The sequence below is a fragment of the Nonomuraea sp. NPDC005650 genome (genome assembly GCF_040605375.1).
Classification (GTDB): domain Bacteria; phylum Actinomycetota; class Actinomycetes; order Streptosporangiales; family Streptosporangiaceae; genus Nonomuraea.
On record NZ_JBEXCR010000009.1, the window covers coordinates 282,257 to 339,927 of the forward strand.

The window sequence follows — 57,671 nt, forward strand, 5'->3', positions numbered from 1 at the left end:
AGATCGTCTACCGGGGCGAGCCCGAGAGCCTGGAGTTCGTCGTGTACTGGCTGCGCGAGGGCCGCGTGATCGCCGGCATGAACGTCAACGTCTGGGACGTCGTGGACGAGATCCAGGAGCTCATCAGGTCACGCGTCATTGTTGACCAAAAGGAGCTATCGACGGGGTGACGGCGACCACGCCGTCGTTGGTGCGCCTCGGCTTCGGGCCCTGGGTCTTGCCGGCCTGCGGGATCTTCTTCGACCCGCACTGGACGGCGCAGGCCGGCGTCTCTCCCAGCTTGCCGCGCAGCGCCAGCGTCTTCTCCCTGGGCGAGTACGTGCGGTTGCCCGTCTGCCAGGCGTCGAGGTAGTCCCACGGCTCGACCATGCCCCTGCGTACCCACCAGAAGGCCGGGCCCGTCTTCCACGAGATCGCGAAGTAGAGGTTGGCCCCGGTGTCGCGGGCGTTGCCCGTCCGGCCCACCCGCCCGAGCAACTGGCCCGCCTTGACCCGGGCGCCCGGCTTGACGCCGTCGGCGATCGTGTCGAGGTGGCCGCCGAGGTAGCGCACGCCGTCGTCGCCGATGATCGTGACGAACCTGCCCTCGCGGGCGGCGCCCGCGTCGGTGGCCGGGCTCCACTTGTTCTGGATGTTCACCTCGTCCACGACGCCGTCGATCGGGGCCACGAACGCGCACCCCTGCTGCGCCCAGATCGTCGTCTTGGGCAGCACGAGGAGCTGGCGCTGGTAGGTCGTCTTGCAGCCCTTGACCGGGAAGGTGTACTCGTACTTCGACAGCTTCGGCGGCGGCACCTTCACCGGGTCGTCGCCCTTGGGCGGCTGCTCGGCCGCCTGGTGCTCGGCCTCCGGCTCCGCCGATTCGCCGGGCGGCGCGGCGGCCGGGGGGCTCGTGGCCGGCGGGGCGGACGGCGACGTCGCGTTGACCCCCGCCAGGCCGGTGGCCTGGGAGCAGGCGCCGGTCAGCAGCAGGGCGGCCGTGACGGCCACCCATCGTCCGAGATGCCCCGATCGCATGATCTCCACCCGTGTCACCGTTTCCACCGACAACCTTTACCTTTGTAGCCGACCGGGAGCTCCCACAGAGCCAGTTTCCCCCTTTAGCAACCGACAGGTAATGCCCGCCTATCCCGTACCGCACCCGGAAGGGGCGGAACCGTCGGTGGGGCGGAATAGACTCACCGGCGTGGCTGGCCGGATCCGTGATGTCGACATCGCGCTCGTACGCGAGCGTTCACCCATCGCCGACGTGATCGGCGAGCACATCCAGTTGCGCAACGCCGGGGGCGGCAACCTCAAGGGCCTGTGCCCCTTCCACGACGAGAAGAGCCCGTCGTTCAACGTCACCCCCGAGCGCGGGATGTACTTCTGCTTCGGCTGCTCCGAGGGCGGCGACGTGATCACGTTCGTCGAGAAGATCGAGCATCTGTCGTTCGGCGAGGCGGTCGAGCGGCTGGCGCAGCGGGCCGGGATCCAGCTCCAGTACGAGCAGGGCGGCTACGTCCCCCGGCGCGACCACGGCGAGCGGGCCCGGCTGATCGAGGCGCACAAGGCGGCGGCGGAGTTCTACGCGGAGAAGCTGTTCGCGCCCGACGCGGCGCCCGGGCGGCGGTTCCTGTCGGAGCGGGGCTTCGAGCGGGCCGACGCCGAGCTGTTCGGGGTGGGCTACGCGCCGGCCGAATGGGAGGCGCTGACGCGGCATCTGCTGGGGCGCGGATTCACCACCGAGGAGCTCGTCAAGGGCGGGCTGGCCAAGGAGGGGCGGCGGGGGCCCATCGACCGCTTCAGGGGGCGGCTGATCTGGCCTATCAGGGACGCCACGGGCGATGTGATCGGATTCGGGGCGCGGAAGTTGCTCGATTCCGACGATGGTCCGAAATATCTGAATACGCCTGACTCGCCGCTTTACAAGAAGAGCCAGGTGCTTTATGGGATTGATCTCGCCAAACGGGAGATCTCCAAGCGTTCCCAGGCCGTGATCGTCGAAGGCTATACCGACGTGATGGCCTGCCACCTGGCCGGAGTGCCGACGGCGGTGGCCACGTGCGGCACGTCGTTCGGCGAGGAGCACATCAAGATCCTGCGCAGGTTCCTGCTCGACCAGGCCGAGTTCCGGGGCGAGGTGATCTTCACCTTCGACGGCGACGCGGCCGGGCAGAAGGCGGCGCTGCGGGCGTTCGCCGACGAGCAGAAGTTCGTGACCCAGACCTACGTCGCGGTGCAGCCCGACGGGCTCGACCCGTGCGACCTGCGGGTCAAGCAGGGCGACGCGGCCGTGCGCGACCTCATCGCGAGCCGCGAGCCGCTCTTCCAGTTCGCGATCAGGAGCACGATCTCCCGCTACGACCTGCGCAGCAACGAAGGCAAGATCGCCGCCCTGGACGCCGCCGCGCCGATCGTGGCCGGGATCAAGGACGTCGGGCTGCGCAAGCGGTACGCCATCGACCTCGACCGGTGGCTGGGGTTCATGGACGAGCGGTTCGTGATGCAGCGGATCGCCGAGGTGGGCGGGGCGCAGCAGGGCCGCCCGCGACGCGCGCCCCAGACGGCGCCCGTCGACCCGGGCGTGCGGGTGGAGGGGGAGCTGCTCAAACTCGCCGTGCAGCGCCCCGCGCTGCTCGGGCCCCGCTTCGACGCGCTCGACCCGCAGGCCTTCACGGCTCCCGACCACGTGACCCTGCACAAGGTCATCGCCGCCGCGGGCGGCGTGGCCGCGGGCGCCTTCGGCGGGCGCGAGTGGGTCGACCGGCTGCTGGAGCACGCGCACGAGGACGGGGCGCGGGCCCTGGTGACCCGCTTCGCGGTGGAGGCCATCCAGGCGGACGCCCACGCCGAGGAACGCTACGCCGGCGCCATGCTGGCGGCCATCGAGGCCATCGCCGTCGACCGGGCGATCGCGCAGGCGAAGTCGCGGATGCAGCGGCTCAATCCGGTGGAGGAGCAGCAGGAGTACAACAAGCTGTTCGGGGAGCTGGTGGCCCTGGAACAACAACGCCGCGTCCTCCGCGACCGCGCCGCCGGCAGCTGACCACCTCTCAGGCCGCCCACCGGCCACCGGCCACCCGAGGCTTGGCCACCTGGCACGGCCTCTCGACCACATCGGCCACCCGGGGCTTGGTCGGCCGCTGGGCCCCTTGGCCACCCGGGGTTTGGCCAGCAGGACAGCCTCTCGGCCGCCCGGAGTCTGGCCGGCCCGCACGGCCCCTTGGCCGCCCAACCGCATCGTCCCCCGGGGCTCGGCCGACCGCTCGGCCTCCTGGCCATCCGGGGGCCCGACTGGGCGTCGTCCACTCGGATGACGCCCAGCCGGCTGGCCACGCCACCCGCCCTGCGCCTGCGGTGGGCTCGACCGGTGGAGGAGCGGCCGGTCGTCCAATCGGGTGATGCCCAGCCACCCGCCACCCGCTGCCCGTGGACCGACGCCGCAGCCCACCCGGCCCCGTGCCGACGATGTCACCCACCCTGCGCTGCCAGCGTTGGGCTGGCCGGTGGCGTCGCGCGTGTGACGGCGCTGAGCTCAGCGCCGCCTCCCGCCGTGAAGCGGGCGTATCGCGCGGGCGGTTGGTAACAGTTCGGCCGCGATGACAAGCGGGATACCAGAGCGGTTGACCGGGGAACCTGGCGCGGTCCAACGTGCGACAAAGTGGATGGACAACGACATCCAGGCAGCGAAAAAGTTGCGTCCGGCCGGGGGGTGTTGCCGGGCGCCGGGAATCCAGACGGCGTAATTGACTTTACTTTCCTGATCAAACTCCGGCTAAACCAAAAAACGATCTCAATTCGGTAAGCACGATCGTCTTACCTTCGGTGACAAAAATGGGTCTGCCATTTGATGGAACCAATACTGCAGACTGTCTCCCGTGGGTGCATCGGTGCTGCCAAGCGGACCGCCATCGGTAGATCAGGTGGCGGACCTCGTCGCGAAGGGAAGGGAGCGCGGAAGCGTAACCGTCGATGACGTCGCAGCCGCGCTTGACCGATCCGAGTTGCCGTCCGACGCGCTGGAACGCGTCGTGCGCATGCTCGCCGAGAACGGCGTGGAGGTCCTCGAGCCCCAGGGCGACGAGGAGCCCACCCGCGCCGATGAGGAAGACGTTGGCAAGCGGGCGCCGACCAGCGATCTGGTCCGTATTTACCTACGGGAGATCGGCCGAGTGCCTCTGCTGACGGCAGAGGAGGAGGTGGAGCTCGCAAAGTCGATCGAAGCCGGTCTGTTCGCCGAGGACAAGCTGGGCAGCGGGGTCTCGCGTCTGGCCTTCCCGGAGTTCAGGGAGCTCGTCTGGCAGGGCACCCGGGCCAAGCAGCGGCTCATCGAGGCCAACCTCAGGCTCGTGGTGTCGATCGCCAAGCGGTACGTGGGCCGCGGCATGTTGTTCCTGGACCTGATCCAGGAGGGCAACCTCGGGCTCATCCGGGCGGTCGAGAAGTTCGACTATACGAAGGGCTACAAGTTCTCCACCTACGCCACCTGGTGGATCAGGCAGGCGATCACCAGAGCCATCGCCGACCAGGCGCGGACGATCCGCATCCCCGTGCACATGGTGGAGACCATCAACAAGCTCGTGCGCGTGCAGCGCCAGCTCCACCAGGACCTCGGCCGCGAGCCGATTCCCGAGGAGATCGCCAAGGAGATGGACCTCCCTGTCGATCGCGTGGTGGAGATCCAGCGCATCGCCCAGGAGCCGGTGTCGCTGCAGTCGCCGATCGGCGAGGAGGACTCCGACCTCGGCGACTTCATCGAGGACGCCGACGCGGTCGTGCCCATGGAGGCCGCTGCCTTCATCATGCTGCAGGACCAGCTCGACGACATCCTGGCCACGCTGTCCGACCGCGAGCAGCGCATCATCCAGCTCCGCTTCGGCCTGGCCGACGGCCATCCGCGCACGCTGGAGGAGGTGGGCAGGGAGTTCGGGGTCACGCGGGAGCGCATCCGGCAGATCGAGTCGAAGACCCTGGCCAAGCTCCGCCACCCGACGCGGGCTCAGATGCTGAGGGACTATCTGGACTGATCCGGAGGGATCCCAAGGAAACGGGGCCCGGGCTCACCGCCCGGGCCCTCCCCATGTCCACAGAACAGAACGACCGCAGCCGTCAGGAGCAGCCCTCGAACTGCGGGACCGCGACCGTCGACAGGTCCAGCCCCGACTTGCCGAACCACCGCTGCAGCAGCCGCGCGGTCGTACCGTCCTGGTACATGTCGGTGATCGCCCGGTTGACCGCCTCGCACCCGGCCACGTCGCTCTTGCGCATGCCCACCCCGGTGCGCTGCTCGTTGAACTGCGCGTTGGCCAGCTTCAGCCCCGTCCCGTCCTGGTTGGCCAGCCCGGCCAGGATGACGTCGTTGGTGGTGACGGCGTCCACCTGGTTGCTCTTCAGCGCCGTCAGGCACCCCTTGTAGTCGTCGAACGGCACCAGCTTCGCCGGCACCTCGCGTTCCTCCACGACCCGCTCGGCCGCGTTCGAACCCTTGATCGCGCAGATCCGCCGGCCCTTGAGATCGCGCACGTTCTTGATCGTCTCGTCGGGCCGCTGCAGGATGTCCTGGTAGGAGATGTGGTACGGCCCCGCGAACAGCACGTCCTTCTTGCGCTCCTGGTCGATCGTGAACGTGGCCAGCACCAGGTCCGCCTTGCCGTTCGTCAGCACCTTCGCCCGGTCGGCGGCCAGCACGGGGATGTAGGAGGCCTGCTTGTGCAGCTTGCGCGCGATGTAGGCGGCCACGTCCACGTCGAAGCCCTCGAACCCGCCGTCCGGGCGGCGGAACCCGACCGACGGCAGGTCGGGCCGTACCGCGATGACGATCTGGTCCTTGTCGAGGACCGACTCCTGACCGTCCGTGGCACAGCCCGCGACGACCGTCGCGAACAGGGCCAGCGCCGCCGCCAACGCCCGCTTCACCGGTACTCCTTGAGTCGTGGCCACACCCCTGCGATCATCAGCAGGCCGATCGCGCCGATGGCGAACGGCAGCAGCCGCCACAGGTTGTCCAGCGAGCCCTCACCGGACTCGATCGACCGCTTGAACACCGCCTGGTGCCCGGCCGACAGCGACACCAGCGCGCGGTCGTAGGCGTCGTACGCCTGGGCCACCGGCCCGAGCCGCTCGGCGACCGCCTCGTTGGTCCTGCCGCCCGCCACCAGCGCGCGGAACTTCGCGTCGGCGGCCTGGAAGCTCCGGAACGCCGTCATCGCCTGGTCGCCCTGCGTGCCGACGAGCTCGGGCCCCAGCAGGCCGAGGACGTCGTCGGAGCCCTTGGCGACCTGGTCGTGGTAGGTGCGCAGGTTGCCCGCCTTGAGATAGACGACCGACATCGCCTTGTCCAGGAACGTGTGCTCGTAGGTGTCGGCCCACTCCTTGTCGAGCAGGTAGCGGCTCTGGTCGCCCTGCATGCTGTTGCTGATCGAGCGCGCCTTGGCCAGCGTCAGCACCGAGTCGAACCCGGCCGACTTCGCCGTGCGCAGCGCGTTCTCGTCCTGCGAGAGCACGTTCATCCCGGAGAGCAGCGCGACCACGGTCGTCAGGGTGGCGACCAGCAGCGCGGGGCCGAACACCCGGCGGAAGCGCTGCGCGAGGAAGACCTGCAGCCAGATCAGGCAGCCCAGCGCGAGCAGTCCGGCCAGCACCACGGCGGCCCGCAGGAGGGGCATCATGACGGCCTTCTCGTCGTACGTGGCGCGCACGATCGTGCCGCTCTCCAAGGTCAGGTTGTACGCCTGAGGGAGCAGCTGGACCCGCATCAGCTTGGTGGCCTCGCGGTAGGTGAGCACCACGTCCTGGGGCGGCGGCCCCGGCGCGTGCTTGGCCTGCTGGTCCTGCAGCAGCGCCTGGCCGGTCAGCCGCTCGTAGCGGCCCAGCCGGTCGAGCATCGAGTGGACAGTCTCCCGTTCGGCATCGGTGTCCGCCAGCGACAGAGCCTGCATCAGCGCCTCGTTGGCCCTCGACCGCGCCGCCTCGTAGCGGTCGAGCGCCTGCGCGCGCTGCGGGGCGTACTGGTCGCCCATCACCAGCACGTTGGCCACCTGCGCGTCCATGTCGCTCAGCGCCAGGTAGAGATCGGCGGTGGCGACCACCTGCGGTCCCGCGTCGCGCCCGATGACCTGCAGGCCGTCGCGGGCGGTCATGCTGCCGACCGCGAGCGCCGCGAAGAGCAGCGCCAGCGAGGCGACCGTGATGCCGGTGATGATCCGGATCCTGCCCGGCACGCTCCGGCGCGCCGGCGGCGGGACCGCGGGCGCCGGCGCCGCGGGGGCCTGGGGCGCCTGGGGCTGTGCCAGGGTCACGGCGTGCCCTCCCTGATGGTGATGACGGTCCACGCGCCCAGGTGGATCCTGTCGCCCGCGCCGACCCGGACCGGCACGTTGACCTTGAGGGGCTTGCCGTTCACCTGGGTGCCGTTGGCGGAGCCGGGGTCGACCACCATCCACGAGCCGTCCGGCTGCGCGAGCAGCACGGCGTGCAGGTGGGAGACGCCCGGGTCCTCGGGCGGCCCGGTCAGGTCGATCTCGGGGGCCAGGTTCCTGGCCCTGCTGCGCCGTCCGATGCGTACCTGCTCGCCCATCAGCGCGAACGAACGCTCCGGGCAGTACGGCGGGAACGCCATCGCGGCCGCGTCGGGCCCGCCCTCGGCGATGATCTTCTCGTAGTAGGTCCGGTCGGACGCCGTGACGGCCTCGAACCGGGCCCCGCTCACGGGGACGGAGACCGGCGCGCCGCCGCCGCTGTAGTCGTGGCCGCACACCTCGCAGAACTGCCCGGCACGCGGCGTCTGGCAGATCGGGCACGCCTCGGCCGACGAGGCCGACGAGGCAGGTGCCTGGGGCTGGGGCGCCGCCGCGGGCGCGCCCCCCATCTGGGCGCCGCAGACGTCACAGTAGTCGTCGTCGCCTGACGGGTGCCCCTGCGGACAGGTGGCCATCAGTTTCCTTCCTTGCGCAACCGGCTGGTACGGATGGAGCCCGTGTCGAGTTCGAGCTCGTCGGCCTTGTCCACGTTCCTGCGCAGCCTGGCCGTGCCGGTGGCCGGATCGACCTCGACCACCTTCTCCAGCAGCCTGGCCGTGTCCTCGCGGCCCGACTCGGTGGCCAGTTGCCGGGCCTTGGCCAGTTGGGCGGTCGCGGTGTCGACGTCGCCCATCGCCCGGGCGCTGAGGCCGCCCTGGATGAGCTCGTGCAGCTCGGCCTGGCCGGTGTAGTGGGCGACCTTCTTGTTGATCCGGGTCGACTGCGCCAGGTCGTCGGTCCACTGGGCGAGCACGTTCCCGCTGGCCAGGACCTCCTGGGTGTCGGGGCGTACGAGCTTGACCCAGCCCGCCCTGATCTCGTGCCCCATCTGCCCCGGCGGCACCTCCACGCAGATGTGGTATTCGCGCTCCTCCGTGCCCCAGGAACCGGTCGGATAGTCGCCGGTCAGCGGGTTCACGTCGGTGCGCTTGCCGGTCAGGTCGAGCAGCGTGGGGGAGACCTGCTTGACGAACTTCAGCGTCGCGGTCTGCGGCACCCACACCCGCAGCGACAGCTCGGCCACGGTCTTGCTCATCGACGTCTGCGTCAGCCTGCGGAAGTACTCCGACAGATCCCCTTGGTTCCGTACGAAGTCGAACGAGCCGAGCATGGCCTCCGCGACCTTCCGCAGCTCGGCGGGCACCCAGTCCTCGCCGATCCCCAGCGAGTCGCACACGAACTTGCCGCTCCAGCCCGCCAGCACGGAGGCGAACACCTCGGGCCGCTCGTTGTTCTGCCCGTCGGTCATCAGCAGCGCGTGCCGGATCGCCGACGGGTGCGCCGAGAGCAGATGGCCGGCCAGCTTCAGCCACTCGCCCATGGCGGTGCCGCCGTGCGCGGTCAACCGGCTGATCGCCCGCTCGGCCTCGGCCCTGGTGGCCGCGCTCGCCCTGACCAGGTTGGCGTTGCCGCCGGGGTAGACGACCTTGGCCCGCTCGGTGCCGGCGACCACCGCGAAGTGGACCCCGTCCCGCAGGGTGTGGACGGCGGTCGTGGCCGCCTGCCTGGCCTCGCGGATCTTGCTGCCGCTCATCGAGCCGGACGTGTCGATGATGATCACTTCGGCGGCTTCGGAGGTGACGGACTGCGTGGTGGTGACGCCGCCGGTGGAGCCGACCGTGAGGACGGCGTGCACCTCGCGACCGTCGGTCGGGAGGTACTTGTTCTGGTCGATGGTCAAGGTGAAAGCGGGCTGGTCACCCATGCGTCACTCCTAGGGGGATCAAGGCGATGGTCACGTTGTCCTGGCCGCCGGAGTCGAGCGCGTGGCGCAGCATCTCGCGGGCCATGTCGATGGGGGTCCCGGCGCGGGGGACGGCGTAGCCGTCCAGATAGCGCCACAGGCCGTCGCTGCAGACGAGCAGCAGGCCCGGCTCCTGCGGGATCAGGGTGCGTACGTGGAGCAGGACGTCGCCGGCGTCGGCGCCGAGCCAGCGGGTGATCTCGCCGGTCTCGACCGCGTCGTCCACGGTCAGCATCTCGCCGGGCCGGTCCGGCGCGCCCGGCAGCCAGTAGGCCCGGGTGTCGCCGGCCCAGCCGAGCGTGATCAGGCCCGGCTCGACCACGGCGGCGACGTACGTGCAGGCGGGCGCGTCGTCCATGGACGTGGCGAGCTTGTTCACCGCCCGCCCGGCCAGCTCGAACGCCTCCTCCTGCGGCAACCCTCTGGCCAGCGCGGCCGAGGCGGTCTCGACGGCCACCGCGGACGCCTCGTCGGCCCTGGGCGAGCTGCCCACGCCGTCGCAGACCACGGTCACGACCGCGTCGCCGGCGGCCAGCAGCGCCACCGCGTCCTCGTTGCGGCTGCGGCGCAGGCCCCTGTCGGTCACGGCCGCCGCGCCGCCGTCGAGCACGGTCTCCGCGTGGTCCCTGCCGGTGGGCTGGCGCAGGCCGCATCGCTCGCAGTAGCCCTCGGCGTCCACGGCCGCCGCGCCGCACGACGCGCAGGTCGGCGCGCCCAGGGCGTGCCCGCACGCCTCGCAGTACGTGTCACCCTCGAACACGGGCGCCTCACACACCGGACAACTCGTCGCGACATTGCCTACAGCGCCGTTACGCTGCGGATCCATCCCAGCGCTGTTTTGCCGAGCTGCGCTCGGGGTGTTGTGATGGATGTCCTCGCTCCGCTGCGGATCCATCACAACCACGTCCTCGGCCGCACCGCGTTCGCCTGGTCGATGAGGGCGTGGCGCTCCTGGCGGGACTCGGCCGCGACGGCCAGCTTGCGGAAGATCGACTCCAGCCGACGGCGCAGCCCCGGTTCGGTGAACGGCGCCTCGGCCAGCCGCGCGTCCTTCGGTGGCGAGCCGTTCTCGAGCCAGGTCAGCGCAGAGGTGAGCAGCTCGGCGGTGAGCAGGTCGCGGCGGCGCGGGTCGAGGTCGGCCTGTTTGGCCAGCCGGTCGGCCGAGCCCACCAGGTCGTCGGTGGTGAGCCGGCTCAGGTCGGCCCCGCGTACGACGGAGACGGCCAGCGCCACCTGCGCCCGGGTCCGGTAGACCGAGTGGGCGGGCACCTCGTCGAGCGTGCCCATCCTGCCCGACCTGGCCAGCCCGAACACCGCGCTCACGTACGAGTGGTCGGTCCGCCAGACGGCCTCGTACCAGCCGGCGGCCGGCTTGCCCGCGGACTCCAGCGCGAACGCCAGCGCCAGCTTCGGCGCCAGCTCGCCGGGGAGCGCCGACAGGCACGCGTCGAACATCGCGACGGCCTCCTCCGGCCGCCCCGTGGTCAGCGCCAGGACCCCGCGGTACCAGGTCACCCGCCAGTCGCGGGGCAGCTCGATGTCCAGCTCGTTCAGCGCGACGGGCGCCTCGGCCGCGGCCCCCTCGGCCAGCAGCCTGGCCCGCATCAGCTTCGTCTCGGGCGTCTTCGGCAGCGCGGCGAGCTGGTCGATCAGCTCCTTGCCGTCGCTGCCCAGCAGCCCGGCCAGCGCGCCCGCCGCCGCGTCGTTGGGGTCGACCAGCGGCACCGGCAGCGCCTGCGCGACCGCCACCGGGTCCAGCGACCCGAACACCACGTCGCCCTCCTCCGCCAGCGTCGTGCCCACGGCGGTCCGCTCGGGCCCGAACATCGGCGAGGGCGCCGGGTACGGGGTGTTGTCCTCGATGGCGCTGACCTCCCGCAGCACCCCGACGAGCTGCTCCTCCATCTCCTCCGCGCTCTGGAACCTGTCGGCGGGATTGACCGCGGTGGCCTTGCGCAGCCACCGGGTGAACGACGGGTGCCCGCAGTCCTCGGGCAGCGGCGTGGCCGCGCCGTTCGCGTACGGGGAGAAGCCCGGGATCGTCAGCACCGCCACCGTCCTGGCCACGGTGTAGAGGTCGGCGGTGACGGCGGCGGCGTGGCTCTCGACCTCGGGGGCGTGGTAGCCGGGCGTGGCCCAGCCGGAGCCCGCCGGCGCGCCGATGGGCAGCACCGCGCCCAGGTCGATGAGCTTGAGCCGCTTGCCGACCCTGATCACGTTGGCCGGCTTGAGGTCGCAGTAGACCATGCCGTGTTCGTGCAGGTAGGCGAACGCCTGAAGGATCTCCCGGCCGTACATCAGGGCCTCGCGCAGCGGCAGCGGGCCCTGGCGGCGCAGCTCGTGCAGGGACTGGCCGCCGACGTACTCCATGACGATGTAGCCGAAGCCGCCGGAGCGCTGGAAGTTGAGGATCTTGACGATGTTGGGGTGGTCGACCGTGGTGAGGAACTTCCGCTCGGCCTCCGCCGCCGCCAGGGCCTCGGCGTCGTTGGTGTTGAGCAGGCCCTTGAGCACCACCCACATGCCGTCGAGGTTCTCGTCGGAGGCCAGGTAGATCCAGCCCAGCCCGCCGTGCGCCAGGCAGCCCAGCACGCGGTACTGGTCGTTCACCAGGTCGTCCTTGCCCAGCTTGGGGGTGAACGAGAACTGCGTGCGGCAGCTCGGGCAGAACCCGTCCGTCAGCCCTGCCCGGCCCTCCCTGGAGCGCCCGACCTTCTGCCCGCACGCCGGGTTGGCGCAGTAGCGCTTGTCCTCGGGCACCGCGGGGTCGGCCATCACGGCCGTGGCCGGGTCGCGGTAGGGCACCGACGGCAGGTCGGCGATGGTCCGCAGCTCGCCGGGCCGCGACCTGCCGCTGCTCACCGGCGAGCTGAGGGATCTGCTCACCGGCTGGGTCCGCACGGAGACGGGCCCGGAAATGGGAGCGGACGCGGGCGCCGGCGTCGGCGTGCTCGCCGAGTGGCCGCACAGGTCGCAGTAGCCGTCCTCGATCGTGCCCGTGCAGCCCGGCTGCGCGCAGCGGGTCATGGCTTACCTCCGTGGATCGCGCGCTGGTACGTCTCGACGGCCGCCGCCGCCTTCGTCAGGTCGCAGGGCGCGGTCCACAGCAGCACGCGCGCCCGTTCGAACAGCTCGGAGGTCGCCGGGTCCTCCGCCAAACCCTTCCGCACCGCCATCACCTGGCAGGCGCCGAGCCGCCCGCGCAGCTCGTCACGCCTGCCGACCAGGCCGTAGAGCGCCTTGGCCGTGGTCTGCGACTGCTCGGCGGCCTTGCGGGCCTCCTCCTCCAGGGCGGCCAGCCGCTTGGCCCGCATTACCCAGGGGTCGGCCGAGGCGTCGAGCGCGTCCAGCTCCGCGGCCAGGGACTCGGCCCGGCCGCGCGGCTGGGCCTGGGGCGGCAGGGCGATCTTCACGACGACCGCGCCGTGGGCCAGCCTGGCCTCGCTCTCGGCCCCGCGTACCCGGTCGAGCGCGGCCACGAGGTCTTCCCGCCGCCTGCCGAACTCGTCCTTGACGGTGAGCGCCAGCTCCAGCTCCGCGCGGGAGCCGGCCAGCAGGCGGGTCAGCCGGTCGAGCTCCTGCTCGACGGACGGGCCCAGCGGGTCTTCGAGCACCGAGGCGCGCAGCCGCTTCAGTTCGGCCTCCTGCGCGGCCAGGTCGGCGCCCTCGCCCAGCCGCTGTTCGAGGTCGCGGATGTGGCGCAGGTCGCTGTCGGCGCCGTCGAGGCCGGGCAGCACGGCGTTCCACACCGCGTCGATGTCGTTGAGGGCGGCGGTGACCTCGCGGAACGCGGCGTCCATCCGCGTCAGGGTCTGGTCGAGGGTCAGCCGCTCGTCCTGCTGGGGGAGCAGCGAGCGCTGCTCGACCGGCTTGGCGCCGGTCCGCAGCACCACGGACGGGCCCACGAGCAGCTCCGTCAGCCGGCTCAGCTGCTCGGGGGTCGGTCTGGAGCGCGCGGCCCTGATCTGCTCGGCGTCACGCAGCACCGCCCGGTACGCGTCGTTGAGAGACCACAGCGTGGCCAGCGACTCCTGCGCCGTGGCCCACCTCCGCCGTGTCTCCCCGCGTAAGGAGGCCCCTTTGAGCACTTGATAGGTGGTGTGGGATTCGAGATCGAGCAGGTCGCCGGAGACACGGTCGCGTTCGTCGGCCCGAGCGCGCAGTGCGTGCTCGACGGCCTCCCTGCTCATAGGTGGTCCCAGGCTCATCACGCTCCCCGTGAAGCGGGCCGCCCCCGAACCCTTGCTCCTACCGGCTCAACGGGGGGATCGGCCGGTTGGTTCCAAGAGTAGGGGTGACCCCTGACTTGTCCCTGATTCAACCCTGCATCGCCTGCAATTCGCTTAAAGGATCTTTTACCGTTGCGGACATGGGACGAATTCTGCTGATCATCGCGGCCGTCGTGGCCGCACTCGTACTCCTCGGCCCCCTTGTGGGCTTCGCTCTCACGCTGCTCAAGTGGGGACTGATCATCGGCGCCGTGGCGTTCGGCGTCATGCTCCTGTCGAAGTGGGTCAAGAGGACATAGCGTCCAGAGGCTTCACCAGGCATAGTTGTGTGATGGAGGCGCGGCCCGCGGTCGACGATGCCGCGCTCGGGCGCGAGGCACTCGCCGTGCTCGAGGCGAACTGGACAGGCACTGGCACCGTGCCCGCGCCAGGTCTCTATCCGCACCAATGGAGCTGGGACTCCGCGTTCGTCGTCATCGGCCTGGCCAGGCATCGGCCGGACCGGGCCCGCGACGAGCTGCTCAGCCTGCTGCGGGGGCAGTGGGCGACCGGGATGGTGCCGCACATCGTCTTCCACACGCGCGAGGCGTACTTCCCGGGGCCGTCCGTGTGGCGCTCGCAGGAGCACGAGGCCGCGCCGCGCGTGCTCACCTCGGGGCTCACCTCGCCGCCGCTGCACGCGCTGGCGCTCTGGTGGCTCTACCGGCACACCGGCGACGTCGCGTTCGTCAGGAAGGCGTACCCGGCGCTGGTGGCCCAGCACGCCTACCTCTCCACGGCCCGCGATCTCGGCGGCGCGGGCCTGGCGGCGATCGTGCACCCCTGGGAGTCGGGCATGGACGACAGCCCGTCCTGGGACGAGGCGCTGAACGCGCTGCCCGCGATCAGGTACGGCTACCGCAACGTCGAGCTGGAGCAACGCCACCCCGACAGCGACCACGACCGCTACGTCTGGCTGGCCATGCGCTACCGGGACGCCGGATACCGGGCCGAATACCTGCGCGACGAACATCCGTTCGCGATCGAGGACCCGATGTTCAACGGGATCTGGCTGGCCTCCTGCCAGGCCCTGGCCGAGCTGGCGCCGCTGGTGGGCGCCGATCCCGCGCCCCACGCCGAGCAGGCCGACCGGATCAGGCAGGCCATGCTCGACCGCCTGTGGGACGGCTGCTTCTACGCCCGTGACCTGCGGACCGACCGGCTGATCCGGGTCTGCACGGTGGGCGGGTTCGGGCCGCTGCTGGATCCAGGGCTGCCCAGCGACCGCCTGCACGCGGCGGTGGAGGTGCTGGAGTCGGCCAGGTTCATGGGGGCCACCGGCTATCCGGTGCCCAGCTGCGAGATCCGGGCCTCCCAGTTCGACCGTACGCGCTACTGGCGCGGCCCCTCCTGGGTGAACACCAACTGGCTGCTGCGCAGGGCCGCGGCCGTGCACTCGCTGGACCACCTCGGCCAGCAGCTCGCCAACGGCACCCTGCGCCTGGTCCGGCAGGCCGGTTTCCGGGAGTGCTTCGACCCCTTCGACGGCAGCGGGCGCGGGTGCAGGGACTTCTCCTGGAGCGCGGCGCTCACCCTCGATCTGCTCGCCGATACCGTGGAGGAATGAGCATTTTCCGCCGCCTGCCCGCCGACGTGCGCAAGTCCCTGGCCACCGAGCCCGGGGAGCGGGTGCTGACGTTCGCCCCCGGCGCGGTCTCCGGCTACGTGGTGGCCACGGACCTCGCCCTGTACCTGACGGACGGGACGCGGGTGCCGTACGAGGAGGTCGACAAGGCCACGTGGGACGAGGACGGGGTGCGGGTCCTCACCATGGACGGCACGTGGCACGCCGAGGGCATCACCGAGCCGCGGATGCTGCCCGAGACCGTACGGGAGCGCGTCAACTCCACGATCGTGGTCAACAAGCACGTGAAGCTGCCGGGGAGGGGCGGCGTGCGGCTGGTGGCCAGGCGCCGGCCCGGCGGCGAGGTGCGCGGCTGGACCTTCGTCTTCGACGACGGCCTCGACCCCGAGGACCCGGGCCTGCGCGCGCAGGCCGAACAGGCCCTGGAGGGGCTGCGGCGGAGCATGGGCGTGTGATCCCGGCCCGCGGCGGAGCCTGGGCGGGTGAGCCCGGCCCGCGGCGGACGCCCGTACGGAGCCGCGTGGGCCGGGCTCACCCGCCCGTGCCTTCGCGGATCAGTACGGGAGGCCGCTCTCGCGGGCCTTCTTGTCCACGATGTCCTCCTCGGGCCAGCCCGTGCCCGTGTCGGGGTGGTGATCGTCGGCGCTGAGGAACGGGATGCGATGCTGCAGCGTCTCACCCACCCTCGACTTGGCCATCCCGGCCAGCCTCGACGCCTGCGCGCCCATCACCCCGGCGACCTCCTGCAGCCTGGGGTTGTCCGCGACACGCTGAGCCGTCCGCTTGATTTGCTCGTACCGCTCGCGCCCGGCCCGGCTCCCCAGTACGTAGCCGATCGCCAGCCCCACAGCGAATGTCACTCGATAACGCATTTTGCACCTCCGCTGTCTCCGGGCCTACCCCGCTTGCGATGCGACACGCACTCCAGGAGTGCGCTAATCTATTCCTGCGCACGACGAAGAGGGCCACCACCCCGGACGAGATGCGCAGACGCACGATCCCGCGTAGCTCAACGGCAGAGCAGCCGGCTGTTAACCGGCAGGTTATAGGTTCGAGTCCTATCGCGGGAGCTTCACTTCCACAGCTAGGCCCCCTTCCTGGATCAAGGACAGGGGGCCTGAGCCGTTTCCGGGGCCTGTCACAGGGTCACCCGTGCATCCCGAACCGTGAGTGAGGCGGGTCAGGAGGGGCGCTTGGCGACGATGCCGGACAGCGCCCAGCCGAGGGCGAGGACGAGACCGCCGACGATGGCGACGACGCCGATGCCGCCGGTCTGGAGCACCGCGAGCAGGGCGATCAGCATCCCGTAGATCACGGACAGGGCGAGCATCAGGCGGAGATACGTCTTCTGGTTCATACGCAAACGATTGCGCGGCGCGGGACAGCGGTATGTCCCCCGATCGGTGGACATGTCACCGGTAAAATGCCGATCATGGGCAGTCCCGTCGACGCGCGGGCGGAGAACGCCTGGTTGCGTTCCTATCCCTTCTGGGACGCGTACTTCGCGATCGTGCTGGTCGCGACCATCGTCACCATCGTGGTGGACGACGGGGCGCCGGTCGCCGTCATCCTGCTGCTCCTGATCACCGTCTCGTACGCGCTGTGGGGCCGCGTGGCCGTGCGGGCGCCGGTCGCGCCGACCAAGGAGGGCTGGTGGCATGCCGCCGCCATGTTCGTCCTGTTCACCGCGGCCGACCTGCTCGCCCCTCAGTCCGCCGTCGCGCTGTCGGCGCTGATCCCCATGACGTACATGGCGCTGCGGCGGGCGCGGGCCGTGGCCGTGACGGCGGCCCTGTTCACCGGGCCCGCGATCCAGGCCATGACGGAGAACGGCTCGCACCCGCCGATGATCGCGGTGGCGGTCGTCGTCGGGCTGTCGGCCAGCACGCTGCTGGGGGTGTTCATCGACCGGCTCGGGCGGCAGAACACCGAGCGGGCCCGGCTGATCGCGGAGCTCGACCGCACCCGGGAGGAACTGGCCGAGGTGAGCAAGGAGGCCGGGATGCTGGCCGAACGCGAGCGGCTGGCCGGCGACATCCACGACACGCTGGCCCAGGGGTTCGCGAGCATCGCGATGCTGCTGCAGTCCGCGGGGGACGGCGACGACCCGTACGTGCGGCGGGCCGCGCAGACGGCCAAGGACAACCTCTCCGAGACCCGCGCGCTCATCGCCGCCCTGGCGCCGCCCGCGCTGGAGGGCGCCTCGCTGGAGGAGGCGCTGGGGCGGCTGGCCAAGGGGTTCGAGCTGCCTGTGGAGGTGAGCGTGGCCGGGGCCGCCGACGTGCCCGCCCTCGTGGCGGAGACGCTGGTGCGGGCCGCCCAGGAAGGGCTGGCCAACGTGCGCAAGCACGCCCGCGCCCGGTCCGTACGGCTGGCGCTCGAGGACGTCCCGGGCCCGGCCGTACGGATGTCGATCGTCGACGACGGGTGCGGCTTCGCGCCCTCGCCCGGCGGCGACGGGTACGGCCTGCGCGCGATGCGCAACCGGGTGACCCGGCTCGGCGGGACCGTCCGGATCACCGGCTGTCCCGGCGAGGGGACCACGCTCGCGGTGGAGCTGCCGTGCTCAGGGTGATGATCGTCGACGACCACCCCGTCGTCCGCGAGGGGCTGCGCGGGATGTTGCAGGCCGAGCCGGACATTGAGGTCGTCGGCGAGGCCGGATCGGGGGACGAGGCCGTGGCCGTCGTGCCCCGGCTGCGGCCCGACGTGATCCTCATGGACCTGCGCATGCCGGGCGGCGACGGGGTCAGCGCCATCGAGCGGCTGGGGCCCGGCCACCGGGTCGTGGTGCTGACGACGTACGAGGACGAGGGGGAGATCCTGCGGGCCGTCTCCGCGGGCGCGGCCGGGTACCTGCTGAAGGACGTGTCGCGGGCCGATCTGGCGTCGGCGGTGCGGGCGGCGGCCCGCGGCCGGACCGTGCTCTCGCCGGCCGTGGCCACGCGGCTGGCCGGGCCGCGGCCCGCCGCGCCCGTGCTGTCGGAGCGGGAGCGGGAGGTCCTGGAACTGGTGGCCCAGGGGCTCACGAACGGGGAGATCGGCCGGCGGCTGTTCATCGGGGAGGCCACGGTCAAGACGTACCTGCTGCGGGTGTTCGGGAAGCTGGGCGTCTCCGACCGTACCTCGGCCGTCCTGTCCGCCCTGGACCTCGGCCTCGTCCACCGCCACCCCTGACCCCGCCCTGGACCCCGGCCTCGTCCACCGCCACCCCTGACCCGCCCCGGTCGGAGGACCGCGGCCACGGGCCGGCGCGGAGGCGTTCCTGAAGATGTCTTCGGCCGTCTTAAGCCCTCCTTCAGGTGCGCCGCGCCACCCTCGGGCTGTCTCATCGAATCGGGGAAGGGGATCCCAATGTTCAAGCGACGCGCCGCCGTCGTCATCACCGCCGCCGCGCTCGCCCTGGCGGGCCTGGCCGGGTCCGCGCTGGCGGACGACGGTCCGGTCGAGGTGCGTGACGACGCGCTGGTCAGGGTGTACGGCGAGCCGGACTTCCCGGCCGGCCCGCTGAAGTGCTGGCTGACCGACGGCAAGGTCGTCAAGTTCTCCAAGGCCAGGGTGGCCGAGCTGGTGGACGAGGAGTACGTCGAGCCCGCCCAGCCCGTGACCGTGGGCGGCGTGACGACCGTGCCCGCGGACCGGCTGTCGATCAGCGTCCCGGCCCGGGAGCTGCCGCGCACGGTCAAGGCCGGCAAGCGCTGGCACCGCAACCGCGTCATCCACCTCACGTGCGTGTGGAACGACTACGCGAGCCGCTAGCCGCTCACCGCGCCCCCGGGGCCTCCCGGGGGCGCGTTCATTTCATCGTTTGGCGCGACAAAGCAGAGGGCGGCAGGTAAGGATGGTTTACCGGTCCTCTGGGCCGGAGCCGCGGGCAGGTCCACGGAGGCGCGGAGAGGGCGCCGCCACCAGGACGTGTCGCCGACCCGGAATCGGCGGGGCGATCCGATGACGGAGAAGTGCTGATTGCCGCGTGCGTACCTGGATCACGAACCTGCGCCCCTTCGATGCCCTGACCGTGCCGCCGGTGGTCGAGCGAACCACCGACTTCCGCGAGGCGGAGCGTTTCATCAGGCTCTTCCACGCCGAGAACCCCCAGGCCGGCGGCCTGCACGCCCGGCTGCGCGACGTCTCCAGGGACGTGGCCCGCCACGGGACCTACACGCACACGTACGAGGAACTGGAGTTCGGCGCCCGGGTGGCCTGGCGCAACAGCAACCGGTGCATCGGGCGGCTCTACTGGCGCTCGCTGAAGGTACGCGACCGCAGGCAGGTGACCACGGCCGAGGGGGTCGCCCTGGAGTGCGTCGCCCACCTGCGCGAGGCCACCGGGAACGGCAAGATCAGGCCCACCGTCACCGTCCTGCCGCCCGACACCCCGGCGCTGCGCGGGCCCCGGATCCTGAACGACCAGCTCATCCGGTACGCGGGCCACCGCACGGGCGGCGGCCGCATCGTGGGCGATCCGCACAACGCGGAGCTCACCGACCTGGCCAAGGCGCTGGGCTGGCAGGGCAGGTGCACCCGGTTCGACGTGCTGCCGGTGATCATCCAGCCAAGCCTGGGCGAGCCGCTCCTGTGCAACCTGCCGGGGGACGCCGTGCTGGAGGTGCCGCTGGTGCATCCCGAGTACCTGTGGTTCGAGGAGCTGGCCCTGCGCTGGCACGCCGTACCGGCTATTTCGGACATGTGCCTGGAGATCGGCGGCATCTGCTACCCGTGCGCGCCCTTCAACGGCTGGTACATGGGCACCGAGATCGGCGCCCGCAACTTCGCGGACGCCGACAGGTACGACCAGCTCAAGATCGTCGCGAACCGGCTCGGGCTGGACACCTCGACCGAGCGGACCCTGTGGCGGGACCACGCGCTGGTGGAGCTGAACGTGGCGGTGCTGCACTCGTTCGAGCGGGCGGGGGTCACGATGACCGACCACCACACCGAGTCGCGCCGCTTCCTCACCCACCTGTCGCGCGAGGAGAAGGCCGGGCGCGCCTGCCCGGCGGACTGGTCGTGGATCGTGCCCCCGATGTCGGGCAGCGTCACCCCCGTCTTCCACCGCTACTACGACACCAGCGTCCTGAGCCCCGCGTTCGTCCATCGCCACCAGTCGCCGTCCTTGCCATCCCGGCCTAGAACATGGTTCGGTTAGGGCATGGCAGAACTGGTGCTCTCATCGCTCGACCAGGGCGTACTCACGCTGACCTTCAACCGTCCCGACACCCTCAACGCGTGGACGGACGCCATGGGGCGGCGCTACTTCGACCTGCTGGCGGAGGCCGAGAAGGATCCGGAGGTGCGGGCCGTCGTGGTCACGGGCGCGGGCAAGGGGTTCTGCTCGGGGGCGGACTTCGAGGCGCTGACGGCGATTCAGAACGGCACCTACGACCAGGAGCCCGATCCGCGGCCCAACACGTTCCCGACCACCGTCGCCAAGCCGGTCATCGCCGCCGTCAACGGGGCCTGCGCGGGGCTGGGCATGGTGCACGCGCTCGTCTGCGACCTCGTCTTCACGGCCGCGGACGCCAAGTGGACCACGGCGTTCCCGCGCCGGGGCCTGATCGCGGAGTACGGGCTGTCGTGGGTGCTGCCCAGGCTCATGGGGCAGCAGCGGGCCATGGACGTCCTGCTGTCGGGGCGGGTGTTCACCGGGGCCGAGGCGTACGAGCTCGGGCTGGTCAACCGGGTCGTGCCGGGGGAGAGCGTGGTCTCCGAGGCGCAGGCGTACGCCCGGGAGCTCGCGGCCTACAGCTCGCCGGCGTCCATGGCGGTGATCAAGCGCCAGGTGTGGCACGACTGGGACACCACCCTGGAGGGCTCGGCCGCGACGGCCGTCCGGGAGATGACGGCCTCGTTCCGCCGCCCCGACTTCGCGGAGGGCGTCGCCAGTTTCCTGGAGCGACGCCCGCCGAACTTCCCGCCCCTGTAAACGGTCAGGCCAGGCGGTGGGCGCCGCGGGCCGGGGTGGCAGGCAGGAAGCGGGGAGCCTGGAAGCCGCGCTCCGCGTACGCGGCGGTCACCGACTCCTCGACGCCGGCCAGGCGCTCCACCGGCACCAGGGCGATGGCGGAGCCGCCGAAGCCGCCGCCCGTCATCCGGGCGCCCCGCGCCCCACCCCTGACGGCGGCCTCCACCGCGACGTCCAGCTCCGGCGACGAGACCTCGTACTGGTCCCGGAGCGACAGGTGCGAGGCGTTGAGGAGGGCGCCGATCTCGGTGACGGCGCCCGCGCGCAGGAGGCCGATGAGGGCCTCGACGCGGTGGTTCTCGGTCACGATGTGCATCGTGCGCTTGCGCTCGTCGCCCTGGAGCCGGTCGAGGGCCGCCGCCAGGTCCGTGACGTCGCGCAGGGCCGGGACGCCGAGCTTGCGGGCGGCCGACTCGCACTCGGCGCGGCGCTTGGCGTACTCGCCGCCGGCGTGCTCGTGGTGGACCTGCGTGTCGATGATCAGCATGCTGAGCCCGTGGGGGGCCAGGTCGAGCGGGATGTTGCGGGAGGCGAGCGAGCGGCAGTCGAGGAACAGCGCGTGGCCCTCCTCGCACAGCGCCGAGGCGGCCTGGTCCATGATGCCGCAGGGCATGCCGACGAAGTCGTTCTCGGCCTTCTGGCTGAGCAGGGCGATCTCCATGGGCGTCATGCCCAGGTCGTGCAGGTCGTTGAGCGCCGAGGCGACGGCCACCTCAAGGGCGGCGCTGGAGCTGAGGCCCGCGCCCTGCGGGACGTCGCCGTCGATCGCGATGTCCGCGCCGCGCACGCGGTCGCCCAGCATGGCGAAGACGCCGACGACGTAGCGGGCCCAGCCCGTCGACTGGTCGTGGCCGGTGAACGTGAGGGGCTCGCCGGAAGCCTGGAGGGAGAGGAGCCGGATGGTGTCGTCCGTACGCGGCGTGATCGCGGCCGTGACGCCCCACGGCACGGCGAAGGGGAGCACGAAGCCGTCGTTGTAGTCGGTGTGCTCGCCGATCAGGTTGACCCGGCCGGGCGCACGCCAGACGGTCTGGGGGGACGCGCCATAGGCGGCACGAAAAGCTTCAACAACGCGCATAATCGAACACTCCTCAACAAAGGCCCGACCGTAGACTAGCGCCATGGAGGAGCTGCTGGATCCCGCGCTCGGCCGGGTCCGGGTGTTCCTGAGGCATGACGACAACAAACCCCGCAAACTCCGGTACAACCTGGGCCATTCCCGCCTGCTGACCTTCGGCGGCGCGTACTCCAACCACATCAGGGCCGTGGCCGAGGCGGGGCGGCGGCACGGGATCGAGACCATCGGGGTCATCCGGGGCGAGGAGCACCTGCCGCTGAACCCGTCGCTCGCCTACGCGAAGGCGTGCGGGATGACCCTGACCTACCTCGACCGGGCCTCCTACCGGCTCAAGCACACCGAGTCCGTGCTGGCGGGGCTGCGGGCGCGCTGGGGCGAGGACGTGGCGATCCTGCCCGAGGGCGGGAGCAACGCCGCCGCCGTGCGCGGGTGCGCCGAGCTGCCGGGGGAGATCTCCGAGGCGTACGACGTCATCTGCTGCCCGGTCGGCACCGGCGGGACGCTGGCCGGGATCTCGGCGGGGCTGCCGGAGGGGAGGCGGGCGATCGGGTTCGCGGTGCTGAAGGGGGCGGGCTTCCTCGCGGACGAGGTGGCCAGGCTGCAGCGGGAGGCGTACGGGCGCACGTGGGCGAACTGGGAGCTCAACCTGGACTACCACTTCGGCGGCTACGCCAAGTCGACCCCCACCTTGGACGCATTTATCCAGAATTATCGTGTTGAAGGCATCTATGTGGCCAAGATGCTCTACGGGATCCTCGACCTCGCCCGGCGGGGCGCCTTCCCCGACGGCGCCCGCGTCGTCGCCGTGATCACCGGACAGCCCTCCATGCCCGTCGCCGGGTGAGCGGCCCCCACCGGCTCCGGCTCCGGTGATCCCCGGCGGCCCCGCCCCGCCCGCGCACGCTAGCCGCCGAGCTGGTCGAGGACCGGCGCCACCAGCGCGTTGAGCTCGCGGGTCAGCACCACCACGGTCCGGTGGGCGCGCTGCTCGACCTCGTCGTGCGGCCCCTCGGGCTCGGACGGCAGGTCGTCGAGGGGCACGGGCACCTCCAGGAGCAGCGAGGCCCGCAGGAAGGGGAGCCTGGCCAGGTCCTGCTGGGTCGGCTCGACGTACTGGCCGAAGGTCTCCTGCCAGCCCAGCCAGCCGCGGTCGCGCCACCAGGTCCGCGAGCGGGTCAGCTCCTCGGGCAGCGGCGAGACCACCCTGACGCGGGCGTAGAGCGAGCCGTCCCAGGTGTTGCGGTGACAGGTGGCGTCGAGCACGCGCCGGTCCCACCGTACGTAGCCGGGGGTCAGCGACGGCGGCGTGGCCAGCCGCCATGCGGCGCACGCGAACCTGACGGGCGCGATGTCGCCCCACTCGAACTCTTCGAGATTCTTGCGCACGTGTACGGCATAGCGCCCGTCACGGTCTCTGTCGAACTCTTGATCGATCCAGAACGCCTTGCCCATGGGGACTACGCTACGGCCTCACTCGCTCCGCCGGGGCTCCAAGTCGTACGCGCCACCCCGCATCCAGATCCGGGAATGGCCTGTGACGGAGGGGACACATGTGTAGTTTTTTCACATTGTTGGATGACTTTGGGGTGAGCAATGGCGTCAGAACAGCTCGACGCGGCCATGAGCCACTGGAAAGCGGGAGATCTCGACGAGGCCGCCGCGCTGTTCAGGCAGATCGCGGCCACAGGGGACCCGGAGGCCTCCCACCTGCTGGCCGGCCTGCTGCAGGAGCAGGGGGACCTTGACGGCGCCGAGGCGGCGCACAGATCGGTGATCCAGTCGGGCGACCCCGTGTTCGGGCAGCGCTCGGCCATCGCCATGGGCATGATGCTGGTCGCGGCCAAGGAGTGGCCGGCGGCGCACCGGGTGCTCACGATCGCGTCGGACGGTGCCGACTTCGAGGTGGCCGCGCTCGCCGACACGGCGCTGGTGCTGGTGCTCACGCAGCTGGGCGACGCGGACGGCGCGCAGGCGGCGCTGGAGAGCGCCCGCAGGTGTGACAGCCCGGCGGTGGCCGAGCTGGCCGCGCAGCTGGAGCTGCCCGAGTTCCACGTCCAGGACCCGGCCTCGGCCCGCGAGCTGTACGAGGCGGCCGAGGACGAGGACGACTACCGGGCGCTGCTGACCTGCGGCGACCCCGACGTGGTGTCGCTGTCGGCGTTCCGGCTGTACCAGATCCACGCCGAGGAGGAGGAGTACGAGCAGGCCAGGCAGGTGTGCGAGCACGCCATCGCCGTCGGCCACCCCGACCACCTGGCCATGGCCCACAAGCTGCTCGGCGCGGTGCTGGTCGACCTGGGCGAGTACGCCGAGTCCGCCGCCGCCTACCGCGTGGCCGCCGAGGACCCGAGGCCCGACATCCGGCTGCCGTCGCTGGTCGAGCTGGCCAAGGTGACCGCGTCGCTGGGCGACGTGGAGGAGACCAAGGCGATCTTCCGCCGGGTCATCGCCAGCGGGCAGCGCGAGTACGTCGTGCAGGCCCACGCATGCCTGGCCCAGATGAACGTCGAGGCGGGCGAGACGGCCGAGGCGCTGGCCGCGCTGCGCGCGGTGCTGGAGGCGGGGGAGGACGAGTGGGCGTCGATCTGCGTCACGATGCTCGGCCTGCTGCTCGACCAGCATCCGGAGGTGTACGACGAGGCCATGGAGCTGGCGCGGTTCGCGTCCGGGCACGACGACCCCGACGCCGCGTTCAAGGCCACGCTGCTGCTCGAACACGCCGCCAGGCAGCAGCCGCTGGCCGACCCCGTCGAGGAGCAGGCGCTCCAGGACACCGACGAGGGGCTGGCCCGCCTGCAGGCCGGTGACGTGGCCGGGGCCAGGCTGCTGCTGCGCGGGGCCGCCGACTCGGGCGCGGCCACGCAGTCGCTCAGGGCCATGGCGACGCTGGCCCAGCTGGAGATCGGCGAGGGCGACCGGGAGCAGGCCGACGAGCTGCTCTCGTACGTGGTCGAGGGCGACGACGTGCTCCAGGGCTTCAGCGCGACCTTCCTGCTGCACCTGCTGCGCGAGTCCGGGCAGGAGCCGCACCCCGTGCTGGCGGCGATGCTCGACCACCAGCGGCTGGGCAGGGAGGAGGGGCTGGTCCGCTACCGCGCGGCCATGGACCATCCGGATCCCGCCGTCGCCGCGATCGGCGCCGCCGTGTTCGCCCAGGTGCTGGCCTCGATCGGGTACGACCTGTCGGACGCGGCCAAGCTGTTCGAGTCGGCGGCCGAGAGCGGGGACCCGCTGGCGCTGTCGTACACGGCGGTGCTCTGCAAGGAGGTGCTGTCCGACGAGGAGGCGTCGGTCGAGCTGCTGCGCCGGGCCAGGGCGGACGGCCATCCGGTGCTGGCGCCGTGGGTGGGGTACGCGCTGGGCGGGCTCGTCGCGGAGCACGACCTGGGCGAGGCGCGGGCCGCGTACACGACGGCGTTGGACGGCGGCAACCGCGGACTGCGGATGGAGGCGGGCGCGTCGCTGTTCACGGTGCTGGAGCGGCAGGGCGACCTGCTGGCCGTCTGCCGGCTGCACGAGAGGCAGATCGAGGAGGAGACCTCCGCGGACGCCCGCTCGCGCAGCGCCTGGCTGCTCGGGCTGCACCGGGTGCGGGTCGACGACCTCGCCGCCGCGCGGGCGGCCTTCGACCTGGCGACGGGAGAGCCGGAGGAGATGGGGCGCTTCGCCCGGTTCCTCCTCGACCGCGACCTCGACGCCGCGGCCGGGGCGCTGGAGGAGATCGACGACGAGGGCAACTCCTTCCTGGTGAGCATGCTGGCCATGGAGTGCGCGCACGCCTGGCAGCGGCGCGGCGAGCTCGCCGCCGCCGACGCGGCGCTCTCGCTGGTGCTCGCCGCCGGGCACCCCGGCAACCGGCAGGAGGCGGGCTGCTACCTCGGCGCGCTGCGGAACGACGCGGGCGACAAGCGCGGCGCCCTGGAGGCGTGGGAACGGGTCGCGGACGGCGACAACGCGCCCCTGGCCGCCATGACCCTGAGCGACATCGGGCAGGTGCGGCAGGAGCTCGGGCTGCTGACGGAGGCGGCCGCGGCCTACCGGGGGGCGCTCGGGGAGCTCAGCGAGGCGCGCAGGCAGGACACGACCATCCGGCTCGCCGAGGTGCTCGTGGCGAGCGGTGCGGCGCAGGAGGCCGGCGAGCTGATGACGGCGGAGTTCGGCGAGGCCGGGCGGCTCCAGTTCGCGGCCATGCTCAGCGACCACGGCGACCTGAGCGCCGCCCTGGCCCTCCTGACGCCCGGCTCGGGCGACGTGCTCGAGGAGCAGGCGCTCGGGGAGCTGCTCGCCAGGACCGGCGACGTGGCGGGGGCGCGGGAGGCGTTCGAACGGGCCGTGGCCGCCGACGCCGGGTCCGCGTCCGGCACGCTGGTGACGGCGGGCAAGGCGCTGGCTGAGGCGGGCGACGACGAAAACGCCCGCGCCGCCTACGAGCGGGTCGTCGCCCTGGACGACGACGAGTGGTGCACGGCCGTCGCGCGCGTCCGGCTCGGCACGGCCTCGGCCAAGGAGCGCGGATGGGTGCTGGCCGACGACGGCGACCGGGAGGGGGCGGTCGCGGCGCTGACCGAGTTCGCCGGGTCGGAGCTGATGGCCGAGGTGCTGCTCGCGCTCGAAGGCAACGACGCCAAGGCCGTACGCCGCCTGGTGGCCGCGGCGGACCCGCAGGACCGGCGGGAACCCCTCGCCGAGACCCTGGACCGGGCCCGCGGGCTGGACGACGAGCACCCGGTCACGGCGCTCTGCCGGGTGGTCGCCGAGCTGGGCGAGCCCGACCTCGCCGCGCAGGCCGCGCTGGACATCGGCGTCGCTCTCGCCCGGCGCGGCCACCACTGCCGGGCCGAGCTGAGCACCCTCCCCGCCACCGAACACCCGCAGACGTCCGAGATGGCCTGGCGCAACATCGCCATCCTCCGCCACCGCCGCGGCGACCTCGACGGGGCGATCGAGGCCGCCCGCGCCGCGATGCCCGCCACCGCCGTCGTGCTGTCCGACCTCCTCGACGAGCGGGGCGACGCCGAGGGCGTACGCGAGGCGCTGACCGCCGGTGCGGCGACCGGGGACCTCGAAAGCCTGCGCCACCTGGTCGCCCACCTGCTCCTCGCGGAGGACCACGACGCCGTGGTGAAGGAGGCCGAGCGCGCCGTCGGGACCGGTGACCCCGAGACCGTGTCGATGGGCTACTGGGCGTGGGGCGACGCGTACAAGGCGCGGGACGACCTGGAGAACGCGGCCCTCATGTACGGGCGCGGCGTGGACACCGGCTTCCCCGCCACCTCGCCCGGCATCCGCGTGGACCTCGCCAAGGCCCTGCGCGGGCTGGGCGACGCGGCCGGCGCCGTCCGGGAGGTGCGCCTGGCCATGGAGTCCGGCGTGCCCGACGCGGTGGAGAGGGGCGGCGTGCAGCTGGGCCTCTGGCTGTACGAGGAGGACGACCACATGGGGGCCGCCCAGGCGTTCGCGGTCGCCGCGGGAGCCGGCTCCGAGGTGGCGGCGGGCAACCTGCGCGTCCTCGCCCGCCAGGCGGCCGGCCGCGGCGAGCACGACCTGGCCGTGCGGATCATCCGGCTGACGGGTGAGGACGCCGGCGACGTGGCGCGCGAGCTGGGCGGGCAGTGCGAGGATCCGGCCGCTGTACGTGCGTACTTCGAGCTGGCCGAGCGGGGGCCGTTCACCGAGCTGGACATCGCCGACCGGCTGGCCGAGCTGGGCGAGCACGCCGAGGCGCGGGCGATCTACGAGCGGCTCAGCCGGAGCGACGACTCGGACGTACGCTTCGTCGCCGGTGGCAGGCTGCTCGAACTGCTCGACGACGAGGGGGACGCCGACGCGTTCTTCGACGTCGCGCAGCGGGCGGCGGCCGACGCCGACAGCCCCATCCGCGGGGTGTTCGGGAGCCTGCTCGGCATGCTCCAGGAGAACCGCGGGGACACCGAGGCGTCCCTGGACACGTTGCGGGCGGCGGCCGCCGGCGGCGAGCCCATCGCGCTGGCCACGCTCGCGCAGACGCTGGTCGGGGCCGGGCTGGTGGACGAGGGGCGGGCGACGTACCTGCGGGTGCTCGACGCCGGCGACGCCGACCTCGCGGCGCGGGCGATGATCGCGCTGGGGCAGTCGTACCACGAGGAGGACGAGGAGCGGGCCCGGGAGTGGTACCTGAGGGCCGTCGAGCAGACCGAGGGGCACTACAGCGCGCTCGCGGCGATGTACCTGGGCGCGCTGGCCAAGCGGAACCGGGACTTCCCCGAGGCGCTCACCTGGTACCAGCGGGTCATCGACGCGGGGGACTCCGAGTCAGGGCTGGCCGCGGCGCACCTCGGCGAGCTGTGCTACTGGCTCGGCGACCACGACGGCGCCCTGCGCTACTACGAGCTCACGCTGGGGCTCACCGAGCAGGCCGACCTGGTGGCCGAGGCCGCCTGCCGGATGGGGGAGATCCGGTACGCGCGGGGCGACGTGGACCGGGCCCGGCGGCTGCTGGTGACGGCGGTGGAGACTGGCGACCCGTCCTTCGCCTCCCCGGCCTCGACGCTGCTGGCCAAGATGGGGTGATCCCTCCCCTCAGCGGCACCGCGCCGAAACGCGTATCCTTACGTCAGGTAGCCGAGAGGTTGCCCAGTGTAGTGAAGGAAGCTTCCGGCGCTCCGACAGGAGATCTCGTTGCGCATCACCGCAGCACTGACCGGCGGTCTGCTCGCCGCCGCAGCCGTCCTCATCGCGATCGCCCCGGCGGCGTCGGCCGCCGCCGGGCCCTCCGTCGTCACCGGCGAACAATGCCTCCGCGGAGGTGGGCAGATTCGCCGGATCGAGGAGGGCGGAAGGCGCTACTGCCACGGCGGCACGTACGACGGTCACGCCATCGGGTAGTTCGGGGTGACCGTGGCCGGATGCGGTCGTAGCGCATCACGACCACCTGCGACTCGGCCGGCCGCTCGTCGTGCGGGACGGGCGGCGGCCGAGCAGCGCCAGCAGGCCGACCGTGACCAGCCCCAGCGCCGACAGCTCCAGCTTGTCGGCGAGGGTGGCGGCGTTGGCCAGCACCCCGAAGGCGGTGTGCCCCACCAGCGCGCCACCGGCCAGGCAGAGGCTGTGCCGGTCCGTCCACCCGTCGCTCGCCGTCCACCGGCGTACCAGCCATCCGGCCAGCACCGCGAGCGCCGCCGCGCCCAGCATCGGCGCCGCCACCCAGCCGCCGTGGGTGAAAGCGGGCTGACGGGCCCCGCCGAACGGGAACAGCAGCGCCAGATACCCGAACCCGGCCAGCACCCCGAAGACCCCCATCACCCAGGGCCCGGGAACCGCCCCGACCCGCCTGCCGTCCACCCCCGACAGCGGGAGCACGCGCAGGGCCACCACCGCCAGCAGCGCCACGGCGGCCACGCACCCCGCCAGCACCGAGACCGGTGCCTGGTAGCCGGGGTCGATGGAGGTCGCCACGGTCACCCGCAGCAGCAGCCCGCCCAGCACGAACACCACTGCGGCCACCACCACCCCCGTCCGCTTCAGGTACGGCCGCTCGCGCAGGGCCGGGAAGGCCAGGTCGGCCAGGAGGATCGGCAGCGCCACGCTGAACACGGCGTGGTAGGGCAGGTTGAGCTCGGTGTAGGCGCTGTTCAGCCCGAGGAACCTCGGCGCCCACCCGGCCACCCCGTACATGGTGGGGCTGCTGAGCGCCTGCAGCACCAGTCCCTCCTCGACGATGCCGTACGCCAGTCCGAGCAGCAGGATCGACGGCCAGCCCCCGCGGCGCCGTCGTACCAGCTCCCGGATCAGCACTGTGCCGGCGCCGTAGATCGGGATCCACAGGAGCATCAGCCAGATCTGGCTGAGCGGCGGGTTGCCCAGGGTGAGCTCGGCGATGGCCGGGGTGATCACCGCGAGCAGCAACGCGGCTCGTCGGCCGCCTTTTGGTGTGTCGGGTGCGTTCATGGGGCCAGCGTGCCGGGCGGCGGGTGCCTTCCTCTGCCGGCGGACGGCCGGAACGTGGCAGCCCGGGTTGTTTTCCTTCAGACACTTCGGACACCTGTCCTGGTGACTTTGGTTGGGGTCCACGGGTGACCTCGGTTGCCCGTGCGGGGCCGCAGGGCGGGCTACGATCGGCGGTTGTGTTGCTGACCAGCGCGGATGAGGTGCGGATCGGCCGGCTGCGGTCGCGGGGCGGCTGGGTCGTGGGCCTGGGCGGGTTCGTGCCCGCGCTCGCCGGCGCGGTGGCGGTGGTCTGGGGGGATCTGGCGGGCGGTCCTGGCTGGTACTTGATCGCGGACCTTGTCGGTGGCGTGCTCGCCTGCGCGGGGGTGTGGCTGTGCCGGAGGTGGCCGGTGTCCGCGGGGCTGGCGGTGATCGCGCTGTCGGTGCCCGCCGCTTCGGCGTCGGTGGCGGCGGGGATCGCCGCGCTGATCGCGGCCCTGTATCGGCGGCCGCGCGTGGCGATCGCGGTGGGGGCGGCGGGGGTGGGGGCGACGCTGGTCAGGTTCGCGTTGCGGCCGCCCGGGCTCGCGCCGTATCCGGTGTGGGCGCTGGTCGGGGTGCTGTTCGGGGTGGCGGTGACCGGGTGGGGGATGCTGGCGCGTACCCGCCGGGAGCTGGTGCTGTCGCTGGCCGAGCGGGCCCGCCGGGCGGAGGCCGACCAGGTGCTGCGCGCCGAGGAGGCCCGCCGCGCCGAACGGCTCGGGATCGCCCGGGAGATGCATGACGTGCTCGCTCACCGGTTGTCGCTGCTGGCGGTGCACGCGGGGGCGCTGGAGTTCAACGCGGACGCGACGCCGGGCGAGGTCGCGCAGGCGGCCGGGGTGATCCGGTCGAGCGCCCGCCTGGCGTTGGAGGAGCTGCGGACGGTCGTCTCGGTCCTGCGCGATCCGGCCACACCGCCGTCGTCGGGCGGTGGGGTGGATCTCGGGGCGCTGGTCGAGGAGTCGCGGCGGGCCGGGATGCGGGTTGAGCTGCGCGATCAGGAGGTGCGCCTGTCCGAGGTGCCGGATACGGCAGGCCGCGCGGCGTACCGGATCGTGCAGGAGGGGCTCACGAACGCGCGCAAGCACGCGCCCGGCCGGCCCGTCACCGTGCTCGTGTCGGGCACGAGGGGGGCCGAGCTGGTGGTCGAGGTGCGCAACCCGCTGCACGGCGGACCGGCGGCCCTCGCGGGGACCGGGGCGGGGGCGGGGCTGGCCGGGCTGGCGGAGCGGGCGTCGCTGGCCGGTGGCCGGTTGGAGTGGGGGGAGACGGCGGAGGGCGGGTTCCGGCTGGCGGCCCGGCTGCCGTGGCCGGAGTGAGGGCGCGGTTACGCTGGGGCGCGGGCCTGGCTAGCATGGCCCGGGTGAGAGCCGACGAGAGCGCGCCGATCCGGGTGCTGATCGTGGACGACGACGCCCTCGTACGCGCCGGTCTGACGTTGATGCTCAAAGGGGCCCCCGACCTGCGTGTCGTCGGCGCGGTGGCCGACGGCGGCGAGGTGGAGCGCGCCGTGGCCGAGCACGGGCCGGACGTGGTGCTCATGGACATCCGGATGAACGGCCTGGACGGCATCGAGGCGACCCGGCGGCTGCGGGCGCGGGCGGGGGCGCCCGAGGTGGTGGTGCTCACCACGTTCGACGCCGATGAGCTGGTGTTCAGGGCGTTGCGGTCGGGGGCGAGCGGGTTCCTGCTCAAGGACACCCCGCCGGAGGGCATCGTGGACGCCGTGCGGAAGGTCATGGCGGGGGAGCCGATCCTGTCGCCGAGCGTCACGCGAAAGCTGATCGCCCACCTGGTGCCCGAGGAGGAGAGCCGGCGACGTACCGACGCCCGTCAGGTGCTGGCGCGGCTGAGCGAGCGGGAGCGCGAGGTGGCGCTGGCGGTCGGCCAGGGGAAGCCGAACGCGGTGATCGCCGGTGAGCTGCACATGAGCGTGGGCACCGTGAAGGGGTACATCTCCCGCATCCTCACCAAGGCGGGCCTGGACAACCGGGTTCAGCTGGCCCTCATCGTCCACGACGCCGGGCTGGGGTAGAGGCCCGGAGCGTCAGCTCGATGGGGGTGTCAGGAGCAGGGCGCGCATCGCGGTCTGGACGGCGTCGAGGTTCACCGCCTCCGGGGCGACCCGCCATTGGGCGTGGACGCCGATGACGGCCCCCACCAGCAGGACCGTGAACGCCTCCGGGTCGATCCCCGGGGGCAGCGCGTACGCGGGAATCCGGGCCAGCACCCCCTCCCGGAGCGCCGCGTGGAGCCGCGCGTAGTGCTCGCGGATCGGTGAGCCGACCTCCACGGCCTCGGCCAGCAGGGTGATGAACAGGCGCGTGGCAGGCAGCCGGATGAAGCCCACGACCTGGTCGAGCGGGTCGTCGGAGCGCTCCCCAGCTGGCGGGGGGAACCCCGCCAGTATGGCCTGGAGCTGGTCGTCGACCACCGCCTCCAGCAGGCCGAGCTTGTTGCCGAAGTGCCAGGGGATGGAGCCGCGGCTGATGCCGGCCTTGTCGGCGATGTCGATGAAGCTCGTCTGCCGGTATCCCTTCTCGGCGAAGAGCTCGGCGGCGGCGCTCACCAGCAGCCGGCGGCTCTCCTGAGTCCTCTCGATACGTCGCGTGGCCATGCGGAACATCTAACCAGGCATGCCGGATGGCAGAGCATGTGCTGAGCGATATAGCCTATGTCAGCCAACATAGAAACCGAGGAGGTTCTCATGCGTTGGGTGACCTATGCCACGGACAGCGGAGACCGTGTGGGGGTGATCGGCGAGGAGGGCCGGATCCACCCCCTCGCGCCGGGCGTGAGCCTGATCGAGCTGATCGCCCGGGGCGCGGAGGAGCTGCGGGCGGCGGGCGAGGCGGCCCTGGCGTCGGCGGTGCGGACGGTCCCGCCGGCCGAGGCCAGGCTGCGCGCGCCGATCCCGCGCCCGCCCTCGATCCGCGACTGCCTGTGCTTCCTGGACCACATGCGCAACTGCCAGGAGGCGGCCGGCTCGCCCCGCACGCTCGACGACACCTGGTACGAGCTCCCTGCCTTCTACTTCGCCTGCCCGTCGACGGTCGCCGGCCCGTACGACGACGTGACGATCTCCCCCGGCAGCGCCTGGTTCGACTTCGAGCTGGAGATCGCCGCGGTCATCGGCCCTGGCGGGCGGGACCTCACCCCGGAGCAGGCCGAGGAGCACATCGTCGGCTACACCGTCTACAACGACTGGTCGGCGCGCGACCTGCAGCTGCGCGAGTCGCCGCTGGCGATCGGCCAGGCCAAGGGCAAGGACGGCGCGACCACGCTCGGCCCGTACCTGGTCACGCCGGACGAGCTGGCGCACCTCCGCCGCGACGGCAGGCTCTCCCTGCGGGTCGAGGCGAGCGTCAACGGCCGGACCATCGGCTCGGGCCGCACCGACGCCATGGACTGGAGCTTCGGCGAGGTCATCTCCTTCGCCTCGCGCGGCGTGGACCTGGTGCCGGGCGACGTGTTCGGCTCGGGCACGGTGCCCGGCTGCTGCCTCGTCGAGCACCTGTCCCTCGCCGATCCGGCCGCGTTCCCCGGCTGGCTGCGGGACGGCGACGTCGTCGAGCTGACGGTCGAGGGGCTGGGCCGCACCCGGCAGACCGTCCGCGCGTCCGCCCCGCCGTACCCGCTCGCGCCCCGGCACAACCCCGACCGCCGGCCCGCACGCCCGCGCGTCAACCGGGCCCCGTCGAAGCTGCCCTACACCCGCGGGCTGCACGAGGTCGCCGCGGGCGTGTGGGCCTGGCTGCTGCCCGACGGCGGATACGGCTGGAGCAACGCGGGACTGGTCGCGGGGGAGGGCGCCTCCCTGCTGGTGGACACCCTGTTCGACCTGCCGCTGACGGCCGAGCTGCTCGCCGCCGTGCGCGGGATCACCGACCGGCACCCGCTCGCCCACGCCGTCATCACCCACGCCAACGGCGACCACACCCACGGCAACCAGCTGCTGGGCGACTCGGTCCGGATCGTCGCCGCCGAGGCCACCTGCGCGGAGATGCGGCACGAGCTGCCCCCGGAGATGCTGACCGCCGCCCAGGTCGTGGACGTCGGCCCGGCGACCCCCTACTTCCGCGAACGTTTCGGCGCCTTCGACTTCAGCGGCATCCGCCTGCGGCTGCCCGACCTGACCTACGAGGGGGAGCTGACCCTGGACGTCGGCGGCCGTGAGGTGCGCGTGACGAACCTCGGCCCCGCCCACACCGGCGCCGACTCGGTCGTGCACGTGCCGGACGCGGGCGTGCTGTTCGCGGGCGATCTGCTGTTCGTCGGCTGCACCCCGATCGTGTGGAGCGGCCCGATCGGCAACTGGATCGCCGCCTGCGACAAGATGATCGCCACCGGAGCGGACACGATCGTCCCCGGCCACGGCCCGGTCACCGACCCCGACGGGATCCGCGCGGTGCGCGGCTACCTCACCCACGTGATCGAGCAGGCGGACGCCGCCCACGCCCGCGGCCTGTCCTTCGCCGAGGCGGCCGAGGCGGTGGACCTCGGCGAGTACGCCACCTGGCTCGACTCCGAGCGGATCGTGGTCAACCTCCACCGCCGCTACCGCGAACTCGACCCCGCCGCCACACCCCCGCTGGACCAGCTGACGCTGATGGCCATGATGGCCGAAAGGGCGCTCTCATGAGACTGCCGAACACCGCCTACACCTCCCACCCGTGGCGCATCCACGAGTTCACGAGCGACTTCTCGGTCGAGGACGTGTGGTCGTTCCGCACTCCCGGAGCCGGGCCCGGCGACTTCCCCGCGATGCTCGCGGCGATGCTCGCGGCGATGCGAACCGCCGGCGGATTCGCGAAGCAGGCCCGGCCGGTGAAGTTCCTGTTCGCCCTTCGATGGCGGCTTGGCGCGCTCTTCGGCTGGGACAAGCCGTCGGCGGGCGTCGGCGCGCGGGTCGCCTCGCTCCGCGACCGACTGCCCGCCGACCTCCGCGACGCCCCCCGCGGCCCGGACAGCGAGAGCCTGCCGCTCAAAGCGGTGTACGAGCTCGACACGGAGTGCGCCCGCGAGCTGGCGAACAAGACCGTGCACACCGTGATGCACCTCGGCTGGGCCCGAGGGGCGAACGGCGACCACGAGCTGCGGATGGCCGTCCTCGTCCGGCCGAACGGCCGGTTCGGGCGGCTCTACCTGACCGTCATCGCCCCTTTCCGCTACCTCATCGTCTACCCGGCCCTCACCCGGCAATGGGAACGGGCCTGGCGCGACCGATGAGTTCCCGCCGTCCGGCCGGTCTGTACCGGTGACCATGACCGACATGGGCTCGTGCGGACGGAGGACAGCGAAATGAGCGGTGTGCAGCTGGGGGTCGGCCTCCCCAACGGTGGAGAGCACGCGACGCCGGAGACGATCGTCCAGGTGGCGGAGGAGGCGGAACGCGCCGGGCTCGGCTCGGTCTGGACGTACGAGCGGCTGCTCCGGCCGACCGCGCCGATCGCGATGGGCGGCGAGGGCGGGCCGGTGATGGACGCGCCGGAGGGGTTCGCGATCTCCTACGACCCGCTGGAGGTGCTCGGGCACGTCGCCGCCCGCACCGAACGGATCAAGCTGGGCACCAGCGTGGTGGACGCGCTGTTCCACAACCCGGTGGTGCTGGCCCGGCGGATCGCCACCCTCGACCGGCTGAGCGGCGGGCGGCTGCTGGCGGGCGTCGGGCAGGGCTGGATGTCCCAGGAGTTCGAGGCGGCCGGGGTGCCGATGACGCGGCGCGGCGCCGGCTTCGAGGAGCACCTGCGGGCGATGCAGGTCGTGTGGGGGCCCGACCCGGTGAGCTTCGAGGGACGCTTCTACCGGATCCCCGAGTGCGAGATCGGCCCCAAGCCGGTGCGCGAGGGCGGCCCGGTCCTGCTGGTCGGCGCGGTCGCGCCCGCCGCGATCGAGCGCGCGGCCCGGCTGGGCGCCGGGGTGTCTCTGGTGATCTTCGACTGGGACGCGCTGGCCGGCATGATCGAGGCGTACCGGCAGGCCGCGCGGGCCGCCGGGCGTCCCGCGGGACCCGTCGTGGTGCAGGTCAACGGGATGGTGAGCGCGAAGCCGCTGGACGAGCGGGCGCCGCTGACCGGCTCCGCCGAGCAGGTCGCGGGCGACCTGGACCGGCTGGACCAGCTGGACGTCGACCACGTCTTCTGGGCGATGCCCGGCTCGCCGGCCGAATCCGTCCAGGCCATCGCCCCGCTCCTGACCCGCTGAGCGGGCGTCCCGGTGCCCTGCGAATGGATCGCCGCGGCTCTCGACATTAATTAAATGACCGATTAGTCTCATCTGGTCAAACAAATGAGGTGAGACCAGATGGTCAAGGCAGGACGGCCGCCGCAGGATCCGGCGCGCCAGCTGGAGCGGGCGCACCGGATCCTCGACGCCGCCGCCGAGCTGGTCCTGCGCTGGGGTTACGGCAAGACCACGATCGACGACGTGGCCAAGCGCGCAGAGGTCGCCAAGGGCACCATTTACCTGCACTGGAAGACGCGCGACGAGCTCTTCGCCGCGCTGCTGCGCCGCGAGCGGGTGCTCATGCTGGCCGAGGTCCGCCAGGGTGCGCCGGCCACGCTGGGCCAGCTGTACGGCGGTTACGCCCGCGCGCTGCTGCGCAGGCCGCTGCTCCAGGCGCTGATGCGGGGCGAGTCGGACCTGCTGGGCAAGTTCGCGCGCCAGAAGCAGCAGGCGGGCCAGTCGGCGGCGATGGGCCCGCCCCTGGACGCGTACCTGGCGGAGCTGGTCAAGCTGGGCGCGGTGCGCGAGGAGCCCGGGGACCACGCCATGGTGGCCAACGCGATCCTGTACGGGTTCCTGTTCGTGCCGGACGGCGTGTCCAAGGAGGCGGAGGCCGACCGGATCGCGTTCCTGGTGACCGACACCGTCGACCGGGCCCTGAGCCCGGGCCGCCCCCTGTCCCGCGACGACGCGGAGGTCGTCGCGCGGGCCACCCTCGACCTCCTCACCGTCGGGGAGGAGGTCGCCGAGCGGAAGCTGGCGGCGTCCATGGGCGGGACGCAAAAAGCTCAAAGGAGCGTGTGACGTTGAAGGCCGTACTCCCTCTCGACGACACGGCGGCGGACCTCGCGACCGTCGGCGGCAAGGGCGCCTCGCTGGCCAGGCTGACCCGGGCGGGGCTGCCCGTCCCGGCCGGATTCCACATCACCACCGACGCCTACCGGGCGTTCGTGGCGGCCTTCCGCGACGAGATCCCGCACGCGGAGGACCCGCGGGCGCTGTTCGCCGGGCATGACCTGCCCGCCGAGCTCGCCGCGGAGATCCGCCGGGCGTACGACGCGCTCGGCGACGACGTGCCGGTGGCCGTGCGCTCGTCCGCGACCGCCGAGGACCTGCCGGACATGTCGTTCGCCGGCCAGCAGGACACCTACCTCAACATCAGGGGCGACGCCCTGCTCGACGCGGTCAGGCGCTGCTGGGCCTCGCTGTGGAACCCGCGCGCCGTCGCCTACCGCGACCAGAACGGCGTCCCCCACGACGACGTGGCGCTGGCCGTGGTGGTCCAGGAGCTGGTGGACGCGGACGCGGCCGGCATCATGTTCACCGCGAACCCGGTCAGCGGCGCCCGCGACGAGACCGTCGTCAACGCCTCCTGGGGGCTCGGCGAGGCGGTCGTCGGCGGCCAGGTCACCCCCGACACGATCGTCGTGTCCGGCGGCGCCGTGACCCAGGAGCAGGTGAGCGACAAGACGGTCATGACCGTCCGCACCCCCGACGGCACGCGGGAGCGGCCCGTCCCGGACGGGCTGCGGCGGGCGGCCGTGCTCGACGCGGCGCAGGCCGTGGAGCTGGCCGCGATCGGCGCGCGCATCCAGACCCTGTACGGCACGCCGATGGACATCGAGTGGGCCAGGCGCGACGGGGAGTTCGCCATCGTCCAGGCGCGCCCGATCACCGGCATCAAGCCGCAGGTCGAGGAGTGGAACGACAGCCTCAAGGGCGAGTACCTGTGGACCGGCGGCAACCTGGGCGAGGCGATCCCCGACGTGATGACGCCGATGACGTGGTCGTTCGTGCGGCTGTTCATCCATGAGGCCATGTCCGCCTCGGCCCTGCCCGGCTTCGACCTGGTCGGCAACATCGGCGGCCGCTTCTACATGAACCTGAGCGTCGTCCACTCCATCGCCGGGGCCCTGGGCATGCGCGCCCGGCTGGGCGCGGTCGAGCAGGTCTTCGGCAAGCTGCCGCCGGGGCTCGGCGTGCCGCTGGTGCCGGTGTCGCGCTGGGAGATCATCAAGCGCGTCCTGCCCATGGCGATCGGCATCCAGCGCCGCGTGCGTACCAACCTCAAGGGCATGCGCGCGTTCCTGGCCACCTCGCAGCGGCGCTGCGAGGAACTGCGCGCGACGATCGCCGCCACCGGGTCGGGCCCCGAGCTGGCCGGGCTGTGGGAACGCGAGATCAGGCCCCACCTGGTCACCTCCTGCCGCATGCTGGAGGCCGCCGGCCGCCAGGGCGGCGCCACCCTGGTCTGGACCCGCGACCGGCTGCGCAGGATGATGGGCGAGGTCACCGCCGAGGCCATGCTGACCGGCGTGAACACCGACGGCGAGCTGGCCAGCCTGGGCCCGGTGATGAGCCTGTCCAGGCTGGCGCGCGGGGAGATCACCAGGGCGGAGTTCGCCCGCGCGTACGGGCATCGCGGCCCCCACGAGTTCGAGGTGTCGATCCCGCGGCCCGGCGAGGACGACGGCTGGATCGACGCCCAGCTCGCGGGCCTGCGCGACCTGCGGGCCGACACCGAGGCGCTGCTCGCGCGGCAGCGGAAGGCCAGGGAGGAGGCGTGGGCGGGCTTCGCCGAGCGCTATCCGCGCCAGGAGGCCAAGATGCGCGCCAGGGTCCAGCGCTGGAACGCGGTCGTGCGGGACCGCGAGTCCACGCGCTCGGAGAACATGCGGGCGTTCTGGGTGCTGCGGGCCTTCGCCGTACGGGCGGGGGAGCTGTCGGGCCGGGGCGACGACGTGTTCTTCCTCTACCTGGACGAACTGCTCGCCCTGCTGCGCGGCGACCCGTCCGCGCTGGAGCGGGTCCCGGTCCGGCGGGCCACCTACGAGCGGTACGCCGCCCTGCCGCTCTACCCCGCGCTGATCGTCGGCCACTTCGACCCCGTGCGCTGGGCCGCCGACCCCGCCCGGCGGGTCGACGTCTACGACGCGCGCGGCACGGCCCTGCCGGTGAGTGACACGGTGAAGGGCTTCCCCGGCGCCCCCGGCGTCGTGGAGGGCGTCGCCCGCGTGATCTCGGGGCCCGAGGAGGGCGACCGGCTCAAGCCGGGCGAGATCCTCGTCACGACGCTCACGAACGTGGGCTGGACTCCGATGTTCCCCCGGGCGGCGGCCGTGGTGACCGACATGGGCGCGCCGCTGTCGCACGCCTCGATCGTGGCGCGCGAGCTGGGCATCCCCGCCGTGGTCGGCACCGGCAACGCCACCATGCGCGTGCACGACGGCGACCGGATCAGGGTGGACGGCGAGCGGGGCACGGTGGAGTTGCTCGGGTGAAAAGTCTCCGCCAAGTCGATCGCTTCGACAGGTGGCATGGGATGACCTTGGTGCCCATGATCGAATGGTGGACTCCGGAGAACGAACGCGAGCTCGAGGTGCGCTGCGCCCGATTCAGGCTCGCCAAGCTGACGCTCGATCGCGGCACCGCGAAAACGGACAGGGCGGATTCGGACAGGGAGGATGAGGCCGATCCGGCGGCGTGACTTCGCCGAGCTGCCCCCGTCGCTCGTGGCCGAGCTTGAGCGCAGGCTGGGCGCCGTGCGCGGCTTCGAGGAGAGCCGGGGCGGCTTCTCGGACGGCGTGCTCGGCGTGGTCGCGCTCGCCGGCGGGGAGCACGTGTTCCTCAAGGCCGTCCCGGCGGACGGCGGGGACGCGGAGGGCTACCGGGAGGAGGCGGCCGTCAGCGCGGCCCTGCCTCCCGGGGTGCCCGCGCCGCGCCTGCTGTTCACGGACGAACGGGACGGCTGGCTGCTGATCTGCTCGGAACTGGCGCCCGGACGGGTGCCGCACGAGCCGTGGCGCCCCGAGGAGCTGGCGGCGGCGCTGGACCTGCTCACGGTCTGCGCCAGGGAGCTGACCCCGGCGCCGCTGCGCGGCCTCCCGACCGTCGCCGCGCGCATGAAGGGCCGCTGCGAGCTGTGGCGGGACCCGGGCCCCGTCCGGATCGGCGCGTGGGAACGAGACCACCTGCCCAGGCTCGCGGAGGTCGAGCGGGGCTGGGAGCCGCTGGTCACCGGAGACACGATGCTCCACTTCGACCCCCGGTTCGACAACATCCTCATCGACGGGCACGGCACGGCCCGGTTCGTGGACTGGGGGCGGGCCTGCCTGGGCCCGGACTGGGTGGATCTCGTCTGCCTGCTGCTGGAGTCCGAGCTCGGGGCGCCCGACCCGGAGGAGGTCTTCGCCGGGCACCCGCTCGGGCGGCGGGCGGCGCCGGAGAGCGTGGACGCCCTGCTGGTGGCGCTGCTGGGCTACTGGACGCGTACCGCCGCCCTGCCCGGACCGGCGCACGCCCCGCACCTGCGGGAGCGGCGCGAGCACTCCCGCCGCGCCACCCTCGCCTGGCTTGGCGCCCGCTGGGCGTGAAGAGCCCCCGCTAGCCGCCGACGTGGATGCCGGGCCGCTTGGCGGGGTCGGGCTCGCTCTTGCGGAGGATCTCGCGTACGACCGGCGCCGTGTCACCGCGGCCGAGGATGAGGTAGCGGAACAGGTGCACCAGCGGCGAGCCCTCGGCCCACGCGAAGTAGCAGTGCGGCCGCACGCCCCCGGCGTCGCGGAGCGCGAGCAGGACCGCGGCGATGGCGTTGGGCGCGGCCGGGCTCTCCACCCGCAGGATGCGGTATTTGTCCACCTCCACCCCGCGCACGTGGAGCACGTCGCTGAAGCCGGACGGGTCGATGACGTCGATCTCCAGGAACAGGATGTCCGCCCGGCCCGGGACCGGGTTGACCCCGCGCTGCTCGGCCTCCTTCTCGGCGTATTCGGCCGCGTCGCCCGCCTGGCGGCGGTTGGCGATGATGTTGAGCGCGCCGTCGTAGTCGAGCGAGTCGCCGACGAACCGCCGCGCCGCCTCGTCGAACTCGATCCGGTCGGCCCGCAGCTCCGTCGTGCGCGAGACGCGCGAGATCAGCGAGATGGCGATGATGCCCAGGATGAACAGGGCGGAGATGGCGATGCCGTCGGGCTTCTCCCTGATGTTCTCCACCAGCGCGTACACCAGCACCAGGGTGAGCACGGAGAAGCCGGCCGTGGCGCCCCGCTGGCGGCGGCGGATGGCCGAGATCGTCACCGCGACCGCGCCGGAGACCATCATGGCCAGGATGCCCGTGGCGTACGCGCCGGCCTGGGCGTCGACGTCGGCGTCGAACGCGATGGTGAGCACCACGCAGATGCCCGTGTAGACCAGCACCACGGGCCGCACGGCGCGGCCCCAGTCGGGCGCCATGCCGTAGGAGGGCAGGTAGCGCGGCACGATGTTGATCAGGCCGGCCATCGCGGAGGCCCCGGCGAACCACAGGATGAGGATCGTGCTGACGTCGTAGACCGTGCCGAACGCCTCGCCGAGCCGCTCGTGCGCCAGGTACGCCAGCGCCCTGCCGTTGGCCTCGCCGCCGGGCCGGAACTTCTCGGCCGGGATGAGCACCGTGGTCACGAAGCTGGTCGCGATCAGGTAGACGCTCATGATGAGCGCGGCACTGGTGAGCAGCTTGCGCGTGTTGGCGACGCGGGAGTTCAGCCGCTCCTCGGCGGTCTTGCCGCCGGCGGCCACCAGCGGCATCATGCTCACGCCCGTCTCGAACCCCGACAGGCCCAGCACGAGCAGCGGGAAGGCGAGCACGGCCGGCCCGATGAGGCCGCCGAAGCCGCCCGTACCGCTGGTCAGCGCGTCGGTCCAGCGGGAGAGCGCGTCCGGCGAGGAGAAGACCTCGCCCAGGCCGACGGCGACGACGATCGCGTTGAGCACCAGGAAGATCGCGACCAGCGGGATGGCCACGCCGACCGCCTCGCTGAACCCGAGCAGGAACACCCCGCCCAGCACCAGCAGCAGCACCACGGTCAGCAGGACCTCGCGGCCGTGCAGGAAGCTCGGGAAGTACGGGTTCTCCACGACGTGCACCGACGCGTCGGCCGCCGACAGGGTGATCGTGATGATCCACGACGTGGCCACGAATCCCAGCAGCACCAGCACGAACAGCTTGCCCCGCCAGAACGGCAGCAGCCGCTCCAACATCGCCACGGAGCCCTGCCCGTGCGGGCTCTCGCGGGCCACCCGCCGGTACATCGGCAGCATGCCCAGCAGCGTCAGCGCCACGATGAGCAGCGTGGCCAGCGGCGATAAGGCGCCGGCCGCCAGCGCGGCGATGGCGGGCAGGTAGGCCAGCGTCGAGAAGTAGTCGACGCCGGTCAGGCACATGACCTTCCACCAGGCCTGCGGCTCGGCGTGCCCCTCGGTTGTCTCCGGGCCCGTCGGCTGCACGCGAAGCTGCAGGAGCCAGCGCGCCAGCCCGTTGGGCGGGGGTGCTGGAGGGGTCGGGCTTTCGACGACCGCGGGGATCGCGGGCCCACCGGTACCGCTCACCGGATCTTCCTCTCTCATCGAGAAACGCACACCACCCTAGGGGGTGCGGCACGCTATCACGCGGCTGGTCCGGCGAATCTCCCCACATCCCCCCGAACGCGGACCTGACCGGTAATTGAGTTGCCCCCCGCCGAAGCCCTCTGATGTGCTGACCCCGAATCCAGGACGACCAAGAGGAGCAGCGAATGCGGACAACGTTTATGTCCCCCCGGATCGAAAGAGCCGTCTATTCGAAGGACATGACGTTCGTTGCGTATGCTCAACTTGGGGATCTTGGCGCATGTAGACGCCGGTAAGACCAGCCTGACCGAGCGGCTGCTGCACGCCGCCGGCGCCATCGACGAGATCGGCAGTGTCGATGACGGCAATACCCAGACCGACTCACTCGCCCTGGAACGCCGGCGCGGCATCACGATCAAGTCCGCGGTCGTCTCGTTCGCCATCGGCGGCACCACGGTCAACCTGATCGACACGCCCGGCCACCCCGACTTCATCGCCGAGGTGGAGCGGGTGCTCAACGTGCTCGACGGCGCCGTGCTGGTCGTCTCGGCCGTCGAGGGCGTGCAGGCGCAGACGCGCGTGCTCATGCGCACGCTGCGCCGCCTGGGCATCCCCACGCTCGTCTTCGTGAACAAGATCGACCGTCGCGGCGCCCGTCACGACGGGATCGTGCGGGAGATCGCGGACAAGCTCGCCCCGTCGGTGGTGGCCATGGGCTCCACCGCCGGCCTGGGCACGGGGGTGGCCTCCTTCACGCCGTTCGACGGCGCGCCGGCCTTCGCGTCGCGGCTGGTGGACGTGCTGGCCGGGCAGGACGACGCGCTGCTGGCCGCGTACGTGGCCGGCGAGGAGATCCCGTACGCCAGGCTCCGCGCCGAGCTGGCGGCGCAGACGGGGCGGGCGCTCGCGCATCCGGTGTTCTTCGGTTCGGCGATCACGGGCGCGGGTGTGGACGCGCTGATGGCCGGGATCGAGGAGCTGCTCCCCGCCGCCCAGGGCGACCCCGGAGGGCCCGTCTCGGGGACCGTCTTCAAGGTCGAGCGCGGCCAGGCGGGCGAGAAGATCGCGTACGTGCGGCTGTTCTCGGGCACGGTACGCACCCGCGACCGCCTGCGCTTCGGCGGCGACCAGGAGGCGGACGGGTGTATTGAGGGGAAGGTCACGGCGATCAGCGTGTTCGACCGGGGCGGGGCGGTGCGATGCCCGTCGGTGGGCGCCGGCCGGATCGCCCGCCTCTGGGGTCTGGCCGACGTCCGGATCGGCGACGCGATCGGCCTGCCGGGCAAGGCCGGGCCGCGGGGGCACTTCGCGCCGCCGAGCCTGGAGACGGTCGTGGTCCCGCGCCGCCCCACCGACAGGGGCGCCCTCCACCTCGCGCTGGCCCAGCTCGCCGAGCAGGACCCGCTGATCGGCCTGCGCCAGGACGACCTGCGGCAGGAGGTGTCCGTCTCCCTCTACGGCGAGGTGCAGAAGGAGGTCATCCAGGCCACGCTCCTCGACGACTTCGGCCTCGACGTCGCCTTCCGTGAGACGACCACGATCTGCGTCGAACGCCCGATCGGCACCGGCGAGGCGTTCGAGGTGATCGCCACGGACTCCAACCCGTTCCTCGCGACCGTCGGGCTCCGCGTCGAGCCGGCCCGGGGTGCCGGTCACCGTAACCATGACGGGGCCGAAGGGAGCGCGACCGCAAACACGCAGTTCCGGCTGGAGGTGGAGCTGGGCTCGCTGCCGTACGCGTTCATGAGGACGATCGAGGAGACGGTCCGCGAAACGCTCCGGCAGGGCCTGCACGGCTGGCAGGTCGAGGACTGCGTGGTCACCCTGACCCACTCCGGTTACTGGGCCAGGCAGAGCCACATGGGCGGCGGGTTCGACAAGAGCATGTCCAGCACGGCCGGCGATTTCCGCAACCTCACCCCGCTGGTTCTGATGACCGCGCTGAAGCGGGCCGGGACCAGGGTGCTCGAACCGGCGCACCGCTTCCGGCTCGAACTCCCCGCCGACACGCTCGGCTCGGTGCTGCCCGCGCTGGCCCGCCTGGGCGCCGTCCCCCGCACCCGGACGCCCGGCCCGGCGGGCGGGGTCGAGGTGGAGGGCGAGATCCCGGCGGCGAGCGTGCACGAGCTGGAGCAGCGGCTGCCCGGGCTGACCCGCGGCGAGGGCGTGCTGGAGTGCGCGTTCGACCGGTATCAGCCCGTACGCGGACCGGTCCAGGAACGCCCGCGCACCGACCACAACCCGCTCAACCGGAAGGAGTACCTGCTGCACGTGGTGCGCAGGGTCTAGGCGCCGTCCTTGTCGGAGTCGGCGGCGAAGACGATGGCCCCGAGGTAGCCGTCATCCTCCTTGGTGATCTTCATGAGCATGCTGTCGTCGTAGATGTTGTCGTTGTCGTTGAACGTGTCGCGCCCCGTGTGCTCCGAGTACGGCGACTTCGCCATGACCGCGCTGTTGAGCTTCTCGTCGAACATCATCTGCGTGGTCAACACGCGCTGGTTGCTGAAGTGGACCATGGCGTGGATGTGGATCGTGCGCCCCCGGTACCAGCCCGGCCAGATCGTGGTGAACTCCACGATGCCGTCGGCGTTGGTGACCTGCGCGCCCCGCAGATACCGCTTGTCGTCGGTGGGCGTCAGGTCCGCCATGTCGCCCTCTCCGCCGCCGCCCGGCCCGCCGCCCGGTCCGCCGCTCGGCGGGGCGCCGGTGGGCGCGCCGCTCGGGGGAGTGCCCCCGCCGGGCGGGTTGCCGCCGCCCCCGCCGGTCGAGGCCGCCTCGGCCCCCGAGTAGAGCCCGGCCGCGTCGCAGTGCCAGATCTCCACGACCGCGTTGCTCAGCGGCTTGCACGTCTCGCTGTCCTGCACCTTGACGGCCACCCGCAGTCGCACGCCCTGCTTGTCCTCGCGGATGTCGCTGCGGACCTTGTCGGCGTCGAAGTAGTACGGGCCCTGCGTCGTGGCGCTGGTCAGCTTGCACGTGCCGGCCCCGGCGAACAGCGAGGTGAGGTCCTTGGCCGTGGTCGCGGTGGGCGTCACGCTGGCGCCCGTGGACGTCGTGACGGTCGCCGTGCCCTCGGCGCTGGAACAGGCCGCCAGCAGGCTGCCGAGCCCGAGCGAGCTGATGCCGGCGAACAGCCGCCGCCTGCTGACGCGCTGACCTTCGTGATCGTGTCCCACTATGGTGTCCTTGTCCGGGATGCTCCGATGTTCCGGACCTCACCGTAGGACGGGACCTCTTGGGACCGCCTTTGCCGTGGATGAAGTTCTCATGAGAGCGGGACGCGGTCAGCCGCCGTCCCGGTCGGAGTCGGCGGACAGGATGATCGTGCCCAGGTAGCCGTCGCCGTCCTCGACGACCCGCAGCAGCATGCCGTCCTTGAAGATGTTGTCGCCGGTGTTGAAGGTGTCGCGGCCGGTGTGCGCCGCGTAGGGCGGCATCGCCAGCACCTTGGAGTTGAGCGCGTCGTCGAACATGATCTGCGTGTTCAACACGCGCCACTCGCTGAAGTGGACCATGGTGTGGATGTGGACCGTACGGCCCGGGTACCAGCCCGGCCAGTTGGTCAGGAACTCCACGATGCCGTCGCCGTTGGTGACCTGCGCGCCCCGCAGGTAACGCTTCTCGTCCGACGGCTTCATGTCGCTCATGACGGCCTTGTCGGTGAAACCGCCCGGGGGCGGACCGCTGGTGGCGTCTTCTTGCGACTCCTTCTCCGCTCCCGAGTAGAGCCCCGCGGCGTCGCAGTGCCAGATCTCCACGACGGCGTTGCTCATGGGCGCGCACGTCTCGCTGTCCTGCACCCTGATGCCCATCCGCAGCCGCACGCCAGGCTTGCCCTCCCGGATGTCGCTGCGGATCTTGTCGGCGTCGAAGTAGTACGGGCCCTGCGTCGCGGCGGGGGTCAGCCCGCACACCCGCGAACGGGCGAACAGCGAGGCGAGATCCGCGGCCGGCGGCCTCGACGCCGCCCCGGCCCTGGAACCGGGCGCCGACAGGACGGCGCCGAGCCCGAGCGAGCTGATGCCGGCGATCAGCCGCCGCCTGCTGACCCGCTGACCTTCGTGATCGTGTCCCACTGGAGTTCCTTCTTGCGTTCCTGCACTCAGACGAACCTCTCATGGGAGGACGGCCTTTCGGCGGAGGCGCGGCCTGCGATTCATGACATTCAAGTCGAAAGCCTTTTCGGTGATATGAAACTGTAACCAGCCAGCTCGCGAGCTGATCAGCGACCGCCTCTCCGGATAGGCGCAGTTAGAAGGCTATGCATACAGTTGCAGTGGCCGATTGACAGCCCCCGCCCGGTCGTTCTACTTTCCCGAAAACCTTTTAGGTTCACAGCTTCGATCCCTGTCCGTGATGTTAGCGCTAACACAAGCAATCGCTAGATTGTAAGGGGCGAACACATGAGACGACGCTGGGCGGCGGCCCTCACCGCGGCACTCGTGCTCATCCTCGGCAACGCGACGCCCGCGAACGCGGGCGCGCCGATCACCACCTCGATCTACACGGCCGACCCGGCCGCGCTGGTCGTGGGCGACACCCTGTACCTCTACACCGGCCACGACGAGGCCCCGACCGGCGGCACGAACTTCGTCATGCGCGACTGGCACGTCTTCACCTCGACCGACGCCGCCAACTTCACCGACCAGGGCGCCAAGCTCTCGATCTCGAACTTCTCCTGGGCGGGCGCCGACGCCTGGGCGGGCGAGGTCGAGCGCGGCGCCGACGGCAAGTACTACTGGTACGTCCCCGTCAACGGCAACGGCGCCGGCTGGATGGACATCGGCGTGGCCGTCGGCGACAGCCCGCTCGGCCCGTTCCGCGACGCCAAGGGCGGCCCGCTGATCAGCGACAGCACCCCCAACTCCTCGCCGCTCAACATCGACCCCACCGTCTTCACCGACGACGACGGCCAGGTCTACATGTACTGGGGCTCCTACTACGGCCTGCGCGCGGCCAAGCTCAACTCCAACATGACCTCCCTCAACGGCTCGGTCGTCACCCCGAGCGGGGTGTCGAACTTCTGGGAGGCCCCCTGGATGTTCAAGCGCAACGGCGTCTACTACCTCGCCTACGCGGCCAACGACTCGGCCTGCTCCGCGCCGGGTTACGCCTGCATCAGGTATGCCACCGCCAGCAACCCGCTCGGCCCCTGGACGCACCGCGGCGTCGTGCTCGACCAGGTCAGCTCGACCACCAACCACCCGGCGATCATCGAGTACAAGGGCCAGTGGTACATGGTCTACCACAACGCCGCCGCCCCGGGCGGAGGCAACTTCCGCCGCTCGGTGACCATCGACAAGCTCTACTTCAACGCCGACGGCACCATGCAGAAGGTCGTCCAGACCAGCGGCGGCCCCACCACCCCGGGCAACCTGGCGGCCAGTGCCACCCCGTCCACCTCGTACGTCTCGCCATGGGAGACGCTCGGGGCGGTCAATGACGGCTACACCCCGGCGAACTCGGCCGACCACAGCCACGGCGCCTACGGCAACTGGGACCACCAGGGCACCGAGTGGATCGAGTACCGCTGGCCGACCGCGCAGACCGTCTCCAGGTCCGAGGTGTACTGGTTCGACGACGACCTCGGGATCGACCTGCCGGCCTCGTGCCAGGTGCAGTACTGGAACGGCAGCGCCTACGTCAACGTGCCCGGAGCGTCGGGCTGCGGCGTGGCCGCCAACACCTTCAACAGCACCACGTTCACGCCGGTCAGCACGACCCGGCTGCGGCTGAACATCACCTCCAAGTCCGGATTCTCGACCGGTGTGCTCGAATGGAGGGCCTTCTCATGAGGCGCGCCCTGTTAGCCCTGCTGCTCGTGGCGGGATTGATCGTCGCCGGTGCTCCGGCGCACGCGGACCAGACCATCGGCTTCCCAACGTTCAGCGGCCCGGCCGTCCCCGCCCCGCCGGGGTCGTACACGCCGGGCAACATGATGCAGGCCATCTACGACGCCGAGAGCTCCGGCACCGACTTCTGGATGGACCGGCTGCTGTCCCGCTCGGGCAACGACCCGGCCGGCACGTGGCTCATGACGCGCGGCCGGGCGCTGTTCATGAAGACCCACACGCCCGGCACGCTCGGCTTCGCCGGGCAGGTGGCGTACTGGGAGAGCATCAACAACAACAACGCCTTCACCGTCGCCGTCACCCCCGGCACGTTCACCGAACAGGTGAACTCGCGCTGGCAGGCGCCCAGCTACTGGAAGAGCCGGCACACCAGCGGCTCGATCACGATCGACCAGACGAAGTTCATCACCGACAACAACGTGGCCGTGGCCAACCTGGCCATCACCAACGGCGGCTCCGCCTCGACGACGCTGCAGTTGCGGGCCACCTCGCCGTACGCGACCACCGGCAGCGGCAGCGAGCTGACCGGCCAGGTGAACGCCTACAACAACCTCACCACCCTCTACCCGAGGCTGACCGGTGACGGGTTCACCGTCTCCAGCGGCGGGCTGAACAGGTCCGTCACGATCGCCGCCGGGGCGACGACGACCGTCAAGGTCGTCATGGGCTTCGTCACCAACGAGATCCCGGCCTCGCGCACCGACTACGACGCCTACGCCGGCTACACGCCCGCCACCGCGTTCGCCACGCACGTGCGCGCCTACAACAAGTGGTGGGCCGACAACGTCCCCTACATCGACGTGCCCGAGCCCGGCATCAAGAAGAACATCTACTACCGCTGGTGGCTGATGCGCTTCAACAACCTGGACGCGGACATCCCCGGACAGACCTTCCAGTTCCCCACCTCCGTCGAGGGCGCGCTGGGCTACAACAACGCGATCGCGCTGACCCAGCCCATGCACATCGACGACCTCAAGTACCTGCGTAACCCGATCTACTCGTACGGCGACTGGCTGAGCGTCGGGCAGATCTCCAAGAACGGTCGCTTCCTGGACAACCCCGGCGACCCGGAGAACTGGTCGAACAGCTACACGCAGTACATCGGCGAGGCGGCCTGGAAGAGCTACCAGATCCACGGCGGCCAGCCCGGCATCGCCGCGAACCTGGCCCGCTACGCCGAGCAGGACGTCAAGGGCCAGCTGTCCTACTACGACCACGACAACAACAAGCTCATCGAGTACGACTGGGGCGCCCTGACCGGCAACGACGCCGACGCCGTGTCCTTCCACTGGAAGCCGGGCAACATGGACCGGGCCGAGTCCGCCTACCAGTACAGCGGCGCGCTGGCCGCCGCGCAGGCGTACGACGCGATCGGCAACACGGCCAAGGCCAACGAGATGCGCACCCTGGCCACGCAGATCCAGAACGCCATCGTCAACGTGCTGTGGAACCCGAGCAGGCAGCTCTTCGAGCACCGGCTGAAGTCCACCAACGAATGGGTGCCGTGGAAGGAGATCAACAACTACTACCCGTTCGCCGTCGGCGCGATCCCCAACACCTCCACCTACAAGCAGGCCCTGCGGCTGTTCGACGACCCGGCGCAGTACCCGATCTTCCCCTTCTACACCGCCAACCAGGCCGACAAGGCGGCCTCGGGCACCGGCAGCAACAACTTCTCCACGATCAACTCCACCGTGCAGTTCCGCCTGCTCTCCTCGGTGCTGCGGAACTACCCCAACGAGTGGATCGACCCGACCTGGTACAAGAAGCTGCTCTACTGGAACGCCTGGGCGCAGTACATCAACGGCAACACCCAGTGGCCGGACGCCAACGAGTTCTGGGCCGACTGGAACGGCTCGTCCATCACCTACCGCTCGTGGATCCACCACAACATCCTGGGCAGCAGCAACTGGACCGTGATCGAGGACGTCGCCGGGCTGCGGCCGCGCAACGACGCCAAGGTGGAGCTCTCGCCGATCAACATCGGCTGGAGCAACTTCACCGTCAACAACCTGCGCTACCGCAACGCCGACCTGACCATCGTCTGGGACGACCCGTCCGACGGCGTGGTGCGCTACCCCGGCGTGCCCGAGGGCTACTCGATCTACATCAACGGCAGCCGGGCGGCCACGGTGTCGTCGCTGGTGCCGTTCACGTGGGACCCGGCCACCGGTGACGTCACCACCAGCGGTTCCGTCACCTACCACGTGGCCGTGCCCGGGCTGCAGGCGCCCGCGCAGGTCACCCAGAACAGTCCCCGCATGGTCGACATGCTGGCCAAGGCCGGCGTCGACCTGACCGCCAACCTCACCAACCTGGCCTCCGGCGCCACCGCCACGGCCTCCACCACCGCCTCGGGCAGCAACACCGCGGGCGCGGTGGACGGCTTCCCGATCAACGAGCCGTTCTGGGGCGGCACGACCGCCGGGCAGGACTGGTACGAGCTGAACTTCGGCTCCGCCAAGACGGTCAACGAGGTGCGGCTCTACTTCAAGGACAGCCGCCCGGCCAGCGCCACCTACCGGGCGCCGGCGTCGTACGACATCCAGTACTACAACGGCAGCGCCTGGGTGAGCGTGCCCGGCCAGGCCAAGACGCCGTCCGCGCCGCGGGCCAACTACAACGTGGTGCAGTTCTCCGCGGTCAGCACGCAGCGCCTGCGGGTGCTGGCCACGGCCGCCTCCGGGGCCAGGACGGGGCTCACCGAGATCAAGGTGTTCAACCGGGGCGGGACGCAGCAGCCCAATCCCACCAACCTGGCGTCGTCGGCCACGCCGTCGGCGTCGAACACCTCGTCGTGGGAGAGCGTGGCCGCGATCAACGACGGGATCGACCCGCCGTCGTCCAACGACACCGTCAACCCGCGCTGGGGCTGCTGGCCGGAGACCGGGCAGCAGTGGGTGGACCTGACCTGGGGCTCGGCGCAGAACCTGAACCGCGCCGAGGTCTACTTCTTCGACGACGACGAGGGGATCGACATGCCCGCGTCGTGGAAGCTGCAGTACTGGAACGGCAGCGCGTACGTGGACGTGCCGGGCGCCTCGGCGTACACGCTGACCAAGAACGCCTACAACAGCGTCACCTTCAACGCCACGAGCACGACCCGCCTGCGGGTGCTGCTCACCGGTAACGGCACCAACTCCGTGGGCCTCCTGGAGGTCAAGGCCTACGGCCCATGACCCCCGTCGTCTGATCGAGCGGGCCGCCTGCCTCAATGCAGGCGGCCCGCTCCGGCCTTCGCCGGGACGAGGGCGCGCAGTGCCCGCGGCGGGTGGACGCGGGTGAACAGCGTCGGGGTCCAGCCGGCGTCCGAGCCGACGGCCGTGCCGTGCGCGGTGTTGTACGCGGCCACCACGTCGGCCGGGGCGCCGTCCACCAGGTTGCCCTTGGCCGTGATCGCGGTGCCGTTGAACACCGACAGGACCTTCTCCGCCGCGATGCCGTCGAAGGCGTTGTTCTCGGCGTAGACCTTGGAACCGAAGCCCACGCCGATGCTGTAGCCGTGGTCGTCGCCGCCCGTGTAGTAGTTGTTGTAGACGTGCACCTGGCCGAAGCGCACCCTGGGCGTGCGCTGGCCCAGGCCCTCGAAATAGTTGTGGTGCAGGGTGACCTTGAGCTTGTCCTCCTCGCCGTAGCGCGTCGGGCTGTCGGTGTTGCCGATCAGGGTCACCTTGTCGTGGTCGCTGAGGTGGTTCCAGGAGAGTGTCACGTACGTGGAGGCGCGCACCACGTCCAGGAGGCCGTCGTGCACCTGGTACGGGCGGCCGAAGTAGCGCGGCTGGCCCGAGTCCGGGTTGTCGCCGTCGTTGAGCGTGTTGTGGTCGAGCCAGACGTGCGTGGATCCGGAGACCTCGACGTTGTCGAAGGAGGCGTTCCAGTTGCCGTCCGCGCCGTCGGTCGGATCCCACTGCGGGAAGCAGTCGGAGGTGTCGGTGATGGTGAGGTTGCGGACGATGACGTTGTCGGCGTTGCTGACGCGCACGCCGAAGCTCTTCAGCGCCGCGTCCGCGCCGAGGCCCATGAGGGTGACGTTGGAGCCGACGGTGACCGTGACGTGCTCGGCCATCTTCGCGTACGACGCCTTGCGGGCGTCCTCCAGCGGGCCTGAGGGGAGGCTGGTCCGGCCCCAGACGGCCGGGTCGTAGGCGGCCAGGTACGCGGGCAGGCTGTAGCCGTTGACGCCGTAGTCCTCGCAGGTCAGCGGGGTTCCGTCGGCTCCGGTGTCGGCGTCTATGGCGCCCTTCACGTACACGATCCTGGGGGTGTTGTCGGCCGGGTCGCCGAGCGCGGCGATCAGTTCGGCCCGGGTCCTGACGACGTGGACGTCCTCGGGGCGGGCGGCCGAGCCGCCGGTGGTGCCGCTGGTGGCGGCGGCCCAGCCGTCGTCGCGGGGGAGCACCTCGCGGCCGGGCTCGGGCGGGGTCGGGCGGTGGCGGCGGACGGGGTTCCAGCCGTCGGAGCCCGCCAGGTACCGCTCTGGGGTGAAGGTCGCGGCCTGCTCGGGGGTGAGCTGCGGCCGGTCGTCGTTGACGGCCGCCCCCGGGCCGTGGTTGCGGTACTCGGACAGGCGGGCGTCGCGCCAGCTCAAGCCGGACATGTCGGTCCAGGGCGCGTCCTTGATCTGCTGGCCCAGCCATGACTCACGCACCAGCACCTGCCCGCGGGCTGTGGTGGAGCCGCCCGCCGGCCACGGGCGGCCCAGGTGGAACGTGCGGGCGGGCGCGTCGCTGGTGAGATGGCTGCGGTAGATCAGGAAGCCGTACGGGTTGCTCAGTTCGGTGCTGGCGGCGGTGACGTAGCCGTTGTTGTCCGCGCTGCCGCGGGTCCTGCCCTTGATCAGGCAGTGGTCGAAGACGGCGGTGGCGCGGCCGAAGATGAAGTCGACGTCGCCCTCGACGTAGCAGCCGGTGAAGTACTGCCTGGCGGCCGTCGTTGCCGAGGCGGTGTTGGCGTACAGGGTGTCCTGGTTGCCGATGAACCGCACGTTGTCGTAGACCTGCCGGTCGCCCGTCGTCCGCACGGCCACGGCCTGGCTGTAGCCGTGGGCGGCCTCGTCGTAGGCGTTCTCGAAGGTGAGGTCGCGGGCGGTGAAGTCGGGGGCGCTGATCGTGTACGAGGCGCTGCCGGAGGTGCCGTACGGTCCCGAGCCGTCCGGCTTCTGCGCGGCCGCCGAGGCGTCGAACGTCAGCACCACGTCGCGCGGGTCCCGCGTGGCGCCGACCAGGGAGATGTGCGGTTTGTCGGCCGGGATCACCACCTGCTGCCGGTAGGTGCCCTTGCGGACCAGGATGGTGACCCGCCGGGTGTTGCCTGTCGGGACGGCGTCGACCGCGGCCTGCACGGTGGTGTGGTCGCCCGTGCCGTCCGCCGCGACCACGATGGTGGCGGGCGGTGGGGCTGCTGTCACCGGAGGCAGGGCGATCAAGGGGAGAAGTAACAGGAATCGCATGAGGCGACCTCGCCGAGGGGCGTGCGGCAATCGGTTGCATGAAACGCTGACTCAGCCCCCTCATCTCGTCAATGCTCTGCAGTGAAACTGCACCGGCCTGCGACAATCGATTGCAAGATTTCGGGTGATCTTGACCGCTGGAGCGCGCCGCATCTACAGTCCGCCTGATATTTATCGGTGTTTCGCTGAAACTTTCATCGGGAGCATCGTGCGCACCCTCAGAGCTCTGGTGGCCGCCGCCCTGTTATGCCTCGTGCCCGCGATTTCCGCGCACGCGGCGGCGGACCTCACGTACGACTTCGAGAACGGCACCACCCAGGGATGGGGGCCGCGCGGTGGCGGCGTCTCCGTCACGGTGACGTCGGACGCCGCCCATGGGGGCACGAGCAGCCTGCTGACCACCGGCAGGACCGCCACGTGGCACGGCGCGTCGATCGCCGCGCCGTTCGTCAGGGGCGTCGGCTACACCGTGACCGCGTACGCGCGGCTGGTGAGCGGCCAGCCGGCCGGCACGATCGCGCTGACCGTCCAGCGCACCCCGGCCGGGGGCAGCACCACGTACGAGCGGGTCGCGGCGGCCACCGTGACCGACGGCGGGTGGACGCGGCTGTCGGGAAGCTACCTGTTCACCGACGAGTCCGCCGACGTGCAGCTCTACGCCGAGAGCTCCGACGCCACCGGCCAGTTCTACCTGGATGACATCGTCGTCACCCCGCTGGGCGACCCCACGCGCGAGCCCGTCAGCAGCGACTTCGAGGACGGCACCGCGCAGGACTGGGCGCCCAGGGCCGCCGCCGTCCTCCAACCGGGCGCGGAGGCCGCCCACGCGGGCAGCCGCTCGCTGGCCGTGACCGGCCGCTCGGCCTCCTGGGACGGCCCCGCCCTCAACGTGCTCGGCCGGATGGCCAAGGGCGACAAGTACGCCCTGTCGGTGTGGGTGCGGCTCGGCCCGGACGCCACGGCGGGCCGGCTCGGCCTGTCGATCGAACGCAGGACCGGGGGCACCCCCAGCTACGAGCGGGTCGTCGCGCCGAAGGACGTGCCGGTGGGGGAGTGGGTGCAGCTGTCCGGGACGTACACGCTCGCGTACGACGTCGAGTTCCTCAGCGTCTATGTCGAGTCCGACACCGGCACGTTCCCCTTCTACCTGGACGACTTCTCCATGAAGTACCTCCAGCCCAAGCCGATCCAGACCGACATCCCCGCGCTCAAGGACGAGGTGCCGTTCGTCATGGGCTCGGCGCTCACCAGACCTGACGCGCTCGGCGTGCACGGCGAGCTGCTGGCCAGGCACTTCAGCGGCGTCACCCCCGGCAACGAGCTCAAATGGGACGCCACCGAGCCCCGCGAGGGCGAGTTCGCCTTCGCCGACGGCGACTTCCTGGTGGACTTCGCCACCCGGCACAACATGACGATCCGCGGCCACACGCTCGCCTGGCACAGCCAGACCCCCGACTGGGTCTTCCAGAACGCCGACAAGGAGACGCTGCTCAAGCGCCTGGAGACGCACGTGCGCACGCTCGTGACCAGGTACAAGGGCAAGATCGCGGCCTGGGACGTGGTCAACGAGGTCGTGGACGAGAACCAGCCCGACGGCCTGCGCCGCTCCAAGTGGTACGAGATCGCCGGGCTCGACTTCATCCGCACCGCCTTCCGCGTCGCCCACGAGGCCGACCCGGACGCGAAGCTCTTCATCAACGACTACAACACCGAGTTCCCGCGCAAGCGCGAGGCCCTGTACGCGCTGGTCAAGCGGCTCAAGGAGGAGGGGGTGCCGATCGACGGCGTGGGCCACCAGCTCCACCTGAACATCGAGCACCCGCCCGCCTCCTCCGTCGAGGCCACGATCGAGCGCTTCGCGACGCTGGGGGTGGACCAGCAGATCACCGAGCTGGACGTCAGCATTTATACGGACTTCGTCTCCTCGTACGACACGATCCCGCCCGAGCTGCTCGTCCAGCAGGGCCACCGCTACAAGGAGCTGTTCGACGTCTTCCGGCGGCAGGCCGCCAACCTCAGCTCGGTGACCGTCTGGGGCGAGTCGGACGACGTGAGCTGGCTGCGGTCGTGGCCGATCCCGCGGCTGAACGCGCCGCTGCTGTTCGACGACGACCTGCAGGCCAAGCCCGCCTACTGGGGCGTCGTGGACCCGTCGAAGCTGGCCCCGGCGGTCCACAGGCTGGAGGCGCCCGCCGGGACGCCCACGGTGGACGGCAGGCGGGACCTGGAGTGGGACCTGCTGCCGGACTCGCCGATCGCACGGGTGGGCGACGTGTCCGCCGGCTTCCAGGCCCGCTCCTCGGCCAAGGGCTTGTACGTGCTCGCCGAGGTCACGGACCCGACCGTCGGCAAGGGCGACCAGGTGACGTTCACCGTGAACGGCACCCCGTACGTGGTCAGACGAACCGGCGGCCCGAAGGCGGCGGTGCGCCCGACCGCGACCGGCTACCGCGTCGAGGCCCTGATCGGCACGGGCGGCACCACGAACGCGATCGCCCGTGACACCGGCTTCGCCGGCCCTCCACCTCCGGCGGCCGGTAGTGACTCGGACGCGGTCGCACGTGACGCCGGTCATGCGGGCCCAACGACCAGCAGCGCCTCGGACGCGATCGTGCGTGACGCCGGTTATGAAGGACCCACACCCTCGGCGACCAGCAGCGACGTGGAGGTGACCGTACGCGACTCCGCCGGGGCGAGCACCTCCTGGACGGGGAAGGTGACCGCCACACCCGCGGTCAAGCTCACCTCCGCCGCCCACCGCACGCCCGTCCTCGACGGCGTCGTGGACCGGGCCTGGTCGGCCGCGCCCGAGATCCGCACCGCGACCTGGATCCAGGGCACGTCCGGCGCCACCGCCAAGGTGCGTTCGCTGTGGAGCGGGTCCACACTGTACGTCCTGGCCCAGGTCGCCGATCCGACGCTGAGCGAGGAGTCCCCGAACCCGTGGGAGCAGGACTCCGTCGAGATCTTCGTGGGCCCGGGCAACGGCAAGACCAAGGGCTACGAGGACGACGACGGCCAGTACCGGATCAGCTTCTCGGGCCGGATCACGGTCGGAGGGACGTTCGACGCGGGCGGGGTGAAGGATCACGTGAAGGCGGTGGCGAAGACGGTGCCCGGCGGATACGTCGTGGAGGCGGCCATCGACCTACCCACGATCACGCTCGCGCCGGGAACGCTGCTGGGCTTCGACGCCCAGGTCAACGACGCCACGGGCCCCGCCCGTACCAGCGCGGTGACCTGGAACGACAACACCGCCCGCAGCTACCTGGACACCAGCCACTGGGGCGTGCTCCGCCTGACCCAGGGGTAGGATGACGCCCCCGAACCGTCGATCAGCCATGTCGCCGATGCCGTCGTCATGCCGGCTTGAGAGGAAGTCGACTCAGTCCGCGACCAGGTGGGAGGCCCACTTAGGGATCTTGTCGAAGTCGTCCGCGTTCAGATCGATCCGTTCGGGCGAGGGCAGCTTCTCCAGGGAGCCATCGGACAGGTCGAGGATGGTCAGCGAATCGAGTTTGCCTGACCATTCGGGTAACGCCTGGAGGTGGTGACCGGCCAGGTCCGGATTGCCCGGGCTATCCGTGACAGGCAGCCGGGTATGACGTGCGACTCATCCGAGCGCCCTCGAGCCTGTTCGTTCTCGGAGGGGGCCGGACCCCGGCTACGAGTCCCGGAGCAGGGCCGGACACT

General features: G+C 71.5%; 46 protein-coding genes and 1 tRNA gene (2 of these 47 running past the window's edge). 28 read left to right on the plus strand and 19 right to left on the minus strand.

Annotated features, from left to right (window positions below; translation table 11 throughout):
* Positions 1–170, plus strand: partial view of an FAD-dependent oxidoreductase gene (locus ABZS69_RS18130; protein WP_355373214.1) — the final stretch only. Its footprint begins 988 nt before the window's first position; 170 of the gene's 1,158 nt are visible here — the last part of the coding sequence; its start codon lies off the left edge, out of view; the stop codon is at positions 168–170.
* Here the strand turns inward: ABZS69_RS18130 and ABZS69_RS18135 are convergent.
* On the minus strand, positions 136–1,044 hold the full coding sequence (locus ABZS69_RS18135; RefSeq protein ID WP_355373216.1) for a M23 family metallopeptidase: 909 nt from the start codon (positions 1,042–1,044) through the stop codon (positions 136–138). The genes ABZS69_RS18130 and ABZS69_RS18135 overlap by 35 nt on opposite strands.
* 142 nt (positions 1,045–1,186) lie before the next feature.
* Between ABZS69_RS18135 and dnaG the strand changes: the two genes are divergently transcribed.
* Together dnaG and rpoD are read left to right on the plus strand one after the other, a co-directional pair.
* Positions 1,187–3,028 carry a DNA primase gene (gene dnaG, locus ABZS69_RS18140; protein WP_355373218.1) on the plus strand — a complete coding sequence of 614 codons (1,842 nt, stop codon included), beginning with the start codon at positions 1,187–1,189 and terminating at the stop codon, positions 3,026–3,028.
* A gap of 844 nt (positions 3,029–3,872) precedes the next feature.
* Positions 3,873–5,009: an RNA polymerase sigma factor RpoD gene (rpoD, locus tag ABZS69_RS18145; protein WP_355373416.1), complete on the plus strand. Its 1,137-nt coding sequence runs from the start codon at positions 3,873–3,875 to the stop codon at positions 5,007–5,009.
* Positions 5,010–5,091: 82 nt separating this feature from the next.
* Here rpoD and ABZS69_RS18150 read toward each other — a convergent pair whose 3' ends face one another.
* From ABZS69_RS18150 to ABZS69_RS18180, 7 genes are all read right to left on the minus strand, one after another.
* Entirely contained in the window at positions 5,092–5,898 is an 807-nt protein-coding gene (locus ABZS69_RS18150; RefSeq protein WP_355373221.1) for a transporter substrate-binding domain-containing protein, read from the minus strand.
* Complete coding sequence (locus tag ABZS69_RS18155; RefSeq protein ID WP_355373224.1) at positions 5,895–7,280, minus strand: hypothetical protein; 1,386 nt, start codon at positions 7,278–7,280, stop codon at positions 5,895–5,897. Before ABZS69_RS18155 ends, ABZS69_RS18150 begins: the two co-directional genes overlap by 4 nt.
* The gene (locus ABZS69_RS18160) at positions 7,277–7,915 is read right to left on the minus strand and encodes an FHA domain-containing protein (RefSeq protein ID WP_355373227.1); all 639 of its coding nucleotides are present in this window, start codon (positions 7,913–7,915) and stop codon (positions 7,277–7,279) included. The genes ABZS69_RS18155 and ABZS69_RS18160 overlap by 4 nt, the downstream gene beginning before the upstream one ends.
* Positions 7,915–9,204 carry a VWA domain-containing protein gene (locus ABZS69_RS18165; protein WP_355373230.1) on the minus strand — a complete coding sequence of 430 codons (1,290 nt, stop codon included), beginning with the start codon at positions 9,202–9,204 and terminating at the stop codon, positions 7,915–7,917. The genes ABZS69_RS18160 and ABZS69_RS18165 overlap by 1 nt, the downstream gene beginning before the upstream one ends.
* Positions 9,197–10,003 carry a protein phosphatase 2C domain-containing protein gene (locus ABZS69_RS18170; protein WP_355373232.1) on the minus strand — a complete coding sequence of 269 codons (807 nt, stop codon included), beginning with the start codon at positions 10,001–10,003 and terminating at the stop codon, positions 9,197–9,199. The genes ABZS69_RS18165 and ABZS69_RS18170 overlap by 8 nt, the downstream gene beginning before the upstream one ends.
* A 134-nt stretch (positions 10,004–10,137) precedes the next feature.
* Positions 10,138–12,270: a tetratricopeptide repeat protein gene (locus ABZS69_RS18175; RefSeq protein ID WP_355373235.1), complete on the minus strand. Its 2,133-nt coding sequence runs from the start codon at positions 12,268–12,270 to the stop codon at positions 10,138–10,140.
* A complete protein-coding gene (locus tag ABZS69_RS18180) occupies positions 12,267–13,433 on the minus strand; it encodes a hypothetical protein (protein ID WP_355373238.1) in 1,167 nt (388 codons plus the stop codon). Before ABZS69_RS18180 ends, ABZS69_RS18175 begins: the two co-directional genes overlap by 4 nt.
* Before the next feature lie 179 nt (positions 13,434–13,612).
* Here ABZS69_RS18180 and ABZS69_RS18185 point away from each other — a divergent pair, with 179 nt between their 5' ends.
* The 3 genes from ABZS69_RS18185 to ABZS69_RS18195 are packed head-to-tail and all read left to right on the plus strand — an operon-like array spanning position 13,613 to position 15,551.
* Positions 13,613–13,771 carry a hypothetical protein gene (locus tag ABZS69_RS18185; RefSeq protein WP_350725179.1) on the plus strand — a complete coding sequence of 53 codons (159 nt, stop codon included), beginning with the start codon at positions 13,613–13,615 and terminating at the stop codon, positions 13,769–13,771.
* Positions 13,772–13,803: 32 nt separating this feature from the next.
* The gene (locus tag ABZS69_RS18190) at positions 13,804–15,078 is read left to right on the plus strand and encodes a hypothetical protein (protein WP_355373244.1); all 1,275 of its coding nucleotides are present in this window, start codon (positions 13,804–13,806) and stop codon (positions 15,076–15,078) included.
* Positions 15,075–15,551 (plus strand): hypothetical protein, encoded by a 477-nt coding sequence (locus ABZS69_RS18195; protein ID WP_355373246.1) that lies wholly within the window; start codon positions 15,075–15,077, stop codon positions 15,549–15,551. Before ABZS69_RS18190 ends, ABZS69_RS18195 begins: the two co-directional genes overlap by 4 nt.
* Positions 15,552–15,650: 99 nt before the next feature.
* Here ABZS69_RS18195 and ABZS69_RS18200 read toward each other — a convergent pair whose 3' ends face one another.
* The gene (locus ABZS69_RS18200; RefSeq protein ID WP_355373248.1) at positions 15,651–15,968 is read right to left on the minus strand and encodes a YtxH domain-containing protein; all 318 of its coding nucleotides are present in this window, start codon (positions 15,966–15,968) and stop codon (positions 15,651–15,653) included.
* Between the two features lie 126 nt (positions 15,969–16,094).
* On the opposite strand from ABZS69_RS18200, the gene ABZS69_RS18205 reads away from it, so the two are divergent.
* Positions 16,095–16,166, plus strand: a tRNA-Asn gene (locus ABZS69_RS18205).
* A 110-nt stretch (positions 16,167–16,276) separates the two neighbouring features.
* On the opposite strand, the gene ABZS69_RS18210 is transcribed toward ABZS69_RS18205, so the two are convergent.
* Complete coding sequence (locus ABZS69_RS18210) at positions 16,277–16,453, minus strand: hypothetical protein (RefSeq protein ID WP_355373250.1); 177 nt, start codon at positions 16,451–16,453, stop codon at positions 16,277–16,279.
* A 75-nt stretch (positions 16,454–16,528) separates the two neighbouring features.
* Here ABZS69_RS18210 and ABZS69_RS18215 point away from each other — a divergent pair, with 75 nt between their 5' ends.
* From ABZS69_RS18215 to ABZS69_RS18235, 5 genes are all read left to right on the plus strand, one after another.
* Positions 16,529–17,671 (plus strand): sensor histidine kinase, encoded by a 1,143-nt coding sequence (locus ABZS69_RS18215; protein WP_355373253.1) that lies wholly within the window; start codon positions 16,529–16,531, stop codon positions 17,669–17,671.
* Positions 17,659–18,273, plus strand: a complete 615-nt coding sequence (locus ABZS69_RS18220; RefSeq protein WP_355373255.1) for a response regulator transcription factor — start codon at positions 17,659–17,661, stop codon at positions 18,271–18,273. Before ABZS69_RS18215 ends, ABZS69_RS18220 begins: the two co-directional genes overlap by 13 nt.
* Positions 18,274–18,450: 177 nt before the next feature.
* The gene (locus ABZS69_RS18225) at positions 18,451–18,855 is read left to right on the plus strand and encodes a hypothetical protein (RefSeq protein ID WP_355373257.1); all 405 of its coding nucleotides are present in this window, start codon (positions 18,451–18,453) and stop codon (positions 18,853–18,855) included.
* A 214-nt stretch (positions 18,856–19,069) separates the two neighbouring features.
* On the plus strand, positions 19,070–20,245 hold the full coding sequence (locus ABZS69_RS18230) for a nitric oxide synthase oxygenase (protein ID WP_355373261.1): 1,176 nt from the start codon (positions 19,070–19,072) through the stop codon (positions 20,243–20,245).
* Between the two features lie 3 nt (positions 20,246–20,248).
* The gene (locus tag ABZS69_RS18235) at positions 20,249–21,022 is read left to right on the plus strand and encodes an enoyl-CoA hydratase-related protein (protein WP_355373264.1); all 774 of its coding nucleotides are present in this window, start codon (positions 20,249–20,251) and stop codon (positions 21,020–21,022) included.
* Between the two features lie 4 nt (positions 21,023–21,026).
* Here ABZS69_RS18235 and galK read toward each other — a convergent pair whose 3' ends face one another.
* On the minus strand, positions 21,027–22,139 hold the full coding sequence (gene galK, locus ABZS69_RS18240; RefSeq protein ID WP_355373267.1) for a galactokinase: 1,113 nt from the start codon (positions 22,137–22,139) through the stop codon (positions 21,027–21,029).
* A gap of 43 nt (positions 22,140–22,182) precedes the next feature.
* Between galK and ABZS69_RS18245 the strand changes: the two genes are divergently transcribed.
* Positions 22,183–22,983 carry a pyridoxal-phosphate dependent enzyme gene (locus tag ABZS69_RS18245; protein ID WP_355373270.1) on the plus strand — a complete coding sequence of 267 codons (801 nt, stop codon included), beginning with the start codon at positions 22,183–22,185 and terminating at the stop codon, positions 22,981–22,983.
* 59 nt (positions 22,984–23,042) lie between these two features.
* On the opposite strand, the gene ABZS69_RS18250 is transcribed toward ABZS69_RS18245, so the two are convergent.
* Positions 23,043–23,591 carry a hypothetical protein gene (locus ABZS69_RS18250; protein ID WP_355373273.1) on the minus strand — a complete coding sequence of 183 codons (549 nt, stop codon included), beginning with the start codon at positions 23,589–23,591 and terminating at the stop codon, positions 23,043–23,045.
* A 141-nt stretch (positions 23,592–23,732) separates the two neighbouring features.
* Between ABZS69_RS18250 and ABZS69_RS18255 the strand changes: the two genes are divergently transcribed.
* Together ABZS69_RS18255 and ABZS69_RS18260 are read left to right on the plus strand one after the other, a co-directional pair.
* A complete protein-coding gene (locus ABZS69_RS18255) occupies positions 23,733–28,688 on the plus strand; it encodes a tetratricopeptide repeat protein (protein ID WP_355373275.1) in 4,956 nt (1,651 codons plus the stop codon).
* Between the two features lie 108 nt (positions 28,689–28,796).
* Positions 28,797–29,003 (plus strand): hypothetical protein, encoded by a 207-nt coding sequence (locus ABZS69_RS18260; protein WP_355373278.1) that lies wholly within the window; start codon positions 28,797–28,799, stop codon positions 29,001–29,003.
* 36 nt (positions 29,004–29,039) lie between these two features.
* Here the strand turns inward: ABZS69_RS18260 and ABZS69_RS18265 are convergent, their stop codons facing one another.
* Complete coding sequence (locus ABZS69_RS18265) at positions 29,040–30,065, minus strand: hypothetical protein (protein WP_355373281.1); 1,026 nt, start codon at positions 30,063–30,065, stop codon at positions 29,040–29,042.
* 176 nt (positions 30,066–30,241) lie between these two features.
* On the opposite strand from ABZS69_RS18265, the gene ABZS69_RS18270 reads away from it, so the two are divergent.
* Both ABZS69_RS18270 and ABZS69_RS18275 read left to right on the plus strand, forming a co-directional pair.
* Entirely contained in the window at positions 30,242–31,405 is a 1,164-nt protein-coding gene (locus ABZS69_RS18270; protein WP_355373283.1) for a histidine kinase, read from the plus strand.
* Positions 31,406–31,449: 44 nt separating this feature from the next.
* Positions 31,450–32,121 (plus strand): response regulator transcription factor, encoded by a 672-nt coding sequence (locus tag ABZS69_RS18275; RefSeq protein ID WP_355373286.1) that lies wholly within the window; start codon positions 31,450–31,452, stop codon positions 32,119–32,121.
* A 12-nt stretch (positions 32,122–32,133) separates the two neighbouring features.
* On the opposite strand, the gene ABZS69_RS18280 is transcribed toward ABZS69_RS18275, so the two are convergent.
* Positions 32,134–32,703: a TetR/AcrR family transcriptional regulator gene (locus tag ABZS69_RS18280; protein WP_355373289.1), complete on the minus strand. Its 570-nt coding sequence runs from the start codon at positions 32,701–32,703 to the stop codon at positions 32,134–32,136.
* 90 nt (positions 32,704–32,793) lie between these two features.
* On the opposite strand from ABZS69_RS18280, the gene ABZS69_RS18285 reads away from it, so the two are divergent.
* The 7 genes from ABZS69_RS18285 (at position 32,794) to ABZS69_RS18315 (ending at position 40,684) form a co-directional block, all read left to right on the plus strand.
* A complete protein-coding gene (locus tag ABZS69_RS18285; RefSeq protein WP_355373292.1) occupies positions 32,794–34,728 on the plus strand; it encodes a fumarylacetoacetate hydrolase family protein in 1,935 nt (644 codons plus the stop codon).
* Entirely contained in the window at positions 34,725–35,315 is a 591-nt protein-coding gene (locus ABZS69_RS18290) for a DUF2867 domain-containing protein (protein ID WP_355373295.1), read from the plus strand. Before ABZS69_RS18285 ends, ABZS69_RS18290 begins: the two co-directional genes overlap by 4 nt.
* Positions 35,316–35,387: 72 nt before the next feature.
* Positions 35,388–36,290 (plus strand): TIGR03619 family F420-dependent LLM class oxidoreductase, encoded by a 903-nt coding sequence (locus ABZS69_RS18295; protein ID WP_355373298.1) that lies wholly within the window; start codon positions 35,388–35,390, stop codon positions 36,288–36,290.
* A gap of 99 nt (positions 36,291–36,389) precedes the next feature.
* Complete coding sequence (locus ABZS69_RS18300; protein ID WP_355373300.1) at positions 36,390–37,115, plus strand: helix-turn-helix domain-containing protein; 726 nt, start codon at positions 36,390–36,392, stop codon at positions 37,113–37,115.
* A complete protein-coding gene (locus ABZS69_RS18305) occupies positions 37,112–39,592 on the plus strand; it encodes a PEP/pyruvate-binding domain-containing protein (protein ID WP_355373302.1) in 2,481 nt (826 codons plus the stop codon). Before ABZS69_RS18300 ends, ABZS69_RS18305 begins: the two co-directional genes overlap by 4 nt.
* Positions 39,593–39,633: 41 nt before the next feature.
* Positions 39,634–39,798, plus strand: a complete 165-nt coding sequence (locus ABZS69_RS18310) for a hypothetical protein (RefSeq protein WP_355373304.1) — start codon at positions 39,634–39,636, stop codon at positions 39,796–39,798.
* Positions 39,776–40,684: a phosphotransferase gene (locus tag ABZS69_RS18315; RefSeq protein ID WP_355373307.1), complete on the plus strand. Its 909-nt coding sequence runs from the start codon at positions 39,776–39,778 to the stop codon at positions 40,682–40,684. The genes ABZS69_RS18310 and ABZS69_RS18315 overlap by 23 nt, the downstream gene beginning before the upstream one ends.
* A 10-nt stretch (positions 40,685–40,694) precedes the next feature.
* On the opposite strand, the gene ABZS69_RS18320 is transcribed toward ABZS69_RS18315, so the two are convergent.
* Positions 40,695–42,677: an amino acid transporter gene (locus tag ABZS69_RS18320; protein WP_355373310.1), complete on the minus strand. Its 1,983-nt coding sequence runs from the start codon at positions 42,675–42,677 to the stop codon at positions 40,695–40,697.
* 255 nt (positions 42,678–42,932) lie between these two features.
* Here ABZS69_RS18320 and ABZS69_RS18325 point away from each other — a divergent pair, with 255 nt between their 5' ends.
* Positions 42,933–44,966 (plus strand): translation factor GTPase family protein, encoded by a 2,034-nt coding sequence (locus ABZS69_RS18325; RefSeq protein WP_355373313.1) that lies wholly within the window; start codon positions 42,933–42,935, stop codon positions 44,964–44,966.
* Here the strand turns inward: ABZS69_RS18325 and ABZS69_RS18330 are convergent.
* Both ABZS69_RS18330 and ABZS69_RS18335 read right to left on the minus strand, forming a co-directional pair.
* Entirely contained in the window at positions 44,963–45,853 is an 891-nt protein-coding gene (locus tag ABZS69_RS18330) for an intradiol ring-cleavage dioxygenase (protein WP_355373316.1), read from the minus strand. The two genes, ABZS69_RS18325 and ABZS69_RS18330, sit on opposite strands and share 4 nt — an antisense overlap.
* A gap of 108 nt (positions 45,854–45,961) precedes the next feature.
* Positions 45,962–46,753 (minus strand): intradiol ring-cleavage dioxygenase, encoded by a 792-nt coding sequence (locus tag ABZS69_RS18335; protein ID WP_355373319.1) that lies wholly within the window; start codon positions 46,751–46,753, stop codon positions 45,962–45,964.
* A 327-nt stretch (positions 46,754–47,080) separates the two neighbouring features.
* Between ABZS69_RS18335 and ABZS69_RS18340 the strand changes: the two genes are divergently transcribed.
* Both ABZS69_RS18340 and ABZS69_RS18345 read left to right on the plus strand, forming a co-directional pair.
* Positions 47,081–48,472, plus strand: coding sequence for a glycoside hydrolase family 43 protein (locus ABZS69_RS18340; RefSeq protein WP_355373322.1), 1,392 nt, complete (start codon positions 47,081–47,083; stop codon positions 48,470–48,472).
* Complete coding sequence (locus ABZS69_RS18345) at positions 48,469–51,708, plus strand: hypothetical protein (protein ID WP_355373325.1); 3,240 nt, start codon at positions 48,469–48,471, stop codon at positions 51,706–51,708. Before ABZS69_RS18340 ends, ABZS69_RS18345 begins: the two co-directional genes overlap by 4 nt.
* A 32-nt stretch (positions 51,709–51,740) precedes the next feature.
* On the opposite strand, the gene ABZS69_RS18350 is transcribed toward ABZS69_RS18345, so the two are convergent.
* A complete protein-coding gene (locus tag ABZS69_RS18350) occupies positions 51,741–53,936 on the minus strand; it encodes a pectinesterase family protein (protein WP_355373327.1) in 2,196 nt (731 codons plus the stop codon).
* Positions 53,937–54,186: 250 nt separating this feature from the next.
* Between ABZS69_RS18350 and ABZS69_RS18355 the strand changes: the two genes are divergently transcribed.
* Positions 54,187–57,291, plus strand: coding sequence for an endo-1,4-beta-xylanase (locus tag ABZS69_RS18355; protein ID WP_355373330.1), 3,105 nt, complete (start codon positions 54,187–54,189; stop codon positions 57,289–57,291).
* Between the two features lie 351 nt (positions 57,292–57,642).
* Here the strand turns inward: ABZS69_RS18355 and ABZS69_RS18360 are convergent, their stop codons facing one another.
* Positions 57,643–57,671, minus strand: the 3' end of a protein-coding gene (locus ABZS69_RS18360; protein WP_355373333.1) for an AAA family ATPase. It continues 2,824 nt past the right edge of the window; only the last 29 of its 2,853 coding nucleotides appear in the window; the start codon falls outside the window, past its right edge; the stop codon is at positions 57,643–57,645.

Coding starts and splice junctions, on each gene's coding strand:
- ABZS69_RS18160 (WP_355373227.1), bottom strand. CDS start 7,915: ATGGCCACCTGTCCGCAGGGGCACCCGTCAGGCGACGACGACTACTGT.
- ABZS69_RS18165 (WP_355373230.1), bottom strand. CDS start 9,204: ATGGGTGACCAGCCCGCTTTCACCTTGACCATCGACCAGAACAAGTAC.
- ABZS69_RS18175 (WP_355373235.1), bottom strand. CDS start 12,270: ATGACCCGCTGCGCGCAGCCGGGCTGCACGGGCACGATCGAGGACGGC.
- ABZS69_RS18180 (WP_355373238.1), bottom strand. CDS start 13,433: ATGAGCAGGGAGGCCGTCGAGCACGCACTGCGCGCTCGGGCCGACGAA.
- ABZS69_RS18185 (WP_350725179.1), top strand. CDS start 13,613: ATGGGACGAATTCTGCTGATCATCGCGGCCGTCGTGGCCGCACTCGTA.
- ABZS69_RS18190 (WP_355373244.1), top strand. CDS start 13,804: ATGGAGGCGCGGCCCGCGGTCGACGATGCCGCGCTCGGGCGCGAGGCA.
- ABZS69_RS18195 (WP_355373246.1), top strand. CDS start 15,075: ATGAGCATTTTCCGCCGCCTGCCCGCCGACGTGCGCAAGTCCCTGGCC.
- ABZS69_RS18200 (WP_355373248.1), bottom strand. CDS start 15,968: ATGCGTTATCGAGTGACATTCGCTGTGGGGCTGGCGATCGGCTACGTA.
- ABZS69_RS18210 (WP_355373250.1), bottom strand. CDS start 16,453: ATGAACCAGAAGACGTATCTCCGCCTGATGCTCGCCCTGTCCGTGATC.
- ABZS69_RS18215 (WP_355373253.1), top strand. CDS start 16,529: ATGGGCAGTCCCGTCGACGCGCGGGCGGAGAACGCCTGGTTGCGTTCC.
- ABZS69_RS18225 (WP_355373257.1), top strand. CDS start 18,451: ATGTTCAAGCGACGCGCCGCCGTCGTCATCACCGCCGCCGCGCTCGCC.
- ABZS69_RS18235 (WP_355373264.1), top strand. CDS start 20,249: ATGGCAGAACTGGTGCTCTCATCGCTCGACCAGGGCGTACTCACGCTG.
- galK (WP_355373267.1), bottom strand. CDS start 22,139: ATGCGCGTTGTTGAAGCTTTTCGTGCCGCCTATGGCGCGTCCCCCCAG.
- ABZS69_RS18245 (WP_355373270.1), top strand. CDS start 22,183: ATGGAGGAGCTGCTGGATCCCGCGCTCGGCCGGGTCCGGGTGTTCCTG.
- ABZS69_RS18250 (WP_355373273.1), bottom strand. CDS start 23,591: ATGGGCAAGGCGTTCTGGATCGATCAAGAGTTCGACAGAGACCGTGAC.
- ABZS69_RS18255 (WP_355373275.1), top strand. CDS start 23,733: ATGGCGTCAGAACAGCTCGACGCGGCCATGAGCCACTGGAAAGCGGGA.
- ABZS69_RS18265 (WP_355373281.1), bottom strand. CDS start 30,065: ATGAACGCACCCGACACACCAAAAGGCGGCCGACGAGCCGCGTTGCTG.
- ABZS69_RS18280 (WP_355373289.1), bottom strand. CDS start 32,703: ATGGCCACGCGACGTATCGAGAGGACTCAGGAGAGCCGCCGGCTGCTG.
- ABZS69_RS18285 (WP_355373292.1), top strand. CDS start 32,794: ATGCGTTGGGTGACCTATGCCACGGACAGCGGAGACCGTGTGGGGGTG.
- ABZS69_RS18290 (WP_355373295.1), top strand. CDS start 34,725: ATGAGACTGCCGAACACCGCCTACACCTCCCACCCGTGGCGCATCCAC.
- ABZS69_RS18295 (WP_355373298.1), top strand. CDS start 35,388: ATGAGCGGTGTGCAGCTGGGGGTCGGCCTCCCCAACGGTGGAGAGCAC.
- ABZS69_RS18300 (WP_355373300.1), top strand. CDS start 36,390: ATGGTCAAGGCAGGACGGCCGCCGCAGGATCCGGCGCGCCAGCTGGAG.
- ABZS69_RS18310 (WP_355373304.1), top strand. CDS start 39,634: ATGACCTTGGTGCCCATGATCGAATGGTGGACTCCGGAGAACGAACGC.
- ABZS69_RS18315 (WP_355373307.1), top strand. CDS start 39,776: ATGAGGCCGATCCGGCGGCGTGACTTCGCCGAGCTGCCCCCGTCGCTC.
- ABZS69_RS18325 (WP_355373313.1), top strand. CDS start 42,933: ATGCTCAACTTGGGGATCTTGGCGCATGTAGACGCCGGTAAGACCAGC.
- ABZS69_RS18340 (WP_355373322.1), top strand. CDS start 47,081: ATGAGACGACGCTGGGCGGCGGCCCTCACCGCGGCACTCGTGCTCATC.
- ABZS69_RS18345 (WP_355373325.1), top strand. CDS start 48,469: ATGAGGCGCGCCCTGTTAGCCCTGCTGCTCGTGGCGGGATTGATCGTC.